This is a genomic window from Gemmatimonadaceae bacterium, assembly GCA_035533015.1.
GTDB lineage: Bacteria > Gemmatimonadota > Gemmatimonadetes > Gemmatimonadales > Gemmatimonadaceae > JAGWRI01.
The window spans coordinates 1-57671 of record DATLUQ010000015.1; the positions used below are offsets into that span (position 1 = coordinate 1).

Genomic DNA, 57671 nt, shown 5'->3' on the forward strand with positions numbered 1-57671 from the left:
GCGAACGAGACCCGGCTCGTTCTGGTTGGCCGGAAGCTGGAGGTTGCCCGCGACCATCTGGTCGAAAGGCAGCGCCGCGGCGGTCGCGGCCGTGAAGCCGAGCGCCATCCAAGCGTCGCGCCGCGTGAACAACGGCGGGGATGCGGCCGCGCGGAGCGCGTCGACCGAATCGGTCGTGTCGGCGCCGACCACCGTCTGCGCGGCCGCCCGCGCCGCCGGGAAGCCAACGGCCGCCACCGTCAACAGCGTACGACGGGCCCATCCACTGCACGCCAGCACGAAGCCAGTCCTGGATCGAGGAATTCGGGGAGCCACACGGGGATCCCGCATCACGTCGCAGGTCAGACCCCAGCGCCCGTCTGCGGTTCCTGCGACGTCACAACTTGCGGACCAAGCCCCGCACCGTCAACGGCGCGCGAGCGCTCAGGACGCCCATTGACGCGCGGCCCGATCTGCGCGATTGTCTCCGGTCTTCCAGCCCCCCCGGCCCCATCCCCACCATTTTTTTCGGAGGTCACGCCATGCGAGTCCCCTTCCCGCTCGCTGCACTCGCTGCCACTTTGACCGTGGCCGCGGCGTGCACCAAGAAGGACCAGACCCCCCCGCCGCCCCCGGTGGCCGCCGCACCCACGGTCGTCACCGTCCATGCCAAAGACTTCGCGTACCAGGCCCCGGATTCGGTTCCCGCGGGCTACGTGGCGTTCACGCTAGTCAACGACGGGCCGGGGATTCACCACGGCACGATCATACGCCTGGACAGCGGCAAGACGGCCACCGACCTCGTGACCGCCCTCGCGCACCCCGGTCCCATGCCCGCTTGGGCCGTGGCCTTGGGGGGGCCGAACGCACCCGCGCCCGGCGCGTCGTCCAACGGCACGGTGCTGCTTACGCCCGGCAATTACGTGATGTTGTGCTTCGTGGACGTGCCAGGCGGCGTGCCCCATTTCATGAAAGGCATGTTTCACCCATTCGTCGTCACGCCGAGCACGGTCGCCACCGCAGCGCCCGCGGCTGACGACTCGATCACCCTCGTGGACTACACCTTCCAATTCGCCAAACCCCTGAGCACCGGCCACCACACGTTCGCCATCACCAACGGCGGCACGCAGCCCCACGAACTCGAGATGGTGAAGCTCGCCCCGGGAAAGACCGCCAACGATCTGCTCGCCTGGCTCAACAAGCCCGAAGGTCCGCCGCCGGGCGACCCGCTCGGTGGGGCGGCGCTTGAGGCCCCCGGCAATACCACGTACTACTCGGCCGATCTGACGGCAGGCAACTACCTGCTCATCTGCTTCGTGCCCGACGCGAAGGACGGCAAGCCGCACTTCATGCACGGGATGATGCAGACGATAACGTTGAATTAGCTGAGTCGCGCAGGCCCACTCTCCGGACGAGCCGAGCCCGGGGAGTGGCCATGCGCCGCGCCATCTCGGGCTGGAACCCGGCGGCGTACGATCCGTACGGTTGGCTATGCCAATCCAGGCGCCAGCCCCCAACAACCCGTCAGGACTGCCGACGCAGATCGTGGTCCCAGGACCGAACGGCGCACCGGTAACCGTGCCCGTTCCCATGACACGGTCCGAAGTGCGCGCGCTCGTCGCACGCCGCGGTGAACTCAGCACGCAGCTCGCCTCGGCGCAGCACCGACGCGACGCGCTCGCCCGGCAACTTCAGGATCCCGGCGCGGTGGACCGCGCGGGGCTGCAAGCCCAGGTGACCTTTCTCGATAGCCGCATCCTCGGCATCGAGACGGACATTGCCGAGAACGGGAAGGCGCTGGCGAGCATTCCCGCGAACTTCCGCCAGACGACCGCGGCACCCCCGATCATCGGATCGATCGACGAGGGCCTTGTCCGCGACGTGACGGGGTTGATCGCCGTGGCGATGCTGATCCCATTCGCCTTGTTGTGGGTCCGCCGGCTCTGGCGGCGCGACCGGGAGCGCGTCGTGGTCGGGATCAGCCCGGACCGCTGGGAGGACGGCCTCGCCCGCATGGAGCGACTGGAATCCGCTGTCGGGGCCATCGCCGTTGAAGTGGAGCGCGTCGCGGAAGGCCAACGATTCATCACCCACGTGCTAGCGGAACGCGCGCCGGCCGGGCTGCGCGACGGCGAGGCCCCGTTCGAGCCCATCATGGCGCGCCAGCCAGACGCGGCGACTCGGCCCGACGACGATCGCGGCAGACGCATGACGGGACGTTGAACGGCGCGTTACATTTGCGGTGTGGCGAAAGCGCCTAGCTGCCCAACGCCTGGCTCCGTTGTGTACGAACCCCTAGTGCGTGCTCCCCCCGCCGGAGACCACCCCATGCATCGCCTCTTTCGAGCGACCGCCTTCGGCATCGTCGGCCTTTCGGCGTTCGCCTGCGGCCCACGCCCCGAAGAAGCGTACGTGCGCGGGCAAGGCCTCGCCGTGGCCGAACTGCCGGTTCGCGACCAGGTGGCGATCTACCAGGAAGCCGTCGGCGGCGCCTTCACCGTGGGCGATCCGTCGCTCTACCTACTGCTCAATCCCCGCTTCCTGCCCCGCACGGCGGGGCTGGCGGGCGGCGAACCGCTGGGGCCGGCGCTGCGCAACGGACTACTCGACAGCCGCATCGTGCAGGGCACGTGCGAACCGGCGGTCGCGAAGGGCTCGTTCACGGTGGCGCACTGCCGGGCGCCGCTGGCCGGCTACGTCGTGCGGTTTTCGCAGATCCTGCGCCTCCCGGCGGACACGATGGAGGTGTACCTCGTCGTGCAACGCTATTCGACACCCACCAGCGTCGGAATCTCACGGCTGCAGTTCGAGCGCGTGTACAAAGTGGTCAAGCACGCCAGCGGGTGGGACGCCGTAGCCGAGGGGCGCATCGAGACCCCTTGAGGCCCTGTCGCGGCGGCGAGCGCCGGGGGATCCGCCCGGGGGTTGCGAAACTCAGCGGCCGGGTGAACTCGTAGGGAGATCGTTCCCCTCTCGCGGAGTGCTGCCCCATGATTGCCGCCCTGTTGCGTCTGTTCGCCCTGCGTCCGTTCTTCACGATGGCGATCCTGGGTATTCCCGTGGTCCTGCTGATTGCCGTGGGGCTGTTCACGATCCTGGCGCTCAAGTTCATCGTGTTCGTCGTGCTGCCCGTCGCGCTGGTGGTGTGGTTCATACGGCGGGTGTTCCGCCCTATCCCACCGCCCGCTTCCGCCGACTGATCTCGTCGCCGATCACCGCCAGTACGATCACCACGCCGAGCGCGATCTTCTGCACGTAGGGATCGACGTTCGCGAGATTGAGTCCGTTGGTGAGCACGCCGATGAACACCGTGCCCCACAGCGTGCCGGCAATCGTGCCGCGCCCGCCGAACAGCGACGCCCCGCCCACGACCACCGCGGCGATGACGTCCAGTTCATACTGTTGCCCCGCATTGGGTACGCCGGCACCCAGCCGCGACGCCAGCGTGAGCCCGCCGATGCCGGCAAGCGCGCCGTTGAGCACGTACACCCACCAGATCACCCGCTTGGTATCGACCCCGGCCAGCCAGGCCGCCTCGGTGTTGCCACCGATGGCGTAGATGTGTCGCCCGAACACCGTGCGGCGCAGCACGAATGATCCGACGAGCATCACAGCCGCCATCACCAACACCGGGGCCGGGACGCCGAGCACGACCGAGCCGCCCAGCGCGCCGAACGACGACGGCAGGTCGCCAATGCTCCGTCCACTCGACACGATGAACGCGGCGCCTCGCGCAACGGTGAGCATGGCCAGCGTCGAGACGAACGCCGGAACCTGCAGATAGGCGGTGAGGGTGCCGTTCACCACGCCGGTGGCGGTACCGACGAGCACGGCCACGACCAGGGCGGCCGTGGCCGGCATCACCCCATGCGCGGCGGCCATGGCGCCGGTCACGCCGGTGAGCGCCACCACCGATCCGACCGAGAGGTCGATGCCCGCGGTGAGGATCACCGCCGTCATCCCCACGGCGAGGATGCCCGTGACGGCGATGCTGAGCGCGATGTTCACCGCGTTTCCGATCGAGAAGAAGCGCGGGGCGATCGCGGCGAACACCCCCACTTCGGCGAGGGTGGCCACGACCAGCATGTAGTCGGTAAGGCGCTGCCAGCGCACGGTGGGGCGGGTCATGCCGCCGCACTCTCGCCGAGGATGAGCGCGGCCACGCGATCGGGGGTGGCATCGGCGCGCGCCAATTCGCCCACGACGCGGCCGTCGCGCATGGCGAACAGCCGGTCGGCCATGCCGAGGGCTTCGGGCAGATCGGAGGATATCATCAGGATGGCGGCGCCCTCGTCGGCCAGGCGGCGCATGAGGGCGTAGATCTCGGCTTTGGCGCCCACGTCGATGCCCCGGGTCGGTTCGTCGAACAGCAGCACGCGCGCGTGGCGCAGCATCCAGCGAGCGAGGACCACCTTCTGCTGGTTGCCCCCCGACAGCTGCTCGACCGGGCGGTCCAGCGACGGGGTGCGGACGCCGAGGGCCTCGATCCACCGCGCCACTTCCCCCCGCTCGCGCCCCCGGTCGACCACGCCGTGCCGGGCGAACGCGGGAAGCGACGGCAGTGATACGTTATCTCTAATAGCCGCCGTGAGCACCAGCCCCTGCCGCTTCCGGTCTTCGGGGAGGAGCGCCACGCCGGCGGTGATCGCCTCGCGGGGCGTGCGCGGCGCGAACGGACGCCCGTCCAGCCACATGCGGCCGTCGCGCCGCGCGGCGGCCCCGAAGATGGCGCGCGCCAGCTCCGTGCGCCCCGCCCCGACCAGCCCCACCAACCCCACGATCTCGCCGGCGCGGAGGGCGAGCGACGCGCCGCGCACCGGTCCCGACGTCACCCCCTCCAGTCGCAGGACTTCGGGCCCCGCCACGGTCGCCCCGCGTGGATAGCCCGCTGCCAACTCGCGCCCCACCATCAGGCGCACGACGTCGGCGCGGGTCAGCTCGCCCGCCGGCGCCGACGTCACGAGCCGCCCGTCCCTCAGCACCGTGACGCAGCCCGCGATGCGGAAGATCTCGTCGAGTCGGTGCGAGATGTAGACGACCGCCACGCCCTCATCGCGCAGTTGCGCGATCACGCGAAAGAGAACGTCGGTCTCCTCCTGCGCGAGGATCGCCGTGGGTTCGTCCATGATCAGCACGCGGGCACGCGCCGCCACGGCCTTGGCGATCTCGGTCATCTGACGCGCCGCCAGCGGCAGCCCGGCCACGCGGGCCCGCGGATCGAGCCGCCCCTGGCCCAGCCGCTCGAGTACGGCGCGCGCCAGGTGCTCCTGCCGCTCCCGGTCCACCACGCCGCGCCGAGCCGGCTCGGCGCCGAGAAAGACGTTCTCGGCTACCGACAGTTCGGGCACCAGGCTCAATTCCTGGTGGATCATGCGGATGCCGGCGCCGTGCGCGGCGTGGGGCGATTCGAAGCGCACGGGTCGGCCATCGATGACCAACGTGCCGGCGTCCGGTTGCACGGCGCCGGACAGGACTTTCATCAGGGTGGACTTGCCGGCCCCGTTCTCGCCGGCCACGGCGTGCACTTCGCCGCCGCGCACGGCGATGCTCACGCCGTCCAGCGCCAGCACCCCCGGATAACGCTTGACCAGCGAGCGAGCTTCGAGCTCCACGCGCCTACGGCTTGGTGCCGGCTGCCATGGCGCGCACCGAATCGGCGTCGACGATGCGCACCGGCACGGCGATCCGCGCCGGCGGTGCCTTGCCGGCCAGAAAGTCCGCGATGGCGTCGATGGTCTCCTCGCCGATTACCTTGGGCTGCTGCGCCACGTCGGCCTTGAGTTGCGTGCCGCCGGCAATGGCGCGTTGGGCTTCGGCGCCGGCGTCGTAGCCGACGATGACGAGCTTGGCGTGGTGGGACTCCGCGCTGGACAGCGCGCCGAGCGCCGACTCATCGTTGATGGCGAAGATCGCGTCGAGATGCGGGTGGGCCTGCAGCATGTCGTCGGTCGCTTTGAGCGCGTGGTCGCGGGTCCCCGATCCATTAAGATCGGCCACCAGATGGATGTTGGGATGCGCGCTGAGGGCGTCCTTGAACCCGCTTTCGCGATCGATCGTGGACTGCACGTCTGGTTCCCCGATGATGCCAACGTTGCCCTTGTCGCCGATCAGCTTGGCGATGTACTCGGCAGCCAACCGACCGCCGGCCACGTTGTCGGAGGCGACGTGTGACACCACCTGGCCGCCGTCAGCCGCGATGTCCGCGGTGAACACCGGGATCTTGGCCGCGTTCGCGCGCTCGATGGCCGGCCCTATCCCCTTGGAATCGACGGGGCAGACCACGATCGCGTCCACATGCTGCACGATGAAGTCGTCGATCTGCGACTGTTGCTTGGCCAGATCACGGTCGCCCGAGTTGAGGACGATCCTGTAGCCGTGCGCCTGGGCGGCCTGGCGAAGGCCGGCTTCGAGTTGCCGGTAGAACTCGTCCTCGCGCGTGAGCAACGAGACCCCGATGGTCTTTCCGGAGGCGCCGGCGGTCTTGGTGCCGGCTCGACGACAGCCCCACGGCGCCAACGCCACGAGGGCCAACAACGCGCTCGCCAGTGGGCGGTAGCGCGATCGAATTGCGGACATGCGGGAGTTCACCGTTGAAAGAGGAACGCGCTGGGAAGCTTGCCACGCGTACCCTCAATCTGCAAGCTCACGGCATGTGCGCTCGGATGGTCGCCGGCACGCGGCTCGCAGTGTGGAGATCGGCCGACGGCTGGTCAGCCGCGGTGGCCGCCATGAGTATGCGCAACAGCCTGCTGAAGTTGGCCTGCGCGTGATACACGTTCCAGCGGTTGTTGACGTTGAGCGCCGACGGCCAGATGTGGAGCATGTCATTGCGCGCATCGTAGCGCAGTGCGCCCCGGTACCACGTGCGGATACCAAGTCTCTTGGCAGCCGCCATCGCGCGCCACAGAATCGGCACGGGGAAGACGCGCCACTTCAGGCCGTTGGGGCTGATGGCGAGCCACAGGTCGTTGGACGCGCAGTCGGAGGTGCTCGGGTGGCTGGCCAGCAGGGCGACGAATCCGGCTCCCCGCGGGAGCGCGGTCACGTCCATGTGCCAGATGGCAAAGCCCGGCTGCGACATCTGGACGCCGACAGAAGGCGACCAGACGGCGTCCTCGAACGCTTGGCCGGGATCCGGACTCGCCGTCCGCATGCGCACGCTGGTCGTGCTCGCGGTGCAGCCGATCCCCGACTTAACGTACCACATGTGGGCGTGGCGCCCAGCGTCGAATACGACCGCAGGCGAAACTGCGTTGTGGTTCAGTTCACGAAATGCCAGCTTCGGCTCGGTCCAGGTTCGCCCGTCGCCGCTGGACGTTACTAGGATATTGTTATACACGCCGTCGACCCGGCGATAGAACGTGACGAGCCTCCCCGTCCCAGGATCGAAGGCCTGGTCGGGATCGGAGTTGTACGCGCCGACACCAGGCCAGCCGATGACGGGGTTCCGGACGCCGGTCGGCAGCATCCACGACGTGTCGGATCCCGCGTCGAGGAACGAAGGGTTTTCCCAGGTGGGGTCGGAGTTGAGGTATGGCGTGTAGGTGATCCAGCACCGCGCGCCGTTCCAGGTGCTGTCGCCGCACGCCACGTCCGGATGGACGGCGTCGGATGCGGCCGAGAATCCGTCGGGTGGAATGGCGATCTGGGTGAGCGACGGTGAGAATGCGGCCTCGACGCGGGACATGACCGGGGTGAGATCAGGCGTCGTGGTGTCGTTGGGGATCTTGTCCTGTCCCGGCCGCGCCGGGCCGCGCCCCGCATCGGCGTCGACCCGAACGGCGGTGGGCATTGGACGATCGGTGCAGCCAACCAGCAGGGCTACGGTGACGATGGCGATCGCGGATCGCATGGCGCGCTCGATGTCGGCGTCGACGGTGAGAGCGAGGGGCCGGCGGAAGCGGCGGACGGGGGGATCAGCCCTGGACGTCGCGCGCCGAAGGTTCGGGAAGCGACGGGAATGTAAGGGGCCAATCGACGGCGCGCAGTAAGGGAGAAGCTCCGCAACCCATTGAATGGGAGCACGTTGAATATCGTGACTTCAGACCAGTTCGAGAGCCGCAGCACCCGGTACGGCGCGCCGGCCAGACCGGAATCGGACAACGTCCCGACCCCGCCCGATCATTAGCGGATCAGGACAACTTGATTACGACTTCATGAATGATGATGCGCTCGACACCGGGGCCTCGCATATTGGCGCCGGGCGGAACCGCGGCTCCGATGTGCGGGTCGGCGGCTCCGTGCGAGAAACGATCAGGGCGTTCGCGGTGTCGAACCGTCGCGGTGATGCGACCGGCACCGCCCAGGTATCCGCTGACCGTGTAAGCAGGCCATTTCCGTCCCCGTACCCTGTCGGTGGAGTCGCTATGCGCTTCATCCGCTCTCGCTGGTTCATCGCTGCGGTGGTCGTGGTCCTGCTCGGCGCGCCTGCCACCTGGGTGTTCGCGCGCAATGAAAAACACGCCGACCCCGCGTTGATCGCGCAGGTGCAGCACGGCGAGTTTCGCGTGCTGGTCACGACGTCCGGCGAACTGCGGGCCCGCAAGTTCGTGCAGATCAGCGTGCCGCAGGAGGCCATGCAGGCGCAGATCTACCAGATGAAGATCGCCACCCTCGTGCCCGAGGGCTCGCTCGTCAAGACGGGCGACGTCGTGGCGACGCTGGACCGGGCCAGTGTCGCGCCCAAGCTGGCCGACGTCACACTCGCCGTGCAGAAGGCACAGGCCGACTACGAACAGGCGATGCTCGACTCCACCCTCACGCTCTCGAAGGCGCGCGAGGACATACGGTCGCAGGAACTGGCGCTGGAACAGAAGAAGATCATCAAGGAGCAATCGATCTACGAGGCGCCGAGCATCCAGCGCCAGGTAGAAATTGACTACGAGCAGGCGGACCGCGCCCTGGCCCAGTCCAAGGCCGACTACAAGACGCAGACGCTCCAGGCCCAGGCCAAAATGAGCGAGGTCGGGGCCGATCTGGCCCGGCAGAAGAACCAACTCGCCATGGTGCAGACGGTGATGGCCGGCTTCACCATTCGCGCCCCGGCGCCCGGCATGGTCATCTACGTAAAGGAATGGGACGGCAAGAAGCGTACGGTGGGCTCGACGGTCAACCCGTTCGACGGCGCGGTTGCCACGCTGCCCGATCTCACCCAGATGGAGTCGGTCACCTACATCAACGAGATCGACGTCCGCAAAGTCGCGGTGGGCCAGAAGGTGACGATCACGCTCGATGCCGACCCGTCCAAGGCGCTCCCCGGCACGGTGACGAGCGTGGCCAACGTGGGCGAGCAACGCCCCAATTCGGACGCCAAGGTGTTCGAGGTGCACATCAACGTGGATCACCCCGATACCACGCTGCGGCCGGGCATGACCACGGGCAACGCCATCACCACGTACGATACGACGGGTGCCAACTTCGTGCCCATCGAAGCGGTGAGCAGCGACAGCGGAGTTCCCGTAGTGTATGAACAGACCGGCTCCCGGGTGGTGAAGCGTGAGGTGAAGTTGGGGGCGATGAATGACGACGACGTGATCATCGCCCGCGGACTGGCCCAGGGCGACGCGGTGCTGCTCAATCCACCGGCCGACCGCTCCACGCTGCGGCTGCAACGCCTGGCCGGAGCCACCAGCCCCGTGGCAGCACCCCCGCGGGGAGACACCGCCCTGCCCCAGAAGCCGGCGTCGGCGCCGACCAAGCCGCGGAACTGAGTCGATGCCGGCCAACCGGAACCGGTTCGCCTCGCTACGTTCGCAGATCACGGCGCACGTACTGTTCAGTTTTCGCACGGCCATCGAGGCAGTGGGCCACAACAAGCTGCGCGCCGGACTCACTTCGCTCGGCATCCTGTTCGGGGTGGCGTCGGTGATCGCCATGCTGGCCATCGGTCGGGGCGCCGAACAGGAGATCATCGCCCAACTGCGCCTGCTCGGCTCGAACAACGTGATCGTCACCCCCATCGTCGTTCAGAAGGAGGAGAAGGCCACCGACGCCGCCGACGCCGAGCGGCAGCCGAAGCGCTTCTCGCCAGGCCTCACGGCGCTGGACGCGCAGGCGATTGCCGACGTCGTGCCGCACGTGGAAGCGACGAGCGGCGAGATCGTGCTCAACACGACGCTCACGCGCGAAGGGCTGCGCCGCTCCGGCAAGGTGGTGGGGGTGGACTCGAGCTACTTCCGCCTGCTCAACCTCGGGATCGCCAGCGGCACGGGGTGGGCGCACGGGCAGGTGGCCGACGGCAGTCCCGTGGCGATCATCGGCTGGGGAGTGCGCACGCGCTTCTTCACCACGTCCAATCCGATCGGCAAGTCGATCAAGGTCGGGAACGTATGGCTCACCGTGGTCGGCGTTCTGGCCGACCGGCCGGTGAGCGCCCAGACGTCGGAGCAACTCGGCATTCGTGACGCCAACATGGACGTGTACGTGCCCACGAAGACGATGCTCGTCCGCTACCGCAATCGCGCCCTTCTCACGCAGCAGGACATCGAGGCGGCGTCACGCCAGGTGACCGTGACCCAGGCCGGCGACACGACTGACGCCGCGACGCGCGCCGAGCAGTCCAACCACAACCAGTTGGACCGCATCATCGTGCGGGTGGACGACAGCCGCTACATGCCGGCCGTGGCCGACCTGCTGCGCCGCATGCTCACTCGCCGCCACAACACCGTGGTGGACTTCGAGATCACGGTGCCCGAGCTGCTGCTCCGCCAGGAGCAGCACACCCGCTCGATCTTCAACGTGGTGCTCGGCGCCATCGCCTCGATCTCGCTGCTCGTGGGCGGCATCGGGATCATGAACATCATGCTCGCCTCGGTGCTCGAGCGCATCCGGGAGATCGGGGTGCGGCGCGCCACCGGCGCGACGCAGCGCGACATCCTGTTCCAATTTCTCAGTGAAGCACTGTTGATCAGCATCGCGGGCGGTGTCGCAGGGATCGTCGTCGGAGCCGCGATCAGCGGCGGCATTCAGCACTTCGCCGGCATCCAGACGTCGATCTCCTCGCTGTCCGTATTGCTGGCCTTCGGCGTTTCCCTCGCCGTTGGCCTGGCGTTCGGGATCGTGCCCGCGTGGCGCGCCGCCCAGCAGGATCCGGTCGTCTGCCTCCGCTACGAGTAGCCCATGCCCACCATGCGATACCGCCTCGGCGGCGTGCTCTGCGCCGCGATCCTCGCCGCGGCCCCGCCGCTCGGCGCCCAGCATCCGCTCACGCTCCAAGAGGCGATCTCCCTGGCCGAGCGACAGGGACTCCAGGCGCAGGCGGCCCGGCAGACGCTGGTCGCCGCCCGGGCGCGCAACCGTGCCTTTGGCGAGCGGCTGCTCCCGCAGATCTCCCTCGGCGGCACGGTGCCCAACTACAGCCGCGCCATCGTACCGGTGATCCAGCCCGACGGCTCACAGCTGTTCACCCCTCTGCAACAGACGACGTCCCAACTCGGGGTCACCGTCTCGCAGCAACTGCCCTTCACCGGTGGCAGCCTCACGGTGTCGTCATCGCTGCAGCGGTTCGAGATGACGGGCGCCCAACAGGTGCGCACGTGGTCGTCGGCCCCGATGACGGTGAGCCTGCAGCAGGACATCCTGCGCCCCAACACGATGAAGTGGGACGCCCGCGTACAGGATCTGACCATCGAGATCTCCCGGCGCCAATACGCCGAGGCGCGCGAGGCCGTAGCTCAGCAGACCACCGGCGCGTTCTTCGACCTCTACTCGGCGCAGATGGCCGAGGCCAACGCGGCCCACAACGCAGCCGTGAACGATACCCTGTACACGCTCAACAAGGGCCGTTTCCAGGTCGGGAAGATCGGGGAGAACGACCTCCTCCAGAGCGAGTTGGCTCTGCTCCGCGCCCGTACCTCGCTCGACGGCGCCAAGCTCGACCTCGACCGCGCGCTCTCCGCGTTCCGCCTGGCGATCAACGTACCGGCCGACACGGCGGTGACCATCGCGGTCACATCCGACGTGCCCAAGGTGGAACTCGATACGACGCTGGCGGTCACCGAGGCGCTGCGCAACAGTTCGGCGATCGCCGGGTTGGCGCTGCAGGACGTGGAGGCCCGCCGGGCCGTGACGCAGGCACAACTGGCCACGGGAATCGGGGCCAGCATGCAGGCGAGCTTCGGGTTCAACGCCAGCGGGTCGGGGCCCAGTTCGGTGTATTCGAACCTGCTCCAGGCGCAGCAGTTTTCGCTGGGCATCCAGGTACCGCTGGTGCAGTGGGGCGCCCACTCGGCCGACGTCCAGGCCGCCCGGGCCGATCAGGATCGCGTGGCCGCCACATCGCGGGCGATGCGGGAGCAGACCGTCCAGAACGCCCGGTTCGCGGCGCTGAGCGTTGCGCAGGCAGCGCGCAATCTGATGGTCTCGGCCAAAGCTGACACCGTCGCCTCCAAACGCTTCGAGGTCGCCTATGAGCGATACGTCATAGGCAAGATCGATATCGACAACCTCTATATCGCACAGAACGACAAGGACCAGGCGCTCCAGCAGTACGTGCAGGCTCTGCGCGGCTACTGGACCGCGTACTACCAGCTACGGCAGCTCACGCTGTACGACTTCGCCGCCGGACGTCCCATTCGACCATAGCGGCAAGCCGCGTCGAGCGGGCACGCGACACGGCCGGCGTCGTGGGACGCGGGCCGTTCGCCCAACTCGGCAGTTCCGCCGCGCTTACTGCGCCCCACCCCGTCCGCGGCCCCGTCCTCCACGCCCAGCCCCACCGCCCGCGCCACTGCCGGCGCTCAGGTGGTCCCAGTTCATGATGGGGTTGAATCCCAGGATGGACGGCAACAGGGGGTTCCCCAGGGGCACGGGGGGCGCAGCCGGCGGGAAGCTGCCCGACTGAACGGCCCAATGCATCCGCGCGGGACCACAATTTCGCGAGGGTGGCTCGCGCGTCTCGCGTGACCCTGTCAGCCTCCTCCCGTGACCGCCGGCGTGCTAGCGCGAGAGGGCGATCACGCCCCAGTAACTGTGGACGCGTCCGTCGCGGTACGCGGCCAGCACAGGATCGATGGGGGTGAGCCGCGTTTCCTCCCGCATGCCGCCAAACCGGCCGCCAAACCCAGAACCGCCGAACACCGCACGAATGAAGGTGCTGGATGCATCGGTGGGAAGGGTCGCCACGTTCTCGAAGAAGCGCCGCCAGCTCGTGTCATTCTGGAACAGAGACCGTTCGACGTTCGAGGTATAGAACGCGGTGACGGTGGCATCGTGACGACGCAGATAGTCCCCCACCGCCCGCAGCGTCTTCGGCCCGCCGAAGCCCCCGACCAGTGGCACCACGAGGTTGCGCACCTCGAGCGCCCGGATCACCCGATACCCGGCGGCACTGGCCAGAAAGCTGTCCGCCCGGCCGGCGCCGTCGGTCGCCATCATCACGTCGGCGAACCCCGGCATCCACCGTCCACGCCGGGCACCGCGGGGATCGCCCGCATAGGTGATCGTGGGTCCGATCGTGGAGAACGATCCGAACATAGACGCGATGCCGCTCTCGTCGTCGGCCGACAACGCGAATCCGTGGACCCGCACGAGCCGGTCGTCGATCTCGCGCAGCGTGCTGTCGCGCAGCGAGGCGCTCGCCGGCACGGCGGCAAAGGCCCGGAACAGCGAATCCACGCCCACCGAGCGGCCGAGGTCGGCCGGCACCGGCCGCGAGAACAGCCGCGACACGAACGCCACCCGGCTATTAGATATTTCAAATAGCGCCTTGTACATCAGGTGCTGCAGCATGCCCTGCCGGCACGTGTCGACGATGAACGCCACGCGGGGCTGCAAGGCGGCGATGTACGTGAAGTTCTGCTCCGGCCCGACTCCCAGGTAGACCCCACCCCGCGGCGTGGTGGCGACCAGGCGCGGGATCACACGCTCATAATCCGTTTCGTTGGACACGAGGTGGTCTGGCCGGAAATCCCCGCCTCGCTCCGACATCGTGGTCACCAAGCGCCAGAACGTGCTGTCGGGAAGTTGGGAGGGAAGTGCGGCGGTCCCGGACGCCCGCCGCGGGGGCCCGGCAAGCGCAAGCGCCAGCATGACGGCGGCGGCCGACCCAGGCCGAGGCCTGGCGAACCCGGCGCGTATGGCGGAATGACGAACCACGAAACCCTCCCCTCCCCTGTGCCCGCCGGGCCGCGCGGGTCCTCCTACTATAACGGAACAGCTCCGCGCACGCGCGCGGAATACGCCGGATGTGGAGGGGGGTGCGCGCCGCGGCCCGGGCCGCGGCCGCGCGCTTTCAGCGGAACGGAACCGGAGTCCAGTCGGTGTGCGGGAAGATCAATCCCGCGGCAGCCCCAGCGACCAGGCTCAGCCCGATAAACACGTCGTGATCGTTGTGCGACGTGATCGGATACAACGCGGCGCCAAGCAGCAGCCCGAGTCCGGTCCCCACGAGCACACTCTTGGCGTACGCCGGTTGCGCGGCATCCACGCGCGTTATCCGCGAGACCGCGATGGCGCGCACCGCCTCATTCTCGCCCCGCGGCCGCAGCCATACCGAATCGATCGACTGCTGGTACAGTACACCGGTGATGGTGGAGCCGGGGCCGTTGACTCGCAGCGTCACTCCGGACGGCAGCGGCGCGATACCGGAAGACTGCGCGGCGGCAGGACGGGCTACCACGCACAGGCCGGCAGCCACGAGCAAAAGCGCGACAATTCGACGCATCATCGAAGTCCTTGGGAGTCCGAGAATCAGAGGCACGACACTGCCAATAATACGCACGGCGCGCGGGAACGTTGGAGCCGCCCCGCGCGTCCTCTAAGCCTCACGGATGGACCCCGCGCGGTCAACCCCGGATCCGGTCACCCGACGCGGAACAACGCCACGGCGCGCGCGTACCGGGCGCCGAGGACTCGCCGCAGCGGTGCGTTCTCGCGGGCCCGCAGGTCGGGGTCCCTGGCCAGCAGTCGTTCGGCCGCGGCCCGCGCCCGCTCGCTCAACTCGGCGTCTCGCATCGGGTCCGCCACCTTGAACGTGGGCACCCCGCTCTGGCGCTCGCCGAACAGATCCCCCATGCCGCGCAGGCGCAGGTCGGCCTCCGCGATGGCGAATCCATCTTCGGTGTCCACAAAGATCTTCAGACGCTGCCGTGCCTCCCGCCCCACGTCGCCCAGCAGCACGCAGTAGCTCTGCTCGCCGCCGCGCCCCACGCGGCCGCGCAACTGATGAAGCTGCGAAAGGCCGAACCGCTCGGGGTGCTCGATCACCATCACCGTGGCGTTCGGTACGTCGATGCCCACTTCGATCACGGTCGTCGCCACGAGCACGTCGATCTCGCCGTCGCGGAACCGGCGCATGACGTCGTCGCGCTCGTCGTTCGGCAGGCGCCCATGGAGCAGCGCCACCCGCCGGTGCGCGAACGGGCCGGTGCGGAGCGATTCGTACATCGTCGTCGCTGCCTTGAGGTCCAGCTTCTCCGACTCCTCGATCACGGGATAGACGACGTACGCCTGCCGGCCCTTGGCCAGTTCGCGATCCACGAACTGCATCACGCGCTCACGCGACGAGGCGCCGCGGAAGGTCGTGGTGATGGGACGCCGCCCGGGTGGCCGCTCGTCGAGAAAGCTGAGGTCGAGGTCACCGTAGATCGTGAGGGCCAGCGAACGGGGAATGGGTGTGGCGCTCATCAGCAGCACGTCGGGCATCTCGCCTTTGGCGGCCAGCGCCTCCCGCTGCTCCACCCCGAACCGGTGCTGCTCGTCGATGGCCACGAACCCGAGACGCGTGAATGCGGTCGCCTCCTGCACCAACGCATGTGTGCCGATCACCAGTTCCGGCCATTCCCCGTCCGGCGGCGGCTCGCGCTGCGCCAACCGCGCCGCGATCGCCTTGCGTTCACGCGTCGGAACGCTGCCCGTGAGAAGCACCGGCTCGACCCCGAGTGGGGAGAGCAGAGTTGTGATCGTTCGGTGGTGCTGTTCGGCCAGGAGTTCGGTAGGCACCATCACCGCCGCCTGGTACCCGTTCTCCAGCGCGAGCAGGGCCGCGAACACGGCCACGATGGTCTTGCCGCTCCCCACGTCGCCCTGCAAGAGGCGGTGCATGCGGCGGTCACTGCACATGTCGGACACGATCTCGCGGAGCGCGCGCACCTGGGCATTGGTGAGTTGATAGGGGAGAGACTCGCGAAGCCGCGTGGTGAGGTTGCGCTTGTTCTCGAACCGGATGCCCCGCCGCGTCTCGCGGGCCAGCACCTTCACGCGCTGGTGAAGCACGTGCACGAAGAACAACTCCTCGAACGCCAGCCGGTCGCGCCCCGCGATCGCCTCCGCCATCGTGCGCGGCCGGTGGACCATCCGCAGTGCGTCGGCGATGCCCGCCACCCCGGCCGCCTTGAGGATCTCCGCCGGAAAGTACTCCGTCACCTGTGGCAGCAGCGCGTCGAGGTTGGCGTCCACGATGTGCCGGATGACCTTGAACGACAGCCCCTCGGTGGCGGGGTACACCGCGAGCACCCGCCCCCTTGCCGTGCCCTCGTCGTCGGGCCCGAGGTTCACGAACTCGCGCGGCGCCAGTTGGCGCCCGTGGTAGAAACGCACCGTGCCCGAGGCGAGCAGGACGTCGCCCTTGTTGATGGCGCGGTCGAGAAACGGCTGGCCGGGCCAGGCGGCTTCGATCATGCCGCTGTCGTCCTGCAGCACGGCCTGGAAGATGCGGAGCCCTTTGCGCGTGGGCAGCACGCCCTTGGAGATGACGCGCCCGATCACCGTGGCATCGGCGCCGGTGCGCAGCGACGCGATGCGCGACACGGTACTGGCATCCTCGTAGCGGTGCGGCACCAGCCACACGAGGTCGCCGGCGGTCTTCACGTTCATCTTCTGGAAGGCCGTGGCTCGGCGCGGCCCCACGCCCTTCAGGTACGTGATGGGCGTATCGAGGATGACCCGTGGGGCGGCGGTCGCCATGCTACTCCTCGCTCAGCAGCTCCCGCGCGAACTCCGCAGGATCGAATGGCGCGAGATCCTCGGCCGCTTCGCCCACGCCGAGGAACTTCACCGGCACGTCGATCGCTTCGTGCACCGCCACCACCACGCCGCCCCTAGCCGTACCGTCGAGCTTGGTCACGACGAGCCCGGTGACCGGGACGGCAGCCGCGAACGTCTTGGCCTGCACCACCGCGTTCTGCCCGATCGTGCCGTCGAGCACGAGCAGGGTCTCGTGCGGCGCGCCAGGGAGCCGCTTGGCGATCACGCGCTCGACCTTGCGCAATTCGTCCATCAGACCGCTCGAGGTGTGCAGGCGACCCGCCGTATCCACGATGAGTACATCCACGCCACGTGAAACCGCGGCGTCGATGGCGTCGAAGGCGACGGCTGCCGGATCGCCCCCGGGCTGGGCGCCGACGAATTCCGCGCCCGTGCGCTGCGCCCACACCCGCAGTTGATCAATGGCGCCGGCGCGGAAGGTGTCGCCCGCCGCGACCATCACGCGCTTGCCCTCGCCGCGGAGCCGGGCAGCGAGCTTGCCGATGAACGTCGTCTTCCCGGCGCCGTTGACGCCGATCACCAGCACCACGGCCGGTTTCGCGCCGGGCAGCACGAACGCGGGGTCGCTATTTCCGGCGACGAGCGCACGCTCGATGCCTCCGGCAAGGGCGACGCGGAATTCTTCCTCGGTCTTCACCGTGCCCCGCTTGGCACGATCCTCGACCTCGGCCACGAGGCGCAGCGTGACCGGCACGCCGAAGTCGGCTTCGAGCAGCAGTTGCTCCAGCGGTTCGAGCGTGCCGTCCTTGACCCCACCGCGCACCATGACGCCCACGTCGCGCAGCGCGACGTCCTTGACCCGCTGCCAGAGAGACTTGCGTGGGGTGTCGCCCGACTTGCGAAGAAGACGCGGCATGGCGGCAATCTAGCAGCAATCGGACCGGTGGCGTACGCCGAAGCCGGCCCGCCGAAGCATTCCGCCGCCGCGTGCTTGGGTGCTCGCTCCAGCGGCACACGCCAGGGGCGCTGCTCTGGCCTACCGCAGCCCCGCCCTTCGCCGCAGCAGCCACTCCCCGCACAGCAGGACGACGAGCGCCACGTACGGCCACGCGCTATCCCGCGCCGGTGGCGCCGAACCGCGTGCCGGTGAGCCGCCGACCGCCGCTGACGCAACGCCCGGAGGCCGCGGCACCAGCTCTTCGCTGGCGTTCACGACGAGCACGGCCGAGCCACCAGGCATCGAAGCGTCGTACGTTCCAGCCGGCAGCGGGGAGGAGACGGCGGTGGCCGAACCGCTCGGGAAACGAAGCTGCAGCGTGTCGACTGCCCTGCTGCCGCGTCGCGCGAGCGCCACCGTCACGGCGCTGTCGCCCGCCGCACCGTGGCGCCAGGTCACCGGTTGGCCGGCGCGGACGAGCCCTGCGTCGGGCACGGCGGCGCGGCGGTCGGCGCGTTCGGACGCGAGGTAATCGAAGATGCCCCCCCAGAGCGCGGTGAAGGCATCGGCCGACGCTCCGCCGCGAAACTCCCAGCGCCAGAGGTCGGACGCGGCGACGGTGACGACGCGCCGAGGCGAGTCGTCGCCGGCGATGATCGTCCGTGTGACCGCCTCGCGTCCCCGCCGGACCTCGAGGGCATGCCAGTGTCCTTTGGGCTCCACCCGGCCCACGAGCAGCGGCGGCAGTGAGTCCCAGACGACGCCGCTCAGCGCCGCCGCGAGGGGCGAGACCGGTGCCGCGCTCGCGTACCATTCGTTGCCGTCGCCCGTGGTCGGCACGATGAGCGCCAGCGGCGCGCGGGTGGCCTCGCGCGGAGGACCGAAGACGGCCGTATCGCCGTGCAGCACGGCCACCGGCGCATCACGGAAGGCCGAGCGGACCTCCGCCTCGGTCACCGGTGCGTAGCTCCCATCCACTCGCCAGTTACCGGGAGACAGGTAGTAGAATGCCCGCGTGGGCAGGGCGAGCGCCCCGCGGAGGACGGCCAGCGCGTACCGCGCGTCGTAATCCGGCGATGTGGAGACGAACACGGCGCCTGGCTGCCGGGAGATGTCCATGCCGGTGCCCAACGTGTCGTTGCGTGGCTCGGCGTCCCCGGCTGCCGACACGACCGCGCGCAACGCGGCGGGGCCCTCGGGTCCCGAAACGCGGATGCGCGTCGAGAGATCGCGCCGGGCGTAGGCTCCGAGCGAGTCGAACGGCACGGCGGCCAGGAGGCGGCCGTCGAGGAACAACCGAGCGGTACCGGGCCCGCTCCCACCAGGGCCGGCGCCGATCGTGACCCGCGCCTCGACCGTGTCGCCGCCCACGACGGCGCGTGGGACGTCGAGGTTCACCGCCGCCACGTCGTGGACGGGCGCATGCGGCACCACGATCACGCGTGAGCCGGCGGGGAGACGGTGCAGCTGCGCGCGCTGCGCGCCCTCGCCGTCGGTGACCACGACCACTGGCCGGCTGGTGGCCAGCGCCCGTTCGACCACGGGACCGATGTCAGAACGCGTATCGTCCGGGAGCTTCGGTGGCGTGCCGGCCCGCAGGGAGTCGCCGAACAGGAAGAGGGAGTCGGCGTGGACGGCGCCGGCCGAGTCGACGGCCGCGCGCCACGCCAGGCTGTCGCCGGCCCGGGCCATGCTCGACGAGGCGTCGAGGGCCACCCAGGGCTTCGGGAGGTGGGCGGGACCGCCCGGCGCGCCGACGAGGAGTGCGACCACGAGCGCGAGGGCGGCCGCGCGGAGTGCGGCCGGCGCCTTCGCCGCGAGAATGCGGCGTGGCGAGCCCCATCCGTACTGGAGGGCCGCGCCGGCCAGCCCCAGGAGAACGGCGATCAGCCAGAGCACAGGGGGAGGCCCGGGAAGCAGCGGCGCCGTGCTGGCGCGCCGGCGCCGCTAGCGCAGAGCGACGGTGGCGGCCGCGCCGCCCGTGCCGGCCAGTAGCTGCCCCATGAGGTGGTCGCGCACAGTGTCGAACGAGGCCATGAGCGTCCGGGGAATCGGTTCCCCTCCGACGTTCCTGAGCGCCACGCGCGGGTTGCGTTGCACGCCGTTCACCAGGAATTCGAAGTGGAGGTGCGGGCCCGTGGCGAGCCCGGTCATCCCCACGTAGCCGATCGTCTCGCCGATCGTCACGCGCGCGCCGGCGTGGATGCCCTTGGCGAACGCGCGCAGGTGCCCGTACCGCGACGAGAAGCCGTTGGGATGGCGGATCTCGATCAGGTTGCCGTAGCCGCTCGCCCACCCGGCGCGCACGACCACGCCATTGCCGATGGCCCGCACCGGCGTGCCGGCGTTGGCCGCGTAGTCGATACCCTTGTGGTCGCGCCAGAGCTTGAGAATCGGGTGGAACCGGTTGCCGAACCCGCTGGAAATATACTTGAACTGCAATGGCACACGCAGGAAGGCAGCCTTGAGCGAGCGCCCCTGCTGGTCGAAATAGTCGCCGGCGAGTTTGTCGTTGGTGTAGTGCACCGCGTCGATCTCGGTGCCCGACAGGTCGAGCTGCGCCGCCACGATATCGCCGATCCGCACGGTCCCATTGGACAGTCTGCTGCGCTCGGCCAACACGCGGAATTTGTCACCGTCCTGCAGGTCGCGGCTCATATCCACGCGGTACTCGTACACGTCGTCGGCCAACTTGAGGACGATCGCCGTCTGCGCGTCCCGGGGGAGCGTGCTGTCGGCGGCGTCGTACACGGCCTGATAGAGGTTCGAGTGGATCGTGCCCGCGATCGCGACCGTGTCGGTGGTCCAGGGAAGGCGCTCGTCATGCTCGGTCCAGCCGCTGTCCCCGCGCACGAGGTGCAGGAAATGGTCCACGGCCAATTGCACTACGATCTGGGTGGGCTGCGAATCGCCGGGCGACGCGTTGAGCACCGCCACGGGCAGTCCCGTGGGAATGCGCCGCGGATTGAGCGACGTGGCCGCTAGCACCGCATGTCCGGCGGCCGTATCGCTCAGCCCACTGCGCTCCAGCACCGCGACCAGGGTCTCGCCTCGGGCCACGCTGTCGAACTTGAGTTGCCAGCTGGGCACGGGACCCGAGTCGGCCAACACGGCGGCCGCCGGCAGCTGGGCGAGCGGCGGAGTGGCCCGGATGGCGAAGACGACAAGACCCGCCACCACCGAGTACGTGATGGCGCGCGCGGTGCGAACCTTCAATCCATCTGCCTCCGGATGAAGGTGGGGATCTCCATGTCGCTGAGATCGCTCACCCCTTTGTCCTTGTCGGAAGCGGCCGGCCGCGCCGGACGCTGCGTGTCTCCCGGCTGGGAGCCCGCGCCCCGCGGCGACACCCCACCCGCGCGCATGGCTCGCGAAGCCGGAAACGGAATGACGGGCGCGCCCTTGCCGAGCATCGGGTGGTCGTGCGCCGGTGTGAGGCCCGTGGCCACCGTCCGGTCGAAGCCCGTGGCGATGACCGTGACACGCAACTCGCCCTGCATGGCGGGCTCGTGCACGGCGCCGAAGATGATCTCGGCGTCGTCCCCGGCCGCGTCGTGGACGATGTCGCTGATCTGCGTGACTTCGCCAAGCGTGAGGTCGCCGCCGCCCGTGATGTTGAGCAGCACGCCGCGCGACCCGGAAATGGACACGTTGTCGAGCAGCGGGCTCGAGATGGCCTGTTGCGCGGCCTCCATGGCGCGGTTCTCGCCGCGTCCGATGCCGGTGCCCATGAGCGCCGAGCCACCCTCGCGCATCACCGTGCGCACGTCGGCGAAGTCCACGTTCACGAGGCCGGGCTTGGTGATGAGTGTGCTGATGCCCTGCGTGGCATGGAGGAGCACTTCGTCCGCCTTCTTGAGCGCATCCTGGAACGGAATGCCCTTGCCGACCACTGCCAGAAGCCGCTCGTTGGGCACGACGATCATCGTGTCCACGTTCTTGCGCATCTCGGCAATGCCCTGTTCGGCCTGCCGCATGCGCTTGCGCCCCTCGAACAGGAACGGCTTGGTCACGATGCCCACGGTGAGTGCGCCGGCTTCGCGGGCCAACTCAGCCACGACGGGCGCCGCCCCCGTGCCGGTACCGCCCCCCATGCCGCACGTGATGAAGACGAGGTCGGCGCCCTGCATCGCCGCGCCCACTTCGTCTCGATTCTCTTCGATGGCCTGCCGGCCGATCTCCGGCCGCGCGCCGGCACCCAGACCGCGGGTGAGCTTCTTGCCGATCTGAACCTTGATATCCGACTTCGAGTTCAGGAGGGCTTGATTGTCGGTATTGACGGAGATGAACTCGATATGCTCGAGACGCTCCTCGATCATGCGATTGACGGCGTTGCCGCCACCGCCGCCGACGCCCACAACTTTCATCCGGGCGTGCTCGTGCACGCTTTCTTCGAACTCGAAGACCATGCGAGTGGGACTCCCGCACTTGCGAGGTGGGAACGGTCGGCGCGGAACGGGCCTACCGTCGAACGGGACGGCGATCGTGGGCACACCCTAATGCTGCGCTCCACAGTCGCTCAGTCGGTTGCGGCAATATAATGCGTTTGCCGTGCCCGACTACCCCTGCTTCAAGGACGACGACGATACGAAAAGAGCACGTGCTGTTTGTCCACACACCGGCGATCGACAGCACTTTTTTGATGTGGATTTCTCTTGCCGCCGAATTGCCCGCCGCTGGTTGACGCGAGGACGCCACACGTGCGAGCATCCAGCTTCACCAAGCCCGGTTGGCCAGTGTTGCCACCTGCACCGTTGGTATGATGACCGAACCCGTGTATTACACCACAATGCCGAGCCCGGTCGGCACGCTGACGCTGGCGGCTCGCGAAGCCGGCCTGGTGGGCGTCTATTTCGAGCTTCGACGTCACGGACCGCCGACGCAGGAAGCACTCGCCTGGCGCCCCGACGACGGCACGGCGGAACCGGCGTCGAGAGTCCTCAAGACGGCGCGCCACCAGCTCGAGGCGTATTTCGCCGGTACCTTGCGTGCGTTCGACGTGCCCCTCGCGGCCCGCGGGACGGCCTTCCAGCGGGCCGTGTGGGCCGAGCTCCGGAAGATTCCCTATGGCGGGCGTTCGTCCTACGGAGAGATGGCCCGCCGCTTGGGCAATTCTGGCGCGTCGCGCGCCGTGGGCGCCGCGAACGGACGGAATCCGATCTCTATCGTGGTGCCATGCCATCGGGTCGTGGGGGCCGATGGCTCGCTCACGGGGTTTGGCGGCGGGATCGAGCGCAAGCGGTGGCTCTTGAACCATGAGACACGCCAGGTCGGATGATCTCGGAACGCAGGTTACCGTCGTTCTGTCCTACTGTCCTACCGTCCTACTCCTAGAAGAAGTCCTGCAACCAGAACTTGAGCTTGGCCACCCACTTCTCCATCCCGGCCCCGCTCACGGAGAGCCGTTTGGCGCTGGTAGTCGCGCCAAGTGCCATGCGCGTAGCGCCGAACTGAGCGAGGCCGACCACTGTGGCGAACCGCGGCGCTTCGACCGAGTCCGTGAGTCCGCCTATGTTCTCGGCTGGCGACCCCACGCGCACGCCGGCGCCGAACACCTCGGCGGCCAGCTCGCCCGCGCCCTGCATGGCCGCAGCACCGCCGGTGAGCACGATGCCCGCACTCAACCGGTTGGCGAATCCCGCCTCGCCAATGTCGTTCTGCACGAGGTTGAAGATCTCGTCCATCCGCTGGTGGATGATGTGCGCCAGCAGCTCGCGCGGAATCTGCCGCTCGCCCTGGGCCACCGTACTCGGCAGCTGGATCGTGTCCTGGGGATCAACCAGGGGTTCGTAAGCACAGCCGTAGCGCTCCTTGAGCCGTTCGGCGTCCGACTGCGTGACGCCGAGCCCATGCACGATGTCGCTCGTTACATTGTTGCCGCCGAAGGGAATCGTCCCGAGATGGCGGATCTTCCCCTCGTGGAACACCGCGATGTCGGTCGTGCCGGCGCCCATCTCGACCAGCGCCACCCCCAGCTCCTTCTCATCCTCGGTGAGCACGGCAAGTGCGCTGGCCAGCGGCTCGAGGACGAGGTCGCGCACCTTGTAGCCCGCCCGCTCCACACTCTTGCGCAGGTTGATCGCCGGCGAGCTGCCGATGGTCACGAGGTACATCTCCACCTCGAGCCGCATGCCGCTCATGCCGATGGGGTCGCGGATCCCCGTGTTCTTGTCGACCGTGTATTCCTGCGGGATGGCATGCAGCAGTTCCCGCTCCTGCGGAATGGCCTGCGCCCGGGCCACCTCGTTGGCGCGTTCCACGTCGGCCTTGGTGATTTCGTCTCCCGACACGGCCACGATGCCCTTACTCGTCATCGCCTGGACGTGTTCGCCGGCGATGCCCGCGTACAGTTCCTGCACCTGGGCACCGGCCATGCGCTCGGCGTCCTGGAGCGCTTTGCGGATGGAGCGGGTGGTCTCTTCGATGTCGGACACCACGCCCCGCCGCATGCCCGTGGTGCGGGCTTGCCCCACCCCCAGCACCTTGATCGAGGGATGCCGCGGCAGGTCGCCGACGACTTCGGCGATGATGGCGGTGGTCTTGGCGGAGCCGATGTCGAGACCGGCAACGAGGCGTTCTGCGTTCATTTGAGTCGGGCGATCACTTGGTCACGGAATCGGAGATCCAGCTCGGCGACCGGGAGCCGGCGGACCGCAAGATCGCGCTCCACGGGTTCCAGGTCCTCTAACCGGCGAACGGTTACATCGGCCATCGCGCGAACGAGGAACGTCGTCAGTGAGAGGTCCAACTCCCCTCCCACTCGCCGTACGTCGCTCACGCTCTGGTACAACTCGGGCGCCCGTTGCCGGAGCTCCCCCAACAAACGCAGGGCCGCGGTATCACGATGCGCCAGGATCGGCACGTCAACCGCGGTTTGGGACGGATCGATTGGCAGCGCCAGTCCGTGCTCGTCGTACGGCCGAAGCCCATGCGGGGTCGGCACCAACGCCACCGGCACCCGCTCGGTGACCGTGACGACCAGCGTTCCCGGAAGCTTACGCCGAATCGCCGCCGCGCGCACCTCCGGCAGCTGGGCCACCCGGCGTTCGAGGGGCCCGAGCTTCGTCCATACCGACACCGTGGTATCGACGTGCAACTGGCGCAGAATGTCACGCGCCGACGTGTACCGCGCGCCGTCGATCTGCACGCGGCGCACGCGAAAGAACGCCATCCGGGCGAGCAGCGGGCGCCCCCAGTACGGCGACCCCGCGGCCGCGACCACGAGCAGCCCGGCGCCGATTCGCTTCCACCGCCGCCGGCGGGCCGGATCCGCCTCATGCTCCCGGTCGGGCGTCTGGTCGTCCGGTTCCATCAACGCGCCTCCAGCCGCTTCATGAGTTCGCCGGCGGCCTTCGTGACGTCGCCGGCGCCCATGGTGACCACCACGTCGCCGTCGCGGGCGAAGTCAGCCAGCGCGGCGGCCAGCGCGGCGCGGTCGCCGCGCCAGCGCAGCCGGCCGGCGGCCTCCCCGAGGGCGTCGGCGATGAGGCCGGATGTGACGCCAGGAATCGGCTGCTCGCGGGCCGGGTAGAGGTCGGCCAGGAAGATCGCGTCGGCGCCGCCAAGCGCCGCCGCGAAGGCAGGCGCGAAATCCCGCGTGCGCGAGTACAGGTGGGGCTGGAACGCGACGACCAGGCGCCGCCCCGGAAAGGCCTGGCGCGCTGCGGCGAGCGTGGCCGCGATCTCGGTGGGGTGGTGCGCGTAGTCGTCCACCACGGTCACCCCAGCGGCATCGCCCACGCGCTGGAAGCGGCGCTCCACGCCGCCGAACGCTTCGAGGCCTGGGGCCATCTCCTCCACGGTGCGTCCTTCGGCCAGCCCTGCGCCGAGCGCGGCGAGCGCGTTCTGCACGTTGTGGACACCGGGCACGCGCAGCCGCACGCCGCCGATGCGCGCGCCGTCGAACCGCACGTCGAAGCGCGATCCGCCTGCCGCGAATCGAAGGTCGGTGGCGGAGAGCCGGGCGTCGGACGCCCGCACGCCGAACCGCACGACCTCGGCCGAGTCCGGGGTCGGCAGGGTGCGGGCCTGCTCATCGTCGGCCGATAGCACGATCGCGCGCGCACCGCGGGCAAATTGGGTGAACGCCCCGCGGATGTCGGCGAGGTCGCGGTAGATGTCGAGGTGATCGGCTTCGATGTTGGTGATCACGGCCACGGTGGGCGAGAGCGCGAGAAACGACCGATCGTACTCGTCCGCCTCCACGACGTACAGCGTGGGGCTCCCCACGCGGAGGTTGCCGCTCCACTCGTGCACCCGCGCGCCGACGAGCGCCGTGGGGTTGCGCCCGGCGGCCGCAAGCGCGTCTGCGGCCATGACCGTGGTGGTCGACTTGCCGTGCGTTCCGGCGACGGCCACCAATTCGCCGCCCGCGGTGGCTTCGCCCAGCGCTTCGGCGCGCCGGATGACCGGCAGGCCGAGGGCGTGCGCGCGCTCGATCTCAGGATGCGTGCGCGACATAGCCGATGTGACGACGAGCGCGCGCGCTCCCTCGACGTGGCCGGGATCGTGGCCTGCTGTCACGTGGATCCCGAGGCGGCGGAGATCGTCGACGTCCCCCGGGGCCGCGTCGCATCCGGTAATTGCCGCTCCCCGGCGCGCCAGCAGTTCGGCCAGCGCGCGCATGCCCGCGCCGGCGATGCCCACGAAGTGGACGGGGCGCGGGTCGGTGGGATCGATGAGGGGCATGGACGCGCGCGCAATATAGGGGTTACGCGCCCCGCCCCTCAAGTCTGCCGAGCCGACCGATCGATAATCGCGAGGATGTGCTCGGCGATCGTCTCGGCAGCGCGGGGCCGCGCCCGCCGGGCCGCGCCTTCGGCGAGCGCCTGGAGCCGCGGCGGATCGTCGAGGAGACTGCCAATCAATTCGTGCAGCCTGGGACCCGTGAGTTGCGTCTGCGGCAGGTGGATGGCGGCGCCCGCGTGTTCGAGCGTGGCGGCGTTGGTGGTCTGGTGCTGGGCAGCGGCAGTGGGCAGCGGGACGAGGATCGCGGGAATCTTCCAGGCGAACAGTTCGCTCGTCGTCATGGATCCGGCGCGGGCCACGGCCAGGTCCGAGGCGGCGTAGGCATCGGAGATCGGCGCGAGGTAGTCGCGCACGCGAACGCGGGCGCTCTCATACGAGGCGAATTCGGCGAAGGTGCTCCTGCCGGTTCCCCAGATCACGTACAGATCGTCGGGCAGCCCCAGATTGATCCATCCCGCCACGGCGCGGTTGATGGCCTCCGATCCCTGGCTCCCGCCGTAGACGAGGAGCACGTGTCCGCCGGCGCGGGGGAAACCCCATTTGGCGCGCGCCGTGGCGCGCGACAGGCTCATCGACGTGGGCGGATCGATCGGCGCGCCGGTGTCGACGAGCTTGGAGCGGTCGGACACGCGCAGGAGCCGCGCCGCCTCGGGAAAAGTGAGGTAGATCTCGGCGCAGTCGCGCGCGTAGCGGCGCGCCGTGAGGCCCGGGTAGCTGTCCCCCACCTGCTGCACGATGGGAATGTGCTTGCGCCGCGCGTATTCCAGCATCAACCCCGAGGCGTATCCGCCCGTGCCCACGACGAGCGCGGGCCGGTGCTCCCGCACCAACTGGCCGATCTTGCGCCACTCCATCACCGCGCTCACCAGCGTGCGCCAGTTCTTCCAGGCTGCGCGCCGGTGGAGCGGATGGAGATCGAGCAACACATATGGGAATTCAGATTGCGGCAGCACGTGCTTCTCGATGCCGCGCTGCGCGCCCACGAAGAACGGCTCCACATCGGGGCGGGCCCGCACCAGCGCCCGCGCGATGGCGAGCCCCGGATAGAGATGGCCCCCCGTGCCGCCGCCGGCGAAGATGACGCGCACCGGTCAACTCCGCAGCGGATCGGTGGCCGAGCTGCCGTACACGCGCTCCTTGGTGCTCCCGATGTTGACCAGCACGCCCGTCGTGAACAGCGTCAGCACCAGATTGGAACGGCCGAACGACACGAAGGGAAGCGTGAGACCCGTGGTGGGCAGAAGCCCTACGACCACCCCCACGTGGAGCAGCGCCGTGAGCACCGTGACGAAGGTGAGCCCCACCGCCACCAACTGCAGGAACGGCGAGCGGGCCTGCCGCGCGATGCGGAATCCGAACAGCCCGAAGGCGGCAAACGCCAGCGTGATCGCCGCGAGGCCGACAAACCCCCACTCCTCACCGATGTTGCTGGCAATGAAATCGCTGTACGGGAACGGCAGGAAACCGTACTGTTGGCGCCCCTCACCGAATCCCACCCCGAACAGCCGCCCCGAGCCCACCGCCACCAACGACTGCTGCAACTGATAGCTCACCGTGGCCGGGGCCGACCCCGGATCGAAGAAGCTGGTGAGCCGCAGCATCGCGTACTGAAACTTCTCGGCCTTGGCCCACACCAACGGCATGGCGATCGCGCCGAGAACCACGAAATGCCCGATGCGGGCGCCGCCGGCGTAGAGAATCACGGCCATCAGCAGCGTATACACCATCGCCACCGACAGGTCGGGCTCGAGAAACGACAGCAGATCGAGGAACCCGATCACGAGCAGGAACGGCACCAATCCCTTGGTCAGGTGGCGGAGCTGATCACCCTTTTTCACCGTGAGCATGGCCACCCACACGATCACCGCGAACTTGGCGAGCTCCGACGGCTGCAACGACGTACCGAACAGGAACCGCTTGGACCCATGGATGCGGGGCGCGATGCTCGCCGGGAGGACGAGGCAAGCCATCATCATCGCAATCGTCAGCCACATGAGCGGCCATGCCCACCGCTCCCATTTCTGCGCGTCCATCTTGGCAGCGACGGCGAATGCCACCACCCCCACCACCGCGCCCTCGAGCTGCCGCACCAGATAGTAAGCGCTGGAGTGTCCCTCGTTCATGGCCACGATCGCGCTCGCGCTGTACAGCACGGCGAGCCCGAACGCCAGCACGGCCGCCGTGATCAGCGTCAGCGCCTTGGCCTCCGAGCCCATGCGCCATCGTTCCCGCACGTCAGCGTGCGCCACGGCTGTCGGTCGTCCAGCGGCGAGACCGTCGGGTGCGCGGCCGCCCGTCATACGGACACCGCGAGGCGCTTGAACTCCGCCCCCCGCTGCTCGTAGTTCGAGAACATGTCATAGCTCGAGCAGGCCGGCGAGAGCAGCACCACGTCGCCAGCGACGGCCGCCGCGCGGGCGGCGGTGACGACGTCGGCGAACGGAGTGCCCGCCGCGAGTGTGGTGATCGCGGCCACCCGATCGAGATCACGCGCGATGATCGGCGCCGCCTCGCCGTAGGCGATCACGCGCTTCACGGTGCGCTTCACCTCGCCGGCCAGCGCCGTGTACGGTTCACCCTTGTGCCGGCCGCCGAGCAGGAGCACGGTGGGACGCACCATGCCGCGCAACGCGACGAGCGTGGACATCACGTTCGTGGACTTCGAGTCGTTGATCCAGGTCACGCCGCCCGATTCCCCCGCCGGCTCGATGCGATGCTCGAGGGCCGTGAATCCGCGTAGCCCCCGCGTGAGCCGGGCCACCGAGAACCGCGTGCGGTGCCCGGGGTCGGCCATCATCACGGCCAACGTCGCGGCGAGCGCGTTGGCCACGTTGTGATCGCCCACCAACTGGAGTTCGCCGCGCGTGATCACCGGCTCGCCGAGGACCACGAGGCGGTCGTGCTCCCGGTCGTAGTACGCATCGGCGCGCTGCGATGCGGAAAAATCGGCCCGCACGCCGGCGACGTCGGCGACCATGGCCTGCGACGCGGCGTCATCGCGATTCGTGATCCACGTGGAGGCACCCGACGCATTGCGAAAGAGCAGCGCCTTGTCGGCATAGTACTCCTCCACGCCCCTATACCGGTCCAGGTGGTTGGGCGCCAGGTTGGTGAGCAGCCCCACGTCCGGCGATATCGACGGTGTATCGTGCAACTGGAAGGACGACATTTCCAGCGCCACCCACGGTGCGGGGTCCGGCGACTGCGCCAACTCGCTCAGGGGACGCCCGATGTTCCCCGCAGCCTCGGCGCGCAGCCCCAGCGCGCTCAACAAGTGCGCGGTGAGCGCCGTGGTGGTGGTCTTGCCGTTGGTGCCGGTGATCGCGATGTAGCGCAGCGCCGGCAAGAACCGCAGCGCGACTTCCACCTCGCTCACGACGGGAATGCGCGCCGCACGCGCCGCCGCCAACGCAGGCGCGTCCGGCGGCACGCCCGGGCTGGTCACCACGAGCGAGGCGCGCCCGATGCGCTCGAGATCGTGGCGCCCCACGTCCACCGCCGCACCATCGGCCCGCAGCGCATCGGCCGCGGCCCGCACCCCCGGAGACGACCCGGTGTCAGATGCGTACACCTCGGCGCCCGTGCGCACCAGCAGCGTGCCCACGGCGCGGCCGCTTCGAGCAAGCCCCAGCACGGCGATCTCCCCACTCAGCCACCCCCGCTCCATCGCCGCTTCCGAGATACGCGTCACGGGCTGATCACCGCACCTTCAGGGTGGCCAGCGCCACGAACGCGCACAGCAGGCCCAGAATCCAGAACCGCACCACAACCTGGGTTTCCGGCCAGCCCTTGAGTTCGAAATGGTGATGGATGGGCGCGCGCAGGAACACCCGGTGAGCTCTGGCATACTCCACACCGTAGCGGCGGCGCCGGTACTTGAACACCCCGCGTTGAATCATCACCGACAGCGCCTCGCACATGAACACCCCGCCCACGAACACCAGCAGGAACTCGGACTTGAGGAGAATGGCCACCACGCCCAGCCCGCCCCCCAACGCCAGCGAGCCCGTATCTCCCATGAAGATCTCGGCAGGGTGGGTGTTGAACCAGAGGAAGGCGAGCAGCGCACCGGCCATGCCGGCACAGAACACCGTCAGCTCGCCGGAGTTCGCAAGATAGAACAACCCGAGGTAATGGCTCCAGTCCACACGGCCGATCACGTACGCGAACGCCGCAAAGGTGGCAAACGCGATCGCCGACAGCCCGGCGGCCAGGCCGTCGAGCCCGTCGGTGAGGTTCACAGCGTTGCTCACCCCGGTGAGCACGAAGGTCGTGAACACCACGTACAGCCATGCGAACGCGGCCGAGATCGGCACCACCAGCACGTACTTGAAGAACGGCAGCGTGGTCGATGCGCCGGGCAGGTCGGGCGAAAGTGGGAACCGCCACACGTACACGCCGAGCAGCAGCCCGATCGTCACCTGGCCCGCGAGCTTGTAGCGCTCCACCAGCCCGAGGTTCTTCTCGCCGGCCCGCTTCTGGCGGACCTTCAGCACGTCGTCGATCAGTCCAATGGCGCCCATCGCCGCCGTCACGCCCAGCGCCAGCCAGATGTACCGGCTGCTCAGCCGCGCCCACAGCAGCGTGGAGCCGATCGCCGCGAACAGGATGATGAGCCCGCCCATCGTGGGCGTCTCCCCCTTGCCGGCATGCGTATCGGGCGTGCCCTCGCGCACGACCTGCGTGATCGACCCGCCGCGCAGGCGCCGGATGATCGCCGGTCCAACCACGAACGCGAGCAACAAGGCCGTCACCGCCGCCCCCGCGGCGCGAAAGGTGATGTACGTGAACAGGTTGAGAATTCGGAACTGCCGGGCGAGCGGAACGAGAAAGTGGTAGAGCACGGGGGAGGCGGTGGGATTGTCGTTTCATTTCTGGTAGCACGGCAGGAGGGCGTGACGGGAGGACGGCAAACGGCGTTCCGCGATTATCGGCCCTACGTCCCACTCTCCTACCGGCTGTTCGCCCAACGTTCGATGTCCGGCAGCAGGCGCTCGAGCCGCATCCCCCGCGATCCCTTCAACAGGATCGCAGCGTTGTGCGCCAGTCGAGGCGCCAGCGCCTGCCACGCCGAATCGATGTCCGGCGCAGTGATGACGCGCGAAGGGGGCGCTCCGGCACGGACGAACGCGTCGGCGAACTCGCCGATGCCGACAATCAGTTCCACCGGCCCGGCCAGCACCGACCGCGCGACCTCGTCATGCACCCGCTGGGTATGCGGGCCCATCTCGCGCATCGTGCCCAGCACGGCCACCCGCGGCCGTCCCTGGCCGGCCTGGGCGAGCAGCGCGACGGCCGCGCGCACCGACTCCGGGTTGGCGTTGTACGCATCGTTGATCACCAGCGCCGATCCCACCACGGCCACCGATCCACGCATGGCCGGCATCCGAGCCGAGGCGATGCCCCGGGCGGCATCCTCGACGGAGACCCCGCAGGCGTCGGCCACGGCCAGCACGAGCATCGCATTGCGGAGATGGTGAACGCCCCCAGTTGGCGGGCGCACGTCCACGCCTGCCACCACGGCCGTCCCGAGGCCGCCGGCGTTGACGCTCCACCGGTCTGCCCGTAGGTCACCCGCGTCCAGCCCCGCCGCCACCACGCGCCCCGCCCGGCCGGCCGCGGCGGCCACCACTTCGGGCTGCGAGGCCGGAACCACCGCGAGCGGTACGTGATCCAACGCCGCCAGCTCCTCACGCATCACGCCGGTCAGGTCGCCCAGCCCCTCGAGGTGCTCCTCGGCTATCGACGTCACGACCACGATGTTCGGCTCGGCGATCGCGCGCAGGGTGGCGATCTCCCCAGGCTGGTTGGTGCCCAGCTCGACCACCGCGACGTCGGCGTGGTCGGGAATGGCCAGCAGCGTGAGCGGCACCCCCACGAGGTTGTTGTAGTTCGCCTCGGAGGCGTGCACCTCGAGTCGTGTGCCGAGGGCCGCGCGCAACATTTCCTTCGTGCTCGTCTTGCCGTTGGAACCCACGACGCCCACCAGCGGGCCGTTCCATGCGCGCCGACGGTACCGGGCCAGCGCACCAAGCGCGCGCTCGGTGTGCGCGACCGCGTACACCGGCACGCCAAGGCCGGCCGCCCGTTCGGGACGCGACACTACGACGCCGCCCGCGCCCGCCGCCACCGCCCTGGCGAGAAAATCGTGGCCGTCGAAGTTCGGCCCCGAGAGCGCCACGAACAGATCTCCGGTCTGCAGGGTCCGCGTGTCGGTCCACACGCGGCCAAAGCGGCCCGCGCCGCGCGGGCCGAGACCCAGCGCGTCTGCCACCCGGTCGCGCGTCCAGAAGTCGGCTCCGGACGCCGGGGGCTCGCGCCGTTCTGGTGCGCGCACGTCGATGCTCATGGCGCCGATCCCCGCAGTTCGTGCACGATTGCCCGCTCGTCGAATGGAACGTTGACGGTGCCGATCACCTGGTAGGTCTCGTGCCCCTTTCCCGCAAGCAGGACCACGTCGTCGGGGCGAGCCAGTTCGAGCGCGCGCTCGATCGCGGCGCGCCGATCCGCCAGCCGAACGAAGTCGGTGCGGCCGATCCCGGCCACGACGTCGTCGATGATGCGTTCGGGATCCTCGCCCCGCGGATTGTCGCTCGTCACCACCACCACGTCGGCCTTCGCGGCAGCCACGGCGCCCATCAGTGGACGCTTGCCGCGATCCCGGTCGCCCCCGGCGCCGAACACGCAGATGAGGCGGCCTCCAGTGAATGGCCGCAGGGCGTCCAGCGTGCGCGCCAGGGCATCGGGCGTGTGGGCATAGTCGCGAAGGACGGTGGGGAGCTCGGCCAGGCGTTCGAGGCGGCCCGGTACCTGCGGCATGGACGCCAGGCGGTGCGCAATGCGGGCCGGCGGTTCGCCCAGCGCCCAGGCCGTGGCCGCCGCGCCGAGCGCGTTGGCGATGTTGAAGTCGCCGATGAGCGGCAGCTGCACGCGTGGGTGGTCGCCGACGCCGGCCACGTGGAGCGTGAACGCGCTGCCGTGCGGGCCCGGCTCCACGTCGGTGGCGCGCACGTCGGCGTCGCGCGATGCCACCCCGAACCGCACGCACCGGCCGCGCACCGGAAGCGCGTCCCACGCGCGGTCGTCGGCGTTCACGATCGTGGCGCCGTCGGGCGCCAACTGTTCCACGAGCAGAGCCTTGGCGGCCAGGTAGGCCTCCACGGTACCGTGGTAGTCCAGGTGGTCGCGGGTGAGGTTGGTGAATACGGCGGCGGCATACGTCACGCCCTCGGCGCGGTGCTGGTGGAGCGCGTGGGACGACATCTCCATGGCCACCGTTCGCGCGCCAGCGTCGGCGAGGGCGCGGAACACCCGCTGCAGTTCCACCGGTCCCGGCGTGGTGAGGCCCGCCCCGCCTTCCACCGGCGTGCCGGCACTGCCCACGAGCACGCCGAGCGTGCCGATCGACGCACTACGCGCCTCGGGCGAATCGAGCAGGTGGCGGAGCATGTGGACGGTGGTGGTCTTCCCGTTGGTACCGGTGACCCCGATGGTGCGGAGTCCGTGGGCGGGCCATCCGTACGCCGCGCCGGCCACCAGCGCGGCGGCGCGACGTCCGTCGCGCACGATGATCGCCGGCAGCGTGGTGCGGGTCGCATTCTCGAGGACTGCCGCGGCGGCGCCCGCCGCCTGCGCGGCGTCGAGAAAGTCGTGGCCGTCGCGGGTCGAGCCGCGCACGGCGATGAATAGCCCGCCGCGCGCCACGTGGCGGCTATCGTCGGTGACCGCCGTGAGCACGGCCGGCAGGTGCCCGCGCGTGCCGGCCAGCAGCCCGGCATGCCGCAGCGCGTGGACCAGAACGTCCGTGTCTATACTCATTTACTAGTAGTTGTAGCGCAGCCGGACGAGCGCCCCGGCGGGGGCCACGGCACCGGCCGCTGGGGCCGTGCCCGTCGGCGTGCCGGGCACGAGCTCCACCCGGAACCCGGCGTCGTGCAGGGCGCGTACGGCGTCGCGCAGCGGCAAACCCGCCACGTCGGGCACGGCGCGCGGCGGCGCTGGCGGCCGAGGCGCAGGGGCGCCGGCGGTGAGCGTGATCGTGACGGCAGGGGGGGTGGCCGCGAGGGCAGCGGCCGCCGCGGTGCGCGCGGCGGTCGATTCGGCGCCCACCGCCGCCGCCACGGAGTCAGCACCCGCTGCTCCCATCGTCACGCGCACCGGCGTGTCGGCCGCACCCGCAGGATCTGGCGAGCGCGACACCACGTCGCGAATCAGTTGCGTGCGGTTGAGCGCCGCGTCACGCGCCGCCAGCGCCGCCTGGAGGATGGTCTTCGTGAGCGGTGCAGCGGTGCTGGCGCTGTAGTACTTGCCCTGCGGACTGTCGAGCTTCACGACGATCACGAACTGTGGCGCATTGCCCGGGAACAGCCCGACGAAGTTGGGCGTGTACGCGTGCGGCGCGTAGCGGCCATTCACGGTGCGGCGCGGCGTGCCCGTCTTGCCCCCCAACAGGTAGTCGGCAAGATCGGCGCTCACCGCCGTGCCGTCCGCCACCACGCCGAGCAGCATCTGCCGCACCTCAGCCGCCACGGCGGGCGTCATGACACGACGCACCACCTGCCGCGTATGCTCGTAGAGCACCCGCCCGTTGGGCGCACGGACCTCCTTCACGATCGAGGGCTGCAGCAGCTCGCCGCCATTGGCGATCGCCGCGTACGCCGTGGCCAACTGCAGCGGGGTGACGGCGATCTCGTAGCCCATGGCCATGGAGTTGGCCGATTGCGTGGACCAGTCTTTGGGCGGGCGCAGGATGCCCGGTGACTCGGCGGGATAGGCCACCTCGGTGGGCGTGCCAAAGCCGAAGTCGCGCAGCGCCTGGTATTCCTGGCTCGGCGAGAGGCGTTCGGCGAACTGCACGATGCCCACGTTGCTCGAGCGCTGGAGGACGTCGGCGAGCGTCAGGAACTTGGGTTCGGGCCCTGCTTCCTGGTCGTCGTGGATCGTGCGCGCGTTGATCGTCAACTCACCGCCAAAGGTGGGAACCGTGTCGGTGAGCCGGACGAGCCCTTGGGTGAGCAGCGATGCGGCGATGAGCGGTTTCATCGTCGAGCCGGGCTCGAAGGGCTCGGTCAGCGCCGTGGCGGACGTCGAGAGCGGATTCTGACGCCGGCTGGCCATGGCCAGCACGTCGCCCGTCTCCGGGTCGAGGATCACGATGTCGCCGCCCTGCGCGCCCATCTTCGACACCGCGTCGTCGAGGGCACGCTCGGCGATCTGCTGGAGGTCGGAATTGAGCGTGAGCACCACGGTGTTGCCTTCACGCGGCGCCACCCCGGGCGACGTCGGTGAGTTGAAGCTGCGCCCCGATCCGTCGCGCACGAGGGCCGCCGAGCCGTCCCGCCCGCGCAACAGGCTGTCGAGCGCCAGCTCGATGCCGTCCACCGGCTCGCCGGCACCATTGACCCGCCCCACGATGCGGCGCGCGGCATCGGAGCCCGGGTACACACGGTCGACCACCGGCTCGGCGTACACGCCGCGCATGGCCGTGAGCGCGGCAACGTCGGTGGCCCGGAACTGATCCGGAATCGGCGCCCACTTCCTCGTCGTGTCGGTCGCGCGGGCGATCCACTTGGCGTTCACGCCAGCGCGGCGCAGCGCGTTGGCCGTGGCACGGCGGCTGCGGAGTTCCTGCGGGTTGATGCCGAGTTGCACCATGTCGCGGCTCTCGGCCAACGTGCGGCCCGCGGCGTCGAGGATTTCCCCGCGCAGCGCCGGGACCTCGCGGCTCGTGAAGTGCTGGTTGTGCGCCTGCGCGGCCCACGCCTTGCCGTCCACGAGTTGCACCTTGGCCGATTTCGCAATCACGGCCAGCGCGAACGCAGCGAGCGTGAAGTGGATGATGCCGATGCGGCTATTCTTGATCATGCGCCCGCGGACGCGGCAGGTTGATGACCATACTATCGGCGGGAATGTGCATGTTCATGCGCTGCAGGATCGGCGCCAGCCGCGTGAGACTCGACGAATCGCGGATCTCGCCAGTGAGGCGGACGCGCTCCGCCTCGAGCGCGTCCCGCTGCCGCTCGAGGTCCCGGATCGCGCGCTGCTGGCGGATTCCATAACTCCTCCGTGCAATGACGCCCGTAGCCACCAAAACGAAACCCAGCAGCACGAGGGCAATCACGGAGCGCGGGCTCCATCGACGCTTCACGCGGCGCGCCATGCCCGGAGCCGCGCGCTGCGCGAGCGAGGGTTGGCGTCGAGCTCGGCCGGTCCGGCCCGCAGCCCCCGCTTGGTGACCAACGCCCCGAGCGCGCGGCCGCCACACGTGCACACGGGCTGTCGCGGGGGACAGGTGCATGCCGTGCTCCAGTCCCGAAACGTGCGCTTCACGATCCGGTCCTCCCCGGAATGGTAGGAGATCACGACAAACACCCCCTGCGATTCGAGGCGGTCACGCAGAGTGGGGAGCGCCCGCTCCAACCCGCCCAGCTCCTCGTTGATCGCGATGCGCACGGCCTGGAAGAGCCGCGCGAACTCGGCCGGCCCGCTGCGGGGGCCGAGCGTCGCGCGGATCGCCCCGACGAAGTCGTCGCTGGTGGCAAAGGGGCGCGTGGCGCGGCGCTTCGAGACCTCGCGCGCCAGGCGGATGGCGCGCCGTTCGTCGCCGTACTCGCGGAACACCCAGGCCAGTTCGCCCTCGTCGGCCGCGTTGAGAAAGTCCGCCGCGGTCCGCGTGGCGTCGGGTCCCATGCGCATGTCGAGCGGGGCCCCCTCACGAAAGCTGAAGCCGCGCGCCGTGGCGTCGATCTGGTGCGACGACACACCGAGATCGAGGAGGATGCCGTCGTACCGCTCGTGACCGAGCGCGGCGTCGTCGAGCGTGGCGTAGTTGCCCAACTCGAGGCGCAAGCGCCCATCGCGCACGAACGGGGCCAGACGCTGGCCAGCGGCCGCGATGGCGTCGGGGTCGCGGTCCACGGCCGTGACGCGCGCGCCGGCGTGCAGCAACGCTTCGGTGTGTCCGCCCCCGCCGAGCGTCCCGTCGAGCACATGGTGCGCATCGGCGAGCAGCGCCACCACTTCCTGCACCATGACCGGGGCATGATACGAGCTTGCCCATTCCGGCGTGAGCGGGCCGGAGGGCGTCAGGCGCGAAGTGAACGGATCGGCATCGGACATCACGCGATGAAAGCAACACATGGCGGGTGCGCGCCACAAGCGACGAAGCCCGCCGGCGACTGCCGGCGGGCTTCGTCAACGTCCAGGCGCGTCACCGGCTACTGCTTCTTGCAGTAGGCCTTGACCATCTGGTCGGCGATCGGGGAGTACTTCGCAATTGCCTGCATGACCGCGCCAGCGGTTGCAGCATCGACCGAGCCGCCGGCGGGCATGTTGATCTGGGACAGGACGAACATGTCCTGCGCCCTCTTCGCGTCGACACAATTCTTGGTGGGCTGCGCGGCTTGCATCGCGGCGACCGCAAGTTGGAGCGACGCGACGCCGATGAAGAAGTGCGTGGTGGGCGACGACGCCACGGAATCGGCGTGCTGCGCCAGGTCGAGCGACCGCTGATAGTACTTCGTGGCGTTCGCCGTGTCCGTCTTAGCCTGGCTCATCAGGTTCTGGACCGGCGCGAGCAGCATCGGCCCCCACTTCGCCTTGTCGCCGCCCGCCGCGATCGCCTGGTTGGCGAGGGCCACGAGACTGTCCGTCTGCCCGAGGTCAACGAACGTTTGGGCCAGGAACAACTCGGCGGTCGAGTCCTTGGGATCGGCGATCAGCGCACGGCGAAACGCGCCGGCGGCCGCCGGCAACTGGCTCGTATTGCGCAGCGCGACGCCCTGCAGGAACGGGAACTGGGGATCCTTGGGGTACTTGCGCTCCGCGTCCGACGCGTACTCCGCCACCTTCGTCCAGTTGCTGTCGGTGGTGGCCATGGCGATCTGGCGATGGTAGTAATCGCTGTCGGCGAGGGCCGTGTCGATGTGCGCCATCAATTCACCGGTGGCCAGCGCGTCCTTCCACTGTTGCGTGGCCGCGAGCAGCTTCCACTTCTGCTGCAGCATGGTCGGATCGCCCGGATTCTGCTTGAGCATGTCCTCGAGAATCGGGAGCGCCTTGGCCGGATCGGATGCGCCCAGCGCGTTGATGATGCGGTTGGCGAGCGCTTGATCCTGCGGCTCGAGCTTGTACATCTTGAGCATCGTCTGCACGACGGCGTCCTGATCGCCCTTGGCGTCGTAGGCGCCCACGGCCAAGCCGAGCGCGAACAGGTTGGCGGGATCGATGCGCAGAATTTCGTTGGTGACGGAAAGGACCGAGTCGGGAGGGTACTTCAAGAAGTCGGGCCCGTACGCCGTGGCCAGGCAGAGGCGCGCCAGCGTGGCCTGCGGGTATTGCTTGATGGCGTCCTGCGCGTTGGCGACCGCCTCCTGCGCCTTGCCGGCGCGGAGGCTGTTCTTGCACTTCTCATTGCCGGTGATCTGTTTGCGCGCGGCGGAGAGTTCGCGCTCGATCGTCCCGGCGGCGCCGGCCGGATCCTTGGCATCCACCGCGGGAAGCGGCTGGGCCTGCGTGACGTCGGTGGCCAGCATCAGGCGCGCGCCCTCGCGAATTCCACTCGGCGTGAGGGCGACGTCGCAATCCAGAATCTCGTCGGCGCGCACGATCTTGCCAAGGGCCCCGAGATCCTGCTGACTGAGCGCGGAGTCCGGCGCGTAACCCGACGCAATGAGCGCGTCATTGACGGTCTTGTTCGGGATGACGTACAGGTCCCGAATGTTGTTCTCACTCTGGATCCGGTCGCGCAGGGCAGCAGCCGCGGTCACCCCGAGCGTGGCCGGCGTCGCATGGCAGGTCCCAACGAGGAGATGGGGGGTGTCACGGTCAGGCCCGCGTTGACGTGCGGGGTTGAACCCGTACTGCGCCACGGCGATCGACGGCAAACCCGCCACGATCACCAGACCCAGACCCACCATCCGGCGCTGCAATCCCTTCACTGTCGGCTCCTCCCCCTAATTGAGTCCTACCCGAACGGCCCGAATGTAGTTCCTGCGACGCCAATGGGCGAAGAGGGACTCGAACCCCCGACTTCCTGCGTGTAAGGCAGGCGCTCTAACCAACTGAGCTATTCGCCCTCTGAGAACGCCGGCGCGCCGCGCATTACTTGAGTATGGCCAGCGGGACCAGCACGCAGTACCCGACCACAAGCAGGATCGGCGCGATCGTGTCGCCGCCGCGCGCCAGGTCGGCGTAGCCGGCGGCGAGGGTCACGAGTGCGATCCCCCACCAAAGCAGCGGTCGAGAGCGGGTCGAAGTGTCGGTTTCTGCCATAAACCTGAAGACTAGGGGCCGCAAAGTTTGGTGTCAAGCCAACACTAGAACTGGTGGACGCTTACGGTCCTTTGACGTCGGGCTCGTTCCGCTCCCCCGCGGGCCACGGACCGATCAGCTCCGCCAGCGCGCTCTCCCGCTCCGCCGCATCGGCAGCATCGTCGGCCGCCACCAGCGCCGCGAACCGGGAACGATCGCGGCGGCGCCGCGCGATCCACAGCGGAAGGATGACCACAACCAGGAGAATCCCGACCAGGGTCAGGTCTTCCATGAGCGCCAGCGCGCCGTAGCGGCGCCGGGCGCGTTTGCGCCAATCCGCCTCGAACCCGTCCAACGTGGTCCCGTCCGCGCGGCGCAGGGCCTGGTCGAGCGACCCCGTCTCGCGCCACGCCGCGAACACGCGGGTGAGTCCGCGCGACGGATCGAGCGCCGCCATGTCGGACACCGCGCTCGCGGCGAGTGCGTATCCGGCACGCGCCGTGGTCGCGCCTCCCGAGAAGTATCCCTCGAGGCCGTCGAGTGTGGGCACGCCCTTCACGGCCAGCGCCAGGTTGGCGGCCAACGCGTCGTGCCCGGTGAATTCGTGCGCCGAGAAGCTCGCGTACCCCTCGTCGAACCAGCGCGGCGCGCGATCGCCCAGGTATTCATGCAGCGCCAGGTGCGCCAGCTCGTGCCGCACGACCTCCACCGGGTCGCCGGCGTCGGCACCGGAGCTGCTGCCCTGCAGGATGATCCGTCGAGTCTCGGGAAAGGCGAGCGCGGCGCCCCATTCCGGCGCGCCGGGTCCCGCCCATTCGTGAAAGCGCGCCGCGTCGGGCGCGATGGCGATGAGCACGTGCTCCCGCGGCCGCGGGAGGCCGGGAAAGGTGTCGTGCGCCATGGCTACAGCGAGAATGGACCGGGCCAGCGTGGCGTCTTTGGGGTAGGCGACCACCGTGAATCGCCCGCGGTCCAGCCGCACGGGCGCCGCGGATTGGGCCGCGGCACGCAGCGGGACGACCAGCACCGCCATTCCCAGCACTGTTACCAATTTCCGTATCGCCGTCGCGGTCCGGGACTGCCGGGACGGCTCGGCGGCGCATCGGGACAACGCGGACCGGGCCCCGCGGGGAATCGGTGCCGCACCCGGTGCGGTTACGGCTCCCGTCCCTCCTCCACCTGCCGCAGGACTTCGGCGCACTTCTTTCCCCATGGATTGAACTTGTTCTGGGCGAATCCTTCGCGCCATGCCTGCAGGGCCTCGTCACGCCGGCCGTTGAACCAGTACGCGCGCCCCAATTCGTAATATGCCTCGATGAGGTTGGGGCCCAGCGCAATCGCCTTCTGGAAGAAGGTCTGCGCATCCTCGAACATGTCCCGTTCGAGATACACGAGTCCGAGGTAAAAGTGCGCGTAGAGCGTCGCCTTCTTGTCGTTGTCCAGACGAATGGCCTTCGACAGGTGCTCTATGGCCTCCCCGAAGATCCCCTTCTTGAGGCAGATGTAGCCGACGTTGATGCGGGCCAGGGCATTCACCGGCTCGCGGATGAGCACCTTCTGGAACATCAGCAGCGCGTCGTCGTATTTCTCCTGCAGCATCTGCGCCCAGCCGAGCAACCCCTCGGACTGGGGATCGTTGGGCGACAGCGCGATCGCCCTGTGCAACGCGACCTCGGCGCCCTCATAATCGCCCAGCGATAGCCGGCTCCACCCCTTCTCGATGAACGTCGACGCGCCGAGATGGTCGGCGTGCACCGCCGGCCGCGCTGCGTCGAACTCGGGAGCCAGCGACTGGACGCCGAGCGATTTCCACTTGTCGACCAGTCTCTTGACGTTGTCCTTGAGTTGGGTGAGATCGGCCACCTCCTGCTCCAGCTGCCTGAACAACGCCACGATCTCGGCTTTCAACGCCTCGCGTTCGTGGTTCGCGTTCGGCGCGTCGAGCCGCGTCTCCAGCGCGGCGTACTGCGCGCGGCGCACGATGACCGGCGAATCAGGCATGCCGGAGTGCCTCTTCGGTCACACGCTCCAGCGTCAGCCGCTCGTCTGAGGAGAGGAGCCGCTCCACGTCGAGGAATATCAGCAGGTGGTCGCGCAGCCGCACGATACCGCGCAGATACTCCCCGGCCAGCCCGCGAAAGAGGGCGGGCGGTGGCGACAGCTGCGCCTCATCGAAACTCGCCACTTCGAGCACGGCATCGACCACCACGCCCACCCACTCGCCGCCGGACTTGAGCACCAGGATGCGCGTCTCCGGCGTTGCCGCGACCGCCGGGAGTTGGAACCGTCGCCGCAGACTCACCACCGGCAGCACGCGGCCCTGATACTCCACCACGCCGTCGATCCATTCGGGTACGTTGGGCACCGCGGTGGGTGCCTGGAAGCGCAGCACGCGCTCCACTGAAAAGATATCGGCGGCGAAGTAGTCGGTGCCCAGACGGAACGAGACGAGCTTGGCGGTGCGGGGCTTGGTCATGCGGTCTCCAGGGCGGGATCGGTGCGGCAGGCTGCCACGAGGGCCTCGGGGTCGAGCACGCCGATCAGATCGGCGTCGCGACGTGCCACCCCGACCAGCACGCCGTCGCCGAAGTCCATGGGCGCGCGGAGCAACTCCGCCGGCGAAATGGTCATGACGTCGTCAACATCGTCCACGGCCAGCGCCACACGGCCTCGCGCCGTGACGAAGATGAGCGCAGCCGCCTGGGAGTCGGCGGTCACCCCGAGCAGCGCCGAGGGCGCGTACAGCGGCACCAGCTCCCCGCGCAGCGAGACGACGCCAAGCATCGTGGCGCTCATCTCCGGAATGGGTTGCACCTGGTCGAGGTCGATCGCCTCTTCCACCGCATCCAGGGGAAGCGCGAACAGCTCGTGTCCCACTCGAAACACCAGATATCCCTCGTCGGCCGCCTCGACGACGGTCTCGACCACCGCTCGCGCCGGGGCCGCCAGATCGGTGTCGGGGATCGCCGGTTCGGCGTCGGGGATCGCCGGTTCGACCGGCAACTCGGGGAGTGGGGCGCCGGCCGCCCACTCGACCACCGGTGCGGAGGCGGGGGTGGGGGAGGCTGCCGGAGTCCGGTTCAGCAGGTCGCGATAGGCGATCTTGAGTGGCTTCTTCATTCGCGGTCGTCTGCCACGTCGTGTACCAGCGCCCCGTCCACGCGCGCCAGTCCCCGCATCGCGCCCACAAACAGCGCCTGCACGGCCAGGTTATTCACCAGGCGCGGCACGCCGCCGCTACGCACGGCGAGCGCGGTCATGGCCTGCTCCGTGAAGATTTCATGGGTCGCTCCCGCGACGCGCAAACGATGGAGCACATACTCCCTCACGTCGCCGGCATCGAGCGGATCGAGATGGAAGCGCAGGCTCACGCGCTGGTCTATCTGCGGACGCTTCACGATGCGGTCGCGCAACTCGGGTTGGCCGAGCAACACGACGTGCAGGTGCTTGTCGGTGCGGTCCTCGAAGTTGGTGAGCAGTCGCAGTTCCTCGAGGAGGCTGGGGCTGGCGAGCTGTGCTTCGTCCACGATGATCACCGGCCGCCGCCCGGCGGCGTGCTGCTCCGCCAGCCGCCGCCGCAGCAGGTCGACGAGCGCCGGTTTGCTCCGCCTCGCCTGCGGCAGTTCCGCCGCGGCCGCGACGAACTGCAGCAACTGCGCGCCGGTGAGCCGCGGATAGGGGATGATCCAGGGTTCGAACGGGGTGCCGGCCAGCCGCTGGCGCAGCGCCTCGACGAGCATCGTCTTCCCGCAGCCGATCTCGCCGGTGACCAGTGAGAGGCCCCCGCGCAGATCGGTGACATCGTAGAGGAGCCGGGCGAATCCCTCGTCGAACACGGGCGAGTGGTACACGAACTCCGGGTCGGGGGTGTTCGCGAACGGCTTGGCCCGCAGCCCCCAGTGTTCGTCGATCATACTACTGTACTCATGGTCGCCAGACACTCCACGATCGCCGATGCCACGCCGGCCAGCGGCGTGACCCGGTCGGCGCCGGCCAACTGCAGCGCCGCCTGCGGCATGCCGTAGATGGTCGACGTCTCGCGGTCCTGCACCACGCCCCGTCCACCGGCTTCGCGAATAGCCCGCAACCCGTTGGCCCCGTCGCGCCCCATACCGGTGAGCACCACGCCCACGGCCTGCGCGCCGAACACGCGGGCCACAGAGATGAACAGCGGATCGGCCGACGGCCGCACGCCCCACAGCGGCGGCGCGTCGTCGAGCACGATCGTCGGCTCGGGGCCGTCGGTCACACGCATGTGGACGCCGCCCGGCGCGACGTACACGTGCCCCCCCTGCACGACCTGTCCCCGCTCCGCCTCGTGCACCGGCAGCGGCCCCATCGCGTCCAGGCGCTGGGCCAGGCTCTTCGTGAACCCCGCCGGCATGTGCTGCACCACGAACACCGCCGCATCGAGCGTGCGCGGAAGCGCGGGAAGGACTTCGGTGAGGGCCCGCGGTCCGCCGGTGGACGCGGCGATCGCGACGGCGCGCGCGGGGGCATGCGGCCTTCGCGGGGCTGCGCGGTGTGCGGGCTCCCGAGGCACGACCGCCGCCTGGAGCGCGCGCACGTTGGCTTGGCGAGCGGCCTGGAGCGCGGCGGTCAGACGCTCGCCGATCACCGGCAGGTCAATGCTGATCGCCCCCGACGGCTTGCGCACGAAGTCCACGGCGCCGAGTTCGAGCGCACGCAACGTGGCATCGCGCCCGTCCACCGTGTCGGCCGCGCTGAGCATCACGACTGGACGTGGCGCCTCGCGCATGATGACGCCCAATGCCTGCAACCCGTCCAGCTCCGGCATCTCGATATCGAGCGTCACGATATCGGGGTCCAGCGCGTGCACGCGGGCGATCGCTTCCGTGCCGTTGCGCGCGGTGCCGATTACGGTGAATTCCCCCGACCCGGTGATCAGGTCGGAGATCACGCGCCGCATCAACGCGCTGTCGTCCACGACGAGCACGGTAGGCCTAGAGGACACGGGTGCCCCGCACCAGCGATCGGACCTCCATGCGGCCGTCGGCGAGCGAGAGATAAACGCTGCGCCCGTGGTCGGCCCCCACATCCTCGCCTACCAGCGGGATGCCCGCGATGGCCAGTGTCTCACGGGCCGCCTCGACGTTGCGCGCCCCGATCGTGACCGTGCCCTTGGGGAGCAGCGACGCGAACATGCTGGCGCCGCCGGCGATCCGCGCCTTGAGCCGGCCGCGCTCGGCGCCCAGCGCCGCCATCTGCCCCAACAGCACGGGGAGCGCAGTGCCGGGATACCGCGCCGGATTATCGTTCGCGCGCCGCGCGTCCGGATCGGGCAGCAACACGTGCGCAAGGCCGCCCACCTTGGACTCGGCGTCATATAGCACGATCGCGACGCACGATCCGAGCCCCATCGTGGATAGCGTGCCTTCGGCGGCCGCTGCGAGCTCGGCGATGCCGACGCGGCGGTCGGTCACGCCGGGCGCCGGAAGATGCGCTCGCGTGCGTTGACCGGCTGGAAGAGGTGCCGGGCGTCGCCGAACAGGGTTTCGACCTTGCCGAGTATGAGGAACCCTCCGGGACTGAGCGCCGCGTAGAAGGCCTCGAACAGGCGTTCCTGCGACGCCCGGTCAAAGTAGATGATCGCATTGCGGCAGACGATCAAGTCGTTGACCGGCCGCACGGCTGGTTCGCGCAGCATGTCGTGCTCGCGGAAACGCACGAGGCCGCGGATTTCCGGCCGCACGGCAAACGGCGGCGCAGCCGAAAAATATCGCGCCCGCCACTCCGGCGGGGTCTCGCTGAAATCTGTCTCGTCGAACACGCCGCGCTCGGCGTCGGCCAGACTGCGGCGGTCGATGTCGGTGCCCAGGACGTCGACGCGTCCCACGTCGTCGAGCGCTTGCTGCTCCTCCGCGTACATGTAGAACAGCGTGGCCAGCGAGTACGGCTCCTCGCCCGACGCGCAGCCTGCGCTCCACACGCGCAGGCGCGGCCGGGACGATTCCCAGAGCGCCGGCACCACCTCGCGCGCGATCGCCTCATACGCCTCCGGATTCCGGAACAGCTTGGTGACGTTGATCGTGAGCGCGTCGAGCAGCAGATCGTACTCGGCCGTGTCGTGATCGAGCAGTCCCGCGTAATCGGCGTAGCGGTGCACGCCGCGGGCCCGCATGCGCACGCCGACTCGGCGGCGGAGGCAGGTGGGTTTGTAGCTCGCGCAGCGGAAGCCTCGATCGCGCGAGATCTTGTCGAGGAGCGCCTGGAACCCGTCGTCCACGGGCTCGACGTCGTTCATCCCGGACTCTGCCGCACGGCTTCGAGGTTCGTGCGGACGATCGCGTTGGTCGGATCGAGGGCCAAGGCGCGCTCCCAGAGTTTGACCGCCTCGTCCTTGCGGTGTTGGCGGAAGTGGATGTTCCCGAGCTTGAGGTAGACGTCGTCGCCCAACTCGGGATCGACTTTGACCGCGCGCTGGTAGGCGGCGAGAGCATCGTCGAACCGGCTGGCACGGTAGGCAACGTCACCCAGGTTCTTGTGGATCTGGGGGACCGACGGATCTTCGGCCAGCGCGCGGTCGAGCGCCGCGGCGGCAGCCTCGGCATTGTTCCGGCGCTCCAGCACCACCGCGAGGTTGTTGTGGAGGATGGCGCTGTGGGAATGCGCCCCCACCGCCTCGTCGAGAATCGATTGGGCGCGCGCGAGGTCGCCGAGCAGCGCCGCCGCGAGCGCCGCGTGGTGATACCAGGCCGACGTGGGCGATCGCGCAGCCCAGAGGGGACGCGCGGCCCGCAGCGCCACGTCCGCCCCCGGCACGTCGCCCATCTGCAGCGTGACGATGCCGATCGACGTCTGGATCACCGGATTGATGCCGCCGCTGCGCTTGCTCGCTTCGTGCAGCGCGCGCTGCGCTTCGGCAAAGCGGCCCAGCCGCTCCAGGGCGTACCCCATGTTGTGGAACACGGCTGCCGCGGCGCCGGGACGTGCTGCGGCTTCCTCATAGACCGCCAGTGCGTCGGCCCACCGCTCCTGGCGCAGCGCCACGAGGCCGAGGAAGAACCGGGCCGCCAGATCGTCGACACGCAGGTCGAGGACGCGGCGGAATTCGCGGATCGCCTCGTCGAGCATGCCGGTCTTGTAGAAGGCGACCCCGAGGTTGTAGTGCTCCTGCACGCGCGCTTCGGACACCGCCGGGTCCGTCGTCTTGGAGGTGCCGATGCGGTGGAGGAACCCCGCGATGGCGAGCCCGTACAGGAGCTTGCCAACGTCGAACTCGCCCATCCCCGACGCATCGATGATCTGCTGTACGTCCCGCCGGCCGTCCACCAACTCGACTAGGCCCCGCTGCTCCATGGTCAACTCGAGGTCGCTTTTGGCCAAGCGGACGCGGTCGATCTCGAACACGATGTCGAACGTCGGGATCTTCTTCTCGACGAGGGTCCATTCGTCCACGCGCCGAGCACCCTCGAGCAGCAGCGATTCGGGATTGATCGAGACGAGGAATTCCTGGCCCTCTGGCTGGACGTCGGCCTCGAAGTTGAACGAGCCTTGGTTCCACGTGAACAGGAAGTAGACCGCCTCCTCGATCTGCTCGCGGATATGCTGGCGGAGGGCGTCGCGCGACAGGAAGCCCATATCCATGAGCAACTCGCCGATGCGGCGGTCGCGCTGCCGCTCCTGGGCATCGATCGCCGACCGCAACTGGTCGCCGGTAATCACGCCGTTCTTCACGAGCATGTCGCCCAGGCGGTCGCGGCGGTTGACGATCGAGGCGTACGAGATGCGACCCTTGTCGAAGTAGATGTAACCGAAGTTCGTGCGGTAGTTGACGCTCAGGCAGCCGGTCTTCCTGCCCATCGCCAGGAGCTGGAGCACGTCGGGGAGGCTGGCCTCCTTCAAGCTGCCTTTGATGGCCATGTCAGCGCAGCTCCTCGATGGCCCGCGACGGCACATCGCGCCATTCCCAGACGACCTTCTCGTGGTCCAGGAAGAACACATCGGCGATGCCACTCACGGCGGGCATCGCACGGACCGGCGTGGGCATGATCAACGGACCGGGTTCCGGACCGTCGAACTCGCGCCGCGCCATCTCCACGGTGACGGCCGTGCTCACCGCGTCGGCGGCTGCCGTCAACCGCTGCACGGTCTCGATAATGTCGGACACGCTGCCCACCGGGCGTGAGGCGAGATAGCGCGCCAGCGGGTCGAGCCGACCGGCCGGCACGCCGTCCAGAAAGCGGCGGTACAGTTGCTCCGTGAGGGCCGCGTCCGGCGGCGCCAACTCCACCACGAGCCCGGTCTCGAACGCCGAGCGGATCCGGTCGTCGAAGCCCTGCAGGTCCCTGGGTGCGCGCTCGCTGGTCATCACCACCTGCTTCCCCGCATTGAGCAGATCGTTGATCAGGTGGAAGAGTTCGTCCTGCGTACGCTCCTTGCCGGCTACGGCGTGCAAGTCATCCACGAGCAGTGCGTCGATACGACGGTAGCGCTGCCGCCAGACGTCGGCCGTACCATCGCGCAGCGCGCCCAGGAACTCGTCGGCCCAGGCTTGCGCCCCCACGCACGCGACCGTCGCGGTCCGTCCGCTCGCTTTGGCCAGCTCGTTGCCGAGCGCGTTGAGCAGATGCGTCTTGCCCGTGCCCGGCGGCCCGATGAGTAGCAGCGGGTTGTATCGGCGCCCAGGCTCGGCGGCCACGGCGTCGGCCGCGTGCACGGCCCGCTGGTTGGACGCGCCCACGGCGAATCCATTGCGCGAGAACTCCACCGATGGACCGGGCAGCTCTGCCGCCCCGCTCTGCGCGTGCTTGGCCAAGGCCTCGGCCTCGCGCAGCCGCTCGGGATCGCGGAACGGATCGTGGCCGGCCAGCGCCGGGTCGGCCGTCACCGCTTCGGCCTCGAGCTCCTTGAGCCGGCGCACCGTGGCGCCGAACCCGCGTAGCACCGCCTCATAATTGGCCGGCGGCTCGGCCTGGTCCATGAGACGCTCGAGCGCCGTCGTGCGGTACCCTGCGGCATTCCAGCTCGACACCGCCTCGGCGACGCGCACCTTCCACGATTCCACGTGGTCGGCCACGGCGCTCGCGATGTCGCTCACAAAACTCTGGAAGTCGAGCGACACGGCGGATGACGACGTCGGACCACCCGGCGGACTGATTTCCACGCTGACGCCGTGCATCAGTTGTTTCGCCAAGGCACTGTCCATCCCCTCCAGGCGGTCGAGCGGCCCGTTGCTCGTCACCACGACCTGCCGGTCCGTCTGTTCGCGTACCGCGATCAGATGCGCCAGGGCGCGCTCTGCGTCAACGCGGCCCGCCAACCGGTGGACGTCATCGATCAGGAGCACGTCGGCACGCACCAGCCGACGCTCGAGGGCCTCCGTGGCACCGACATCGGACGCGATCTTCCACTGCGTGGCGAACTCGTCGGCCGTCAGGTACTCCACCACGGCGGCAGGGTCCGCCACCCCGTTCCCGATGGCCAGCAGCAGGTGGGACTTGCCGACCCCGGGGCCGCCGTGGATGAGGAGCGGATTGTGAGTGACGCCGGGGGCGCCGGCCACGGCGCGCGCCGCGGCGACCGCCCCGTCATTGGCCGGCCCCACCACGTAGTTCTCGAACCGCATCCGCGCATCTACCGCCACACGCTACCTCGCGTTGCCCGACGACGCACTCAGCCGTTTGAGTACGATCTCGGAAATGCCCCGGAGCGTCTCGAACACTCCGAGTCCGTGGAGCGCGTCGGCCGGGAAATCCGGCACCCCGCGAAAGTTGATCGCTTCGGAGAGTTCATCCGGCGCGACGATCAGGTCGCGCGGCAAGTCCTGCTTGTTGTACTGGATGACGAGCGGAACGCCCCGGGCGTCCACTCCCTGTTCGGCAAGGTTGGCGTGCAGGTCCTGGAAGCTCTCGATGTCCTCGTCCAGTTGGCGCCGCTGGCTGTCGGCCACGAATACCACGCCGTCCGCCCCCTGCAGTACGAGCTTGCGGGTGGACTGATAGTAGACCTGGCCCGGCACGGTGTAGAGTTGGAACTTGGTCCGGAAGCCGGAGATCGTCCCGAGGTCCAACGGCAGGAAATCAAAGAAGAGCGTACGGTCGGTCTGGGTGGCCAGCGACACCATCGCCCCCTTTCGATCGTCGGGAACCTGTCCGTAGATGTAGTGCAAGTTGGTCGTCTTTCCGGACCGGCCCGGTCCGTAGTAGACGATTTTGCAGGTGATCTCGCGGGTGGCGTAGTTGACGAGGGACACGGAAGGATAGGGGTGGTGAGGAATCAGGCCCGGCCGAACAACGCTGCCAGATTGCGGTTCAGGTCTCGCTCGAAATTCTCGGCCAATACTGGGGTGGATTCGGGCTCGCTTCGGGGCTCGGCGGCCGCCAGGCGGGCCGCGAACTCGTCAAAATACAGCCTGACGAGCCCGATCGAACTTTCCCTGTCGAACGCGCTCAAGAAAATGTACGTACCGCGGGGCGTCCTCGCTTCGGCCAGGAAGATCTGCCGGTCCTGGCCGGCGTGGTGCAGTCCGCTGAACGGACGTCCACCGAGCATTCGTCCCAGTTCGGCCCCGGAGGCGTGGATGGCTGCCGCCAGGGCGCATGCCGACGCGACGTCCAGCGACCGGGTGAATCCGTGCTCCGCGAGGACCTGGCCGCTGGGCAGCAGGAGCAGGGCGATCGTCACGCGAGCGTCCTCCACGAATTGCTGCAGTGGAGCCTGGAGCCACGATTCGACCGAGCGCGTGATCATGCCAGCGCCCGGACAGCTTTGAGCATCTCGACCCGCACGAGCCCCACATTCGCGGCCGGCGCGGCGACCACGACCAACACCATATCCTCGCGCCCCGCGGCGCAGACGCGCCCCGATTCGGCTTCCAGTTCCATGAAGGTCACGCCGCCCATCCCCGCCGCGCCCGCCGACAGGCGTGCCTTGCGATGGAGCGACGCCGAGAGCGCCGCCACGCGGTCGCCGTCCTGGCCGAATTGCAGCACCGAGTCGATGATCGTGCCGTCGTGCTCGTCCACGAGCATGGTGGCCGACACGCCGCGCAGCCGCATGAGCGACTGCAGCATCGTGGTAAACGGGGAGTTCATGCCGGATCCTCCGCCGCGTCGGAGGCACCGGGCGCCCATCCACTGCGCGCGAGCCACTCGCGTGCGCGCCACGCGCACCGGTCGAGCAGACGCCGCACGAGCCCGAGCGGCGTGGCCCGCGAGACGGCGAGCACCAGCAGCCCGTCGCCTGCCGCCGGGGTCATCGCCACCACCGCGATCTCGGTTTCGAACACGATCGATTTCCATTCGCCGAGACCGAGATGGCGCGTAGCGCGATCGGCCTCGTCGGACACGCCGCTCAGCTGCGCGCCGACCTCGGCCGCCACGTCGCGCCCCTCGGCCGTGGGGTAGGCGCCGGCCAGCACGAACCCCGATGCATCGAGCAGCAGCGCCGTCTGCTCGCCGCCCTCGAGCACCGAGGCGAACACGAACAGCGGATCGTCGGGATCGTACCACGCGGCAGCGGACTCCACGCCGGCCGCGCCCGGAGTGGCCGAATTGCGCCGCACGGTGTCGAGGGCGGCGCTGATGCCGGCGTCGGGAGCGTCGCCCAGCGCGGCGCGGCGCAGGTAGTCCTCGGCCTCCTCGAAGCGCCCCTGCTGGAAGCACACGAACGCCATTCCCTTTAACGAACCAGTATGGTCGGGGGACAGGCGCAGGGCCATGTCCCACTCGTCGAACGCGCGCTCGAATTCACCGGCATCCACGTACACCCGGGCCAGCAGATCGTGGGCATCGGGGTGGTGCGGATGCCGCTGCAGCCCGAGCACGGCCACGCGCCGCGCCGCGTCGAGGTGCCCCTGTCGCCGCAAGGCCTCGGCCAACGGGAGAAACGCCAGGCTGGCCGGGTCCCGGGCCAGTTCATCGCTCCAGCGGCGGATCGCATCAGGCATCGGCATCGGCTTCCAGCAGGTTGGTGAGTCGGATGAGCGAGTCGAGCGACGCCTGGACGCGCGCCGCGTCGAGCCCAGCCGGCGACAGGCGCAGGAAATGCTCCCAGCTTGCCCGCGCCGTGGCGAACTCCCCCACCCGCGCCGCCGCGAACCCCAACTCGAGGTGTACGCGCGGGGTGAGCGGGTCGGCGTGCACGGCGCGTCGCAGCTCCTCCAGCGCCTCGGGATACCGGCGCAGCTTCACGAGGGCGCGGGCGACGAGCAGCCGGGCTTCCGTGCCGAACGCGTCAACGGCGCCCCGCGCCGATTCCAGCGCCGCGGCGAAGTCCCCGTACGCCATCGCGCCCCGCGCCCGCTCGAGCAGCGCCTCGTCTCCCACCACCGCGGGGCGCGGCTCCCGACCACGGCGCGTGGCCGCCTTGAGGTCCACGACCCCCGTGGTGACGAGCCCGTAGGCCACCTTGGCCACCTCGAATTCGCTGCGGCCCAGCGATCCGGCGATCTCGCGCAGGTCGCGCGTGCCGTCGATCATCGTGAGCACTTCCCACTCGTGCGGCAGGAGGTCGAGCTGCGTCTCGTGATCGCCAGTCACCGCGGCGAGTTGGGGCACCACGGCCAGATTCGGCACCTTGTCGACGATACGCGACCACTCGTCGATGCGGCGCGCGCCCTCCATGAGCAGCGACTCGGTGGACACGCTGACCCGGATACTGGAGGGGAGCGCATCGGCGGAGAGTTCCTCGAACGAGAAGAACCCCTCGCGCCACGACATCAGTTCGAATACGACCGTTTCCACCTGGAGGCGCACCTGGCGTTCCAACTCGCGCTGCGACACGGCGCCGCCAGCCACCAGTGCACTGGCCAGCGCGCTGGGCGCGGCGTTGGCCCCCGCCCGGCTACGGGCTTCAACCAGATCCGACTCGGTGATCTTGTCCGACGCCAGCAGCAACTGCGCCAGCGATAGCGGTCTGCTGCGGATGCTCGCTTGAATGATGCGACCGTTCACGAAATGCACCACGCCCTCGTCGTCTCGCAACTCGGAGGTCACGCGCAGCATCCCCGTCTTGCGGCTCAGATCGAGCAGCTGGAAGACATCGTGGATGCCGAGTTCGCGGAGAGGACCTTCGATCGTCATGGTCAGGCGGTCTTGCGGGTGGCGAAGATTCGTTGGAGGTCGGTGGCCGAGCGGATTTCGCGCCGCGCCCGTCGCGCATACGCGCCGGACGGTGCCAGCGTCAGGACCCGTGTCCATCGCTCGATCGCCTCCCGGAAGCAACGCCGCTCGGCGAGCAGCGCGCCCTGATGAAACAGCGCGCCGACGTGATCCGGATCGAAGCGAAGGACGCGCGTGAACGCCTTGACCGCGTCGTCCTTGCGATTGAGCACGAGCAGGGTCTCGCCCAGGGAGATCAGGGCATCGAAGTGGTACGGATCGCGCTCGAGCAGGTCGATGAGCAGGGGCATCGCCTCGTCGGCCCGTCCCGCCATGCGGCGCAGGGTGGCCAGTTCGAGCGACGCCTCGGCGTACGTGGGCACGGCGTCGAGCGCCGCGAGGAGTTCGGCTTCGGCCTCGCGCAGTTGCCGCTTCTCGATGAACAACCTGGCCAGTTCGTAGCGCACGCCTGCGAACTCGGGATCGAGCTCCAGTGCGTGGCGGTAGGCCATGACGGCCCCCTCGCGGTCGCCCAGCCGGCGGGCGATGTCGCCCATCTGTTGGTGGACGTCGGCGCGCATGGGCGCGACGCGGCGCGCGGTATCGAGCGTGGCCAGCGCCGCCGCCGGGTCGCCCGATGCTGCCCGCACCGCCGCCGCCAGCATGAGCACGTCGATGTCCTCGGAAGCGCGGAGCACGAGGGTTTCGACGATCGGCCGCGCCTCGGCCGGCTGGCCCAGCTTGAGCAGCGCCTGCGCCTCCCCCCGCATCGCCCCCAGGTCGTCGGGGACCTGGCGGCGGGCCTCGCGGTAACGTTCGAGCGCCTCACCATACAGCCCTTGGCGCGCGAACGTCTCGCCCAGCAGCACGTTGCCGACGGTGCGGTCGGCGCCGTGCGCGAGGGCGCGCCGCGCTTCCATCTGCGCCCGGTCGAAGAACCCCTTCGTGAGGTAGTCCGCCGCCATCCCGTACGGGTCCGTGTCGACGCGCGCCGACGGGGCGGGCGTCGGCGCGAGTTGCGTGAACACGCCGTCGAGCAGGCCGGGATCGAAGTCGAACTCCTCGATCGCCGCATCGATCCGCTGCTCGCCTCCCAGGTCGGGCTGGATCGAGAGATCCGGGTCCTCGTACTGGAGGTCGATCGCCAGATCGAACTTCTGTGCCACGTAGTAGGGCTCGATCTCCAACGCCAGCTTGGTCTCGCGCAGGGCCCCTTCGAAATCGCCGAGATTCGAGAGGGTGAAGCTCAGGTTGTAGTGCGCTTCGGCGTATTCGGGCCGCGCCTGCACGGCACGCGCGAAAGCGTTGCGCGCATCCTCGAATCGCTGCAGGTCGGTGAGCACGAGCCCCACGCCGTTCCAGGCCACGGGGTGTTCGGGTTCGGCCGACAGAACCTGCCGATAGGCTTCCAGGGCCTGCTGCAGGCGGCGGGCACGGTAGAGGAGCAACGCCAGGTTGAGGCGCGCCTTGGCCAGTCCGCCCTGCGCGTCGAGGGCGGCACGGAACTGGGCCACCGCGTCGTCGCCGTCGCCGGCGTGGTAGAGCGCCACACCGAGGTTGTTGTGCGCCAGCGCGTATCCCTCGTCCAGGTCGATGGCACGCCGGTAGCTCCGTTCGGCGTCGGCCACCCGCCCCGCCTGGTGCAGGGCCACCCCCCGTTCGTTCCACAGCTTGGGGCTCTCGGGATTGCGGGCGATGAGTTGGTCGTACAGGGCGAGGGCGGTGGCCGCTTCGCGCGTCACCAGGTGCACTTCGGCCATCGCCTGGCACACGAGGTCCTCATCCTCGCCGCGGTCGAGCGCCAGTTGGTACTCGCGCAGCGCCTCGGCGTAATATCCCTTCTGGCGGAAGGCGAGCCCGAGATTGTAGTGCGCGAGCTGACCTTCGCGCGCCACCTCCATGCGGTGCGCCCGGCGCGCGCCGCGCGCCTCCGTCATCTGCTCGTAGCGGAGCGCCTTGTTCTCGTCGATGGACAGGTTGGCCTGGGCGCGCGACAGCGTCGGGTTGAGCTTGATGGCGCGCTTGGTGATGGCGCGCGCCTCGTCCTGCCGCCCCATGTCGCCGAGCACGAACCCCATGAGGTACAGGGCGTCGTGGTTCTCGGGATTCAGTTCGATGGCCCGGGTGAGCGACGCGAGGGCATCATCGTTGAGCCCGCGGTTGTAGGCGATCTCACCCAGGTAGAAATGGACGAGCGAACTGGAGGGATCGAGCGCACGCGCCTTCTCCAACCACCGCTGCGCCTCCTCCGGACGCTCCAGCGCCCGCTCCGAAAGCCCGAGTTGGAGGATCGCGCCGACGTCGTTCGGCGCGTAGCGGAGGAGCGCCGTGAACTCGTCCACCGCGTGCTGGTGTTCGCCGAGCAGGGCATACGTGCGCGCCAGCTCCCACCGCGCTTCGCCATCGGTCGGGTTCGCGCGCACCCGGTCCCGGAGTTCGGGCACGCGATCATCGTAGTAGCCGGTGTTGAAGTACGCGATCTCGAGGTTCCGCTGGGCCACCTGCATGCGCGGGTCGATCTCGAGGGCGCGCATGAACGCCTGGACCGCCTCGGCGTATAAGTTTTTGTTGAAGTACAACACCCCCAGGTTGTTGTGCGCGCCGGCGTCCGACGGGTCGATCCGCCGCGCAAACGACCTCAGAATCTCGTGGTCGCGCTCCGAACCCAGGCTCGTGGCCGCCATGTCATGTCACGCGAATGGCGCGGAGGATCACCTGCAGCGACGCCGGATCGGGCAGCAACAGGAAGAACCCCCGCAGTCGTTGGTCGACGTCCTTGAGCACGAAGTCGCTCTCCACGCAGAACACGTAGTCGTGGTCGGTGCCGAACTGCAGATACGCCGTCGTCAGCACCGCCGCCGACATGTCGATGGCCAATGCCGGCGGCGACGGTAGCAGCAACATGCCCATGAACTCGCTCAGCGCATTCATGTAGGCGCTGCTCAGGATGTTGCCCGCCTCCTTGATCGCTGACTGCTCCAGTTCGCCCAACTCCGCGGTCGATCCGGCGGGCCGCCGCAGCATCATCTCGGCCAGCTGCACGGCCGCCGACTTCGGGAACACGAGCAGCGTGCGCCCCGACAGATCCCCGAGGATGTGCAGCAGCACCGCCGCCACTGGCTCCTCCGGGTCGCCCACCAACGGCGCCACGTCCTCGAGCCGCTGGATGTTGATCCGCGGCACGCTGATCATGATCGTGCCGCCCACGATCTGTGATAGTGCGGTGGCGGCATGTCCGGCGCCGATGTTGGCCACCTCGCGCAGCGCGTCGAGCTGCAACGCCTTGAGGGACGAAAGATCTTCCATGACTGCTCCGTTAGGAGAGACTGCTCACATCGAGAATCAGCGCCGGGGCCCCGTCCCCGAGGATCGTCGCGCCGCTGAACGCCTGCATGTGCGACCGCACCGGATCGTATTGTTTCACGACGATCTCCTCCTGCCCCGCCAGCCCATCCACCACCAGCCCCGCCCGACGCTCGGCCAACTCGAGCACGATCACGTGCTCCCGCGTCTCCCCCGCGCGCCGCGGCAACCCCACGATGTCCCGTAGCCGCAGCAGCGGCAGCACCTCCTCGCGCAACGTCAGCACCTCCCGCCCGCGCAGCGTGCGCAGCCGGTCGGACTTCAGTTCCACCGTCTCGCACACGTGGGTCATCGGCACCGCGTACAACTCCGCGTCCACCCGCGTGAGCAGCGCCCGCAGGATGGCGAGCGTGAGCGGCAGCCGGAGCGTGACGGTCGTCCCGACGCCCGCCTGGGTCTTCACGTCCACCGACCCGCCGAGCGCCCGGACGCGGGACAGCACCGCGTCCAGCCCCACCCCGCGGCCCGAAAGATCGGTCACCCGCTCCGCCGTCGAGAAACCAGGACGCGATACCAGCCGCACCAACTCGTCATCGCTCAGGTCGGGCTTGGCCGCGTCCATCAGTCCCGCCGCCCTGGCCTTCTCGATCACGCGGACCCGATCGATCCCCCGCCCGTCGTCGGTCACCCTGATCACCACCGCGGAGCGGTCGCGCGCCGCCGACAGCACCAGCCGGCCCTCGCGCGCCTTGCCCGCCCGCTCGCGACCCTCGGGCCCCTCGATGCCGTGGTCCACCGCGTTGCGCAGCAGATGGACGATTGGATCGCCGATCTCCTCCAACATCGACCGGTCGAGCTCGATGTCCTTGCCCTCGATCGTGAAGTCGATCTGCTTGCCCAGTCCGCGCGCCGCGTCGCGTACCAATCGTGGAAACCGGTCGAACACCTGCCACACTGGCACCATGCGGCTGGTCACGATCTCGTCGCGCAGGTCGCCAATGAGGCGCGAAGCCTGGGCCAGCGTCTCGTCGAGTGACGGATCGCCCAGCTGGGCCCCGATCTGCTGTAGCCGCCCCCGCGTGATCACCAGCTCGCCGATCAGGTTCATCAGCGCATCCAGGCGCCGCAGGTCAATGCGCACGTGCCGCGCGGCGTGGGCCGGCGCCGAGGCCTCGGACGGAGGCTGACGAATCGCAGTCGCGGCCGGCGGCGTTCCCCGCACCCGTTCATCCACCTGCACCAACGCCACGTCCCCCGCGCTCCGCACCATTCCCGCGATCTCCGCCGGCAATGCATCCGTCCGGAGGCGCACTGCAAAATCGAGGTCGAACTCGTTGGCCTGGAGCGACGCGAGCACGGGCGATACCCCGGTCACCTCCCCCAACCGCCCGAGCGCCTGGACGATGAGAAAGGCCCGCACCCCCCGAAGGGGCGTGTCCTTGACCAGTCGCACGCGCACCACCCGC

52 protein-coding genes and 1 tRNA gene (1 of these 53 running past the window's edge) are annotated in these 57671 nt (G+C 69.1%); 8 read left to right on the forward strand and 45 right to left on the reverse strand.

Annotation, left to right across the window (positions count from 1 at the left end; genetic code table 11):
• The coding region (locus tag VNF92_03350; GenBank protein ID HVA56899.1) for a hypothetical protein at nucleotides 1-279 on the reverse strand (279 nt) is incomplete at its 3' end.
• A gap of 242 nt (nucleotides 280-521) precedes the next feature.
• Between VNF92_03350 and VNF92_03355 the strand changes: the two genes are divergently transcribed.
• The 4 genes from VNF92_03355 to VNF92_03370 all read left to right on the forward strand — a co-directional run bounded on the left by VNF92_03355 (nucleotide 522) and on the right by VNF92_03370 (nucleotide 3179).
• A complete protein-coding gene (locus tag VNF92_03355; GenBank protein ID HVA56900.1) occupies nucleotides 522-1364 on the forward strand; it encodes a hypothetical protein in 843 nt (280 codons plus the stop codon).
• Between the two features lie 205 nt (nucleotides 1365-1569).
• Entirely contained in the window at nucleotides 1570-2202 is a 633-nt protein-coding gene (locus tag VNF92_03360; protein ID HVA56901.1) for a hypothetical protein, read from the forward strand.
• A 105-nt stretch (nucleotides 2203-2307) separates the two neighbouring features.
• Nucleotides 2308-2862, forward strand: a complete 555-nt coding sequence (locus VNF92_03365; GenBank protein HVA56902.1) for a hypothetical protein — start codon at nucleotides 2308-2310, stop codon at nucleotides 2860-2862.
• 107 nt (nucleotides 2863-2969) lie between these two features.
• Nucleotides 2970-3179 carry a hypothetical protein gene (locus VNF92_03370; GenBank protein ID HVA56903.1) on the forward strand — a complete coding sequence of 70 codons (210 nt, stop codon included), beginning with the start codon at nucleotides 2970-2972 and terminating at the stop codon, nucleotides 3177-3179.
• Here the strand turns inward: VNF92_03370 and VNF92_03375 are convergent.
• From VNF92_03375 to VNF92_03390, 4 genes are all read right to left on the reverse strand, one after another.
• Nucleotides 3151-4107 carry an ABC transporter permease gene (locus VNF92_03375; GenBank protein ID HVA56904.1) on the reverse strand — a complete coding sequence of 319 codons (957 nt, stop codon included), beginning with the start codon at nucleotides 4105-4107 and terminating at the stop codon, nucleotides 3151-3153. The two genes, VNF92_03370 and VNF92_03375, sit on opposite strands and share 29 nt — an antisense overlap.
• Complete coding sequence (locus tag VNF92_03380; GenBank protein HVA56905.1) at nucleotides 4104-5591, reverse strand: sugar ABC transporter ATP-binding protein; 1488 nt, start codon at nucleotides 5589-5591, stop codon at nucleotides 4104-4106. Before VNF92_03380 ends, VNF92_03375 begins: the two co-directional genes overlap by 4 nt.
• Before the next feature lie 4 nt (nucleotides 5592-5595).
• On the reverse strand, nucleotides 5596-6555 hold the full coding sequence (locus VNF92_03385; protein HVA56906.1) for a substrate-binding domain-containing protein: 960 nt from the start codon (nucleotides 6553-6555) through the stop codon (nucleotides 5596-5598).
• A gap of 67 nt (nucleotides 6556-6622) precedes the next feature.
• On the reverse strand, nucleotides 6623-7831 hold the full coding sequence (locus tag VNF92_03390; protein ID HVA56907.1) for a hypothetical protein: 1209 nt from the start codon (nucleotides 7829-7831) through the stop codon (nucleotides 6623-6625).
• Between the two features lie 514 nt (nucleotides 7832-8345).
• On the opposite strand from VNF92_03390, the gene VNF92_03395 reads away from it, so the two are divergent.
• Genes VNF92_03395 through VNF92_03405 form a run of 3 tightly spaced genes read left to right on the forward strand, consistent with a single transcriptional unit; the run spans nucleotide 8346 to nucleotide 12561 of the window.
• A complete protein-coding gene (locus tag VNF92_03395; protein ID HVA56908.1) occupies nucleotides 8346-9689 on the forward strand; it encodes an HlyD family efflux transporter periplasmic adaptor subunit in 1344 nt (447 codons plus the stop codon).
• 4 nt (nucleotides 9690-9693) lie between these two features.
• Entirely contained in the window at nucleotides 9694-11094 is a 1401-nt protein-coding gene (locus VNF92_03400) for an ABC transporter permease (GenBank protein HVA56909.1), read from the forward strand.
• A 3-nt stretch (nucleotides 11095-11097) separates the two neighbouring features.
• Nucleotides 11098-12561, forward strand: a complete 1464-nt coding sequence (locus VNF92_03405; GenBank protein ID HVA56910.1) for a TolC family protein — start codon at nucleotides 11098-11100, stop codon at nucleotides 12559-12561.
• A gap of 354 nt (nucleotides 12562-12915) precedes the next feature.
• Here the strand turns inward: VNF92_03405 and VNF92_03410 are convergent, their stop codons facing one another.
• From VNF92_03410 to ftsZ, 7 genes are all read right to left on the reverse strand, one after another.
• A complete protein-coding gene (locus tag VNF92_03410) occupies nucleotides 12916-14073 on the reverse strand; it encodes a hypothetical protein (GenBank protein ID HVA56911.1) in 1158 nt (385 codons plus the stop codon).
• Nucleotides 14074-14209: 136 nt separating this feature from the next.
• Entirely contained in the window at nucleotides 14210-14644 is a 435-nt protein-coding gene (locus VNF92_03415; protein ID HVA56912.1) for a hypothetical protein, read from the reverse strand.
• A 134-nt stretch (nucleotides 14645-14778) separates the two neighbouring features.
• Entirely contained in the window at nucleotides 14779-16881 is a 2103-nt protein-coding gene (gene recG, locus VNF92_03420) for an ATP-dependent DNA helicase RecG (protein ID HVA56913.1), read from the reverse strand.
• A 1-nt stretch (nucleotide 16882) separates the two neighbouring features.
• The gene (gene ftsY, locus VNF92_03425; GenBank protein ID HVA56914.1) at nucleotides 16883-17818 is read right to left on the reverse strand and encodes a signal recognition particle-docking protein FtsY; all 936 of its coding nucleotides are present in this window, start codon (nucleotides 17816-17818) and stop codon (nucleotides 16883-16885) included.
• 120 nt (nucleotides 17819-17938) lie between these two features.
• Nucleotides 17939-19738, reverse strand: a complete 1800-nt coding sequence (locus tag VNF92_03430) for a hypothetical protein (GenBank protein ID HVA56915.1) — start codon at nucleotides 19736-19738, stop codon at nucleotides 17939-17941.
• A 48-nt stretch (nucleotides 19739-19786) separates the two neighbouring features.
• On the reverse strand, nucleotides 19787-21055 hold the full coding sequence (locus VNF92_03435) for a M23 family metallopeptidase (protein HVA56916.1): 1269 nt from the start codon (nucleotides 21053-21055) through the stop codon (nucleotides 19787-19789).
• Nucleotides 21052-22248: a cell division protein FtsZ gene (gene ftsZ / locus VNF92_03440; protein HVA56917.1), complete on the reverse strand. Its 1197-nt coding sequence runs from the start codon at nucleotides 22246-22248 to the stop codon at nucleotides 21052-21054. The genes VNF92_03435 and ftsZ overlap by 4 nt, the downstream gene beginning before the upstream one ends.
• 353 nt (nucleotides 22249-22601) lie before the next feature.
• Here ftsZ and VNF92_03445 point away from each other — a divergent pair, with 353 nt between their 5' ends.
• Nucleotides 22602-23117: a methylated-DNA--[protein]-cysteine S-methyltransferase gene (locus VNF92_03445; protein HVA56918.1), complete on the forward strand. Its 516-nt coding sequence runs from the start codon at nucleotides 22602-22604 to the stop codon at nucleotides 23115-23117.
• Nucleotides 23118-23169: 52 nt separating this feature from the next.
• On the opposite strand, the gene ftsA is transcribed toward VNF92_03445, so the two are convergent.
• From ftsA to VNF92_03610, 33 genes are all read right to left on the reverse strand, one after another.
• Complete coding sequence (gene ftsA / locus VNF92_03450; GenBank protein ID HVA56919.1) at nucleotides 23170-24426, reverse strand: cell division protein FtsA; 1257 nt, start codon at nucleotides 24424-24426, stop codon at nucleotides 23170-23172.
• Nucleotides 24423-25151 (reverse strand): FtsQ-type POTRA domain-containing protein, encoded by a 729-nt coding sequence (locus tag VNF92_03455; GenBank protein HVA56920.1) that lies wholly within the window; start codon nucleotides 25149-25151, stop codon nucleotides 24423-24425. The genes ftsA and VNF92_03455 overlap by 4 nt, the downstream gene beginning before the upstream one ends.
• Complete coding sequence (gene murC / locus VNF92_03460; GenBank protein ID HVA56921.1) at nucleotides 25151-26527, reverse strand: UDP-N-acetylmuramate--L-alanine ligase; 1377 nt, start codon at nucleotides 26525-26527, stop codon at nucleotides 25151-25153. Before murC ends, VNF92_03455 begins: the two co-directional genes overlap by 1 nt.
• Nucleotides 26528-26565: 38 nt before the next feature.
• Nucleotides 26566-27675: a UDP-N-acetylglucosamine--N-acetylmuramyl-(pentapeptide) pyrophosphoryl-undecaprenol N-acetylglucosamine transferase gene (locus VNF92_03465; GenBank protein HVA56922.1), complete on the reverse strand. Its 1110-nt coding sequence runs from the start codon at nucleotides 27673-27675 to the stop codon at nucleotides 26566-26568.
• A gap of 3 nt (nucleotides 27676-27678) precedes the next feature.
• Entirely contained in the window at nucleotides 27679-28836 is a 1158-nt protein-coding gene (locus tag VNF92_03470) for a putative peptidoglycan glycosyltransferase FtsW (protein HVA56923.1), read from the reverse strand.
• Nucleotides 28837-28883: 47 nt separating this feature from the next.
• Nucleotides 28884-30278, reverse strand: a complete 1395-nt coding sequence (gene murD / locus VNF92_03475; protein HVA56924.1) for a UDP-N-acetylmuramoyl-L-alanine--D-glutamate ligase — start codon at nucleotides 30276-30278, stop codon at nucleotides 28884-28886.
• Between the two features lie 7 nt (nucleotides 30279-30285).
• Nucleotides 30286-31431, reverse strand: a complete 1146-nt coding sequence (gene mraY / locus VNF92_03480; GenBank protein HVA56925.1) for a phospho-N-acetylmuramoyl-pentapeptide-transferase — start codon at nucleotides 31429-31431, stop codon at nucleotides 30286-30288.
• Nucleotides 31432-31538: 107 nt separating this feature from the next.
• Entirely contained in the window at nucleotides 31539-32936 is a 1398-nt protein-coding gene (gene murF, locus VNF92_03485; GenBank protein HVA56926.1) for a UDP-N-acetylmuramoyl-tripeptide--D-alanyl-D-alanine ligase, read from the reverse strand.
• Complete coding sequence (locus tag VNF92_03490) at nucleotides 32933-34405, reverse strand: UDP-N-acetylmuramoyl-L-alanyl-D-glutamate--2,6-diaminopimelate ligase (GenBank protein ID HVA56927.1); 1473 nt, start codon at nucleotides 34403-34405, stop codon at nucleotides 32933-32935. The genes murF and VNF92_03490 overlap by 4 nt, the downstream gene beginning before the upstream one ends.
• A 3-nt stretch (nucleotides 34406-34408) precedes the next feature.
• Nucleotides 34409-36451 (reverse strand): penicillin-binding transpeptidase domain-containing protein, encoded by a 2043-nt coding sequence (locus VNF92_03495; GenBank protein HVA56928.1) that lies wholly within the window; start codon nucleotides 36449-36451, stop codon nucleotides 34409-34411.
• Entirely contained in the window at nucleotides 36438-36746 is a 309-nt protein-coding gene (locus VNF92_03500; protein ID HVA56929.1) for a hypothetical protein, read from the reverse strand. The genes VNF92_03495 and VNF92_03500 overlap by 14 nt, the downstream gene beginning before the upstream one ends.
• Nucleotides 36731-37705: a 16S rRNA (cytosine(1402)-N(4))-methyltransferase RsmH gene (rsmH, locus tag VNF92_03505; protein HVA56930.1), complete on the reverse strand. Its 975-nt coding sequence runs from the start codon at nucleotides 37703-37705 to the stop codon at nucleotides 36731-36733. Before rsmH ends, VNF92_03500 begins: the two co-directional genes overlap by 16 nt.
• Nucleotides 37706-37803: 98 nt before the next feature.
• Entirely contained in the window at nucleotides 37804-39525 is a 1722-nt protein-coding gene (locus tag VNF92_03510) for a hypothetical protein (protein ID HVA56931.1), read from the reverse strand.
• A gap of 64 nt (nucleotides 39526-39589) precedes the next feature.
• A tRNA-Val gene (locus tag VNF92_03515) sits at nucleotides 39590-39663 on the reverse strand.
• Nucleotides 39664-39688: 25 nt separating this feature from the next.
• Nucleotides 39689-39859 carry a hypothetical protein gene (locus VNF92_03520; protein ID HVA56932.1) on the reverse strand — a complete coding sequence of 57 codons (171 nt, stop codon included), beginning with the start codon at nucleotides 39857-39859 and terminating at the stop codon, nucleotides 39689-39691.
• A gap of 61 nt (nucleotides 39860-39920) precedes the next feature.
• The gene (locus VNF92_03525) at nucleotides 39921-40880 is read right to left on the reverse strand and encodes a hypothetical protein (GenBank protein ID HVA56933.1); all 960 of its coding nucleotides are present in this window, start codon (nucleotides 40878-40880) and stop codon (nucleotides 39921-39923) included.
• A gap of 113 nt (nucleotides 40881-40993) precedes the next feature.
• Complete coding sequence (locus VNF92_03530; protein HVA56934.1) at nucleotides 40994-41839, reverse strand: tetratricopeptide repeat protein; 846 nt, start codon at nucleotides 41837-41839, stop codon at nucleotides 40994-40996.
• Entirely contained in the window at nucleotides 41832-42314 is a 483-nt protein-coding gene (locus VNF92_03535; protein ID HVA56935.1) for a chemotaxis protein CheW, read from the reverse strand. Before VNF92_03535 ends, VNF92_03530 begins: the two co-directional genes overlap by 8 nt.
• Nucleotides 42311-42958, reverse strand: a complete 648-nt coding sequence (locus tag VNF92_03540) for a chemotaxis protein CheW (GenBank protein ID HVA56936.1) — start codon at nucleotides 42956-42958, stop codon at nucleotides 42311-42313. The genes VNF92_03535 and VNF92_03540 overlap by 4 nt, the downstream gene beginning before the upstream one ends.
• The gene (locus tag VNF92_03545; GenBank protein ID HVA56937.1) at nucleotides 42955-43752 is read right to left on the reverse strand and encodes an AAA family ATPase; all 798 of its coding nucleotides are present in this window, start codon (nucleotides 43750-43752) and stop codon (nucleotides 42955-42957) included. Before VNF92_03545 ends, VNF92_03540 begins: the two co-directional genes overlap by 4 nt.
• On the reverse strand, nucleotides 43749-44813 hold the full coding sequence (locus tag VNF92_03550) for a chemotaxis response regulator protein-glutamate methylesterase (protein HVA56938.1): 1065 nt from the start codon (nucleotides 44811-44813) through the stop codon (nucleotides 43749-43751). The genes VNF92_03545 and VNF92_03550 overlap by 4 nt, the downstream gene beginning before the upstream one ends.
• The gene (locus VNF92_03555; protein ID HVA56939.1) at nucleotides 44803-45282 is read right to left on the reverse strand and encodes a hypothetical protein; all 480 of its coding nucleotides are present in this window, start codon (nucleotides 45280-45282) and stop codon (nucleotides 44803-44805) included. The genes VNF92_03550 and VNF92_03555 overlap by 11 nt, the downstream gene beginning before the upstream one ends.
• Entirely contained in the window at nucleotides 45279-46103 is an 825-nt protein-coding gene (locus tag VNF92_03560) for a protein-glutamate O-methyltransferase CheR (GenBank protein ID HVA56940.1), read from the reverse strand. Before VNF92_03560 ends, VNF92_03555 begins: the two co-directional genes overlap by 4 nt.
• The gene (locus VNF92_03565; GenBank protein ID HVA56941.1) at nucleotides 46100-47722 is read right to left on the reverse strand and encodes a DUF4388 domain-containing protein; all 1623 of its coding nucleotides are present in this window, start codon (nucleotides 47720-47722) and stop codon (nucleotides 46100-46102) included. The genes VNF92_03560 and VNF92_03565 overlap by 4 nt, the downstream gene beginning before the upstream one ends.
• Before the next feature lies 1 nt (nucleotide 47723).
• Complete coding sequence (locus VNF92_03570) at nucleotides 47724-49445, reverse strand: DnaA/Hda family protein (protein HVA56942.1); 1722 nt, start codon at nucleotides 49443-49445, stop codon at nucleotides 47724-47726.
• Nucleotides 49446-49448: 3 nt separating this feature from the next.
• Nucleotides 49449-50054, reverse strand: a complete 606-nt coding sequence (locus tag VNF92_03575; GenBank protein ID HVA56943.1) for a GTPase domain-containing protein — start codon at nucleotides 50052-50054, stop codon at nucleotides 49449-49451.
• A 23-nt stretch (nucleotides 50055-50077) separates the two neighbouring features.
• Complete coding sequence (locus tag VNF92_03580) at nucleotides 50078-50551, reverse strand: hypothetical protein (protein ID HVA56944.1); 474 nt, start codon at nucleotides 50549-50551, stop codon at nucleotides 50078-50080.
• Nucleotides 50548-50895 (reverse strand): roadblock/LC7 domain-containing protein, encoded by a 348-nt coding sequence (locus VNF92_03585; GenBank protein HVA56945.1) that lies wholly within the window; start codon nucleotides 50893-50895, stop codon nucleotides 50548-50550. The genes VNF92_03580 and VNF92_03585 overlap by 4 nt, the downstream gene beginning before the upstream one ends.
• Complete coding sequence (locus VNF92_03590; GenBank protein HVA56946.1) at nucleotides 50892-51749, reverse strand: tetratricopeptide repeat protein; 858 nt, start codon at nucleotides 51747-51749, stop codon at nucleotides 50892-50894. Before VNF92_03590 ends, VNF92_03585 begins: the two co-directional genes overlap by 4 nt.
• Entirely contained in the window at nucleotides 51742-52884 is a 1143-nt protein-coding gene (locus VNF92_03595; GenBank protein ID HVA56947.1) for a DUF4388 domain-containing protein, read from the reverse strand. Before VNF92_03595 ends, VNF92_03590 begins: the two co-directional genes overlap by 8 nt.
• Nucleotides 52885-52886: 2 nt before the next feature.
• Nucleotides 52887-55586: a tetratricopeptide repeat protein gene (locus VNF92_03600; protein ID HVA56948.1), complete on the reverse strand. Its 2700-nt coding sequence runs from the start codon at nucleotides 55584-55586 to the stop codon at nucleotides 52887-52889.
• Nucleotide 55587: 1 nt separating this feature from the next.
• Nucleotides 55588-56208 (reverse strand): chemotaxis protein CheC, encoded by a 621-nt coding sequence (locus tag VNF92_03605; protein ID HVA56949.1) that lies wholly within the window; start codon nucleotides 56206-56208, stop codon nucleotides 55588-55590.
• A 10-nt stretch (nucleotides 56209-56218) separates the two neighbouring features.
• On the reverse strand, nucleotides 56219-57671 hold the 3' portion of the coding sequence (locus VNF92_03610; protein HVA56950.1) for a chemotaxis protein CheA. Its footprint extends 458 nt past the window's final position; 1453 of the gene's 1911 nt are visible here — the last part of the coding sequence; the start codon falls outside the window, past its right edge; its stop codon occupies nucleotides 56219-56221.

Excerpts from the sequence above, each read along its gene's own strand:
- rsmH (HVA56930.1), bottom strand. The coding sequence starts at position 37,705 with ATGTCCGATGCCGATCCGTTCACTTCGCGCCTGACGCCCTCCGGCCCG.
- VNF92_03390 (HVA56907.1), bottom strand. The coding sequence starts at position 7,831 with ATGCGATCCGCGATCGCCATCGTCACCGTAGCCCTGCTGGTTGGCTGC.
- VNF92_03560 (HVA56940.1), bottom strand. The coding sequence starts at position 46,103 with ATGAACGACGTCGAGCCCGTGGACGACGGGTTCCAGGCGCTCCTCGAC.
- VNF92_03415 (HVA56912.1), bottom strand. The coding sequence starts at position 14,644 with ATGATGCGTCGAATTGTCGCGCTTTTGCTCGTGGCTGCCGGCCTGTGC.
- VNF92_03455 (HVA56920.1), bottom strand. The coding sequence starts at position 25,151 with ATGGAACCGGACGACCAGACGCCCGACCGGGAGCATGAGGCGGATCCG.
- ftsY (HVA56914.1), bottom strand. The coding sequence starts at position 17,818 with ATGCCGCGTCTTCTTCGCAAGTCGGGCGACACCCCACGCAAGTCTCTC.
- recG (HVA56913.1), bottom strand. The coding sequence starts at position 16,881 with ATGGCGACCGCCGCCCCACGGGTCATCCTCGATACGCCCATCACGTAC.
- VNF92_03500 (HVA56929.1), bottom strand. The coding sequence starts at position 36,746 with ATGGCGCGCCGCGTGAAGCGTCGATGGAGCCCGCGCTCCGTGATTGCC.
- murF (HVA56926.1), bottom strand. The coding sequence starts at position 32,936 with ATGAGCATCGACGTGCGCGCACCAGAACGGCGCGAGCCCCCGGCGTCC.
- ftsA (HVA56919.1), bottom strand. The coding sequence starts at position 24,426 with ATGAACGCAGAACGCCTCGTTGCCGGTCTCGACATCGGCTCCGCCAAG.
- VNF92_03590 (HVA56946.1), bottom strand. The coding sequence starts at position 51,749 with ATGCCTGATGCGATCCGCCGCTGGAGCGATGAACTGGCCCGGGACCCG.
- murC (HVA56921.1), bottom strand. The coding sequence starts at position 26,527 with ATGCCCCTCATCGATCCCACCGACCCGCGCCCCGTCCACTTCGTGGGC.
- VNF92_03595 (HVA56947.1), bottom strand. The coding sequence starts at position 52,884 with ATGACGATCGAAGGTCCTCTCCGCGAACTCGGCATCCACGATGTCTTC.
- VNF92_03370 (HVA56903.1), top strand. The coding sequence starts at position 2,970 with ATGATTGCCGCCCTGTTGCGTCTGTTCGCCCTGCGTCCGTTCTTCACG.
- VNF92_03395 (HVA56908.1), top strand. The coding sequence starts at position 8,346 with ATGCGCTTCATCCGCTCTCGCTGGTTCATCGCTGCGGTGGTCGTGGTC.
- VNF92_03490 (HVA56927.1), bottom strand. The coding sequence starts at position 34,405 with ATGAGTATAGACACGGACGTTCTGGTCCACGCGCTGCGGCATGCCGGG.
- VNF92_03495 (HVA56928.1), bottom strand. The coding sequence starts at position 36,451 with ATGATCAAGAATAGCCGCATCGGCATCATCCACTTCACGCTCGCTGCG.
- VNF92_03400 (HVA56909.1), top strand. The coding sequence starts at position 9,694 with ATGCCGGCCAACCGGAACCGGTTCGCCTCGCTACGTTCGCAGATCACG.
- VNF92_03445 (HVA56918.1), top strand. The coding sequence starts at position 22,602 with ATGACCGAACCCGTGTATTACACCACAATGCCGAGCCCGGTCGGCACG.
- VNF92_03605 (HVA56949.1), bottom strand. The coding sequence starts at position 56,208 with ATGGAAGATCTTTCGTCCCTCAAGGCGTTGCAGCTCGACGCGCTGCGC.
- VNF92_03580 (HVA56944.1), bottom strand. The coding sequence starts at position 50,551 with ATGATCACGCGCTCGGTCGAATCGTGGCTCCAGGCTCCACTGCAGCAA.
- VNF92_03385 (HVA56906.1), bottom strand. The coding sequence starts at position 6,555 with ATGTCCGCAATTCGATCGCGCTACCGCCCACTGGCGAGCGCGTTGTTG.
- VNF92_03530 (HVA56934.1), bottom strand. The coding sequence starts at position 41,839 with ATGCCTGATTCGCCGGTCATCGTGCGCCGCGCGCAGTACGCCGCGCTG.
- VNF92_03405 (HVA56910.1), top strand. The coding sequence starts at position 11,098 with ATGCCCACCATGCGATACCGCCTCGGCGGCGTGCTCTGCGCCGCGATC.
- VNF92_03540 (HVA56936.1), bottom strand. The coding sequence starts at position 42,958 with ATGAAGAAGCCACTCAAGATCGCCTATCGCGACCTGCTGAACCGGACT.
- VNF92_03535 (HVA56935.1), bottom strand. The coding sequence starts at position 42,314 with ATGACCAAGCCCCGCACCGCCAAGCTCGTCTCGTTCCGTCTGGGCACC.
- VNF92_03545 (HVA56937.1), bottom strand. The coding sequence starts at position 43,752 with ATGATCGACGAACACTGGGGGCTGCGGGCCAAGCCGTTCGCGAACACC.
- VNF92_03585 (HVA56945.1), bottom strand. The coding sequence starts at position 50,895 with ATGAACTCCCCGTTTACCACGATGCTGCAGTCGCTCATGCGGCTGCGC.
- VNF92_03360 (HVA56901.1), top strand. The coding sequence starts at position 1,570 with ATGACACGGTCCGAAGTGCGCGCGCTCGTCGCACGCCGCGGTGAACTC.
- VNF92_03520 (HVA56932.1), bottom strand. The coding sequence starts at position 39,859 with ATGGCAGAAACCGACACTTCGACCCGCTCTCGACCGCTGCTTTGGTGG.
- ftsZ (HVA56917.1), bottom strand. The coding sequence starts at position 22,248 with ATGGTCTTCGAGTTCGAAGAAAGCGTGCACGAGCACGCCCGGATGAAA.
- VNF92_03600 (HVA56948.1), bottom strand. The coding sequence starts at position 55,586 with ATGGCGGCCACGAGCCTGGGTTCGGAGCGCGACCACGAGATTCTGAGG.
- VNF92_03355 (HVA56900.1), top strand. The coding sequence starts at position 522 with ATGCGAGTCCCCTTCCCGCTCGCTGCACTCGCTGCCACTTTGACCGTG.
- VNF92_03375 (HVA56904.1), bottom strand. The coding sequence starts at position 4,107 with ATGACCCGCCCCACCGTGCGCTGGCAGCGCCTTACCGACTACATGCTG.
- VNF92_03565 (HVA56941.1), bottom strand. The coding sequence starts at position 47,722 with ATGGCCATCAAAGGCAGCTTGAAGGAGGCCAGCCTCCCCGACGTGCTC.
- VNF92_03365 (HVA56902.1), top strand. The coding sequence starts at position 2,308 with ATGCATCGCCTCTTTCGAGCGACCGCCTTCGGCATCGTCGGCCTTTCG.